The sequence below is a fragment of the Psychrobacter okhotskensis genome (genome assembly GCF_013248965.1).
GTDB lineage: Bacteria > Pseudomonadota > Gammaproteobacteria > Pseudomonadales > Moraxellaceae > Psychrobacter > Psychrobacter okhotskensis.
Map to the genome: position 1 here is coordinate 1 of NZ_JABRVQ010000016.1, position 57,671 is coordinate 57,671.

47 protein-coding genes, 1 tRNA gene and 1 pseudogene are annotated in these 57,671 nt (G+C 43.0%); 19 read left to right on the forward strand and 30 right to left on the reverse strand.

The window, feature by feature from the left end; all coding sequences use genetic code 11:
• From HQR03_RS14440 to HQR03_RS08860, 7 genes and pseudogenes are all read left to right on the forward strand, one after another.
• Nucleotides 1–130 (forward strand): annotated as a pseudogene (locus HQR03_RS14440) (IS30 family transposase); the annotation flags it as partial.
• Nucleotides 131–691: 561 nt separating this feature from the next.
• Nucleotides 692–2,332 (forward strand): ABC transporter substrate-binding protein, encoded by a 1,641-nt coding sequence (locus HQR03_RS08835; RefSeq protein ID WP_173239921.1) that lies wholly within the window; start codon nucleotides 692–694, stop codon nucleotides 2,330–2,332.
• Between the two features lie 220 nt (nucleotides 2,333–2,552).
• Complete coding sequence (locus HQR03_RS08840; RefSeq protein ID WP_173239922.1) at nucleotides 2,553–3,569, forward strand: ABC transporter permease; 1,017 nt, start codon at nucleotides 2,553–2,555, stop codon at nucleotides 3,567–3,569.
• Nucleotides 3,570–3,720: 151 nt separating this feature from the next.
• Nucleotides 3,721–4,635, forward strand: coding sequence for an ABC transporter permease (locus tag HQR03_RS08845; protein ID WP_173239923.1), 915 nt, complete (start codon nucleotides 3,721–3,723; stop codon nucleotides 4,633–4,635).
• A 1-nt stretch (nucleotide 4,636) separates the two neighbouring features.
• The gene (locus tag HQR03_RS08850; RefSeq protein ID WP_244952010.1) at nucleotides 4,637–5,725 is read left to right on the forward strand and encodes an ABC transporter ATP-binding protein; all 1,089 of its coding nucleotides are present in this window, start codon (nucleotides 4,637–4,639) and stop codon (nucleotides 5,723–5,725) included.
• A complete protein-coding gene (locus HQR03_RS08855) occupies nucleotides 5,715–6,686 on the forward strand; it encodes a peptide ABC transporter ATP-binding protein (protein ID WP_173239924.1) in 972 nt (323 codons plus the stop codon). The genes HQR03_RS08850 and HQR03_RS08855 overlap by 11 nt, the downstream gene beginning before the upstream one ends.
• Nucleotides 6,687–6,696: 10 nt before the next feature.
• On the forward strand, nucleotides 6,697–7,641 hold the full coding sequence (locus HQR03_RS08860; protein ID WP_418889570.1) for a DUF4424 family protein: 945 nt from the start codon (nucleotides 6,697–6,699) through the stop codon (nucleotides 7,639–7,641).
• Here HQR03_RS08860 and HQR03_RS14295 read toward each other — a convergent pair whose 3' ends face one another.
• Genes HQR03_RS14295 through HQR03_RS08870 form a run of 3 tightly spaced genes read right to left on the reverse strand, consistent with a single transcriptional unit; the run spans nucleotide 7,642 to nucleotide 9,452 of the window.
• Nucleotides 7,642–7,911: a topoisomerase DNA-binding C4 zinc finger domain-containing protein gene (locus tag HQR03_RS14295; protein ID WP_336217853.1), complete on the reverse strand. Its 270-nt coding sequence runs from the start codon at nucleotides 7,909–7,911 to the stop codon at nucleotides 7,642–7,644.
• A 30-nt stretch (nucleotides 7,912–7,941) separates the two neighbouring features.
• Nucleotides 7,942–8,667 carry a nuclease-related domain-containing protein gene (locus HQR03_RS08865; RefSeq protein WP_244952011.1) on the reverse strand — a complete coding sequence of 242 codons (726 nt, stop codon included), beginning with the start codon at nucleotides 8,665–8,667 and terminating at the stop codon, nucleotides 7,942–7,944.
• Between the two features lie 41 nt (nucleotides 8,668–8,708).
• Nucleotides 8,709–9,452 (reverse strand): DUF3239 domain-containing protein, encoded by a 744-nt coding sequence (locus HQR03_RS08870; RefSeq protein WP_173239926.1) that lies wholly within the window; start codon nucleotides 9,450–9,452, stop codon nucleotides 8,709–8,711.
• Nucleotides 9,453–9,732: 280 nt separating this feature from the next.
• Here HQR03_RS08870 and HQR03_RS08875 point away from each other — a divergent pair, with 280 nt between their 5' ends.
• Nucleotides 9,733–10,683, forward strand: a complete 951-nt coding sequence (locus HQR03_RS08875; protein ID WP_173239959.1) for a DUF4424 family protein — start codon at nucleotides 9,733–9,735, stop codon at nucleotides 10,681–10,683.
• Between the two features lie 387 nt (nucleotides 10,684–11,070).
• On the opposite strand, the gene tkt is transcribed toward HQR03_RS08875, so the two are convergent.
• The 3 genes from tkt to serS form a co-directional block, all read right to left on the reverse strand.
• The gene (gene tkt / locus HQR03_RS08880) at nucleotides 11,071–13,071 is read right to left on the reverse strand and encodes a transketolase (RefSeq protein ID WP_173239927.1); all 2,001 of its coding nucleotides are present in this window, start codon (nucleotides 13,069–13,071) and stop codon (nucleotides 11,071–11,073) included.
• A 93-nt stretch (nucleotides 13,072–13,164) separates the two neighbouring features.
• Complete coding sequence (locus HQR03_RS08885) at nucleotides 13,165–13,545, reverse strand: hypothetical protein (protein WP_025651374.1); 381 nt, start codon at nucleotides 13,543–13,545, stop codon at nucleotides 13,165–13,167.
• A 13-nt stretch (nucleotides 13,546–13,558) separates the two neighbouring features.
• Complete coding sequence (gene serS / locus HQR03_RS08890) at nucleotides 13,559–14,845, reverse strand: serine--tRNA ligase (RefSeq protein ID WP_173239928.1); 1,287 nt, start codon at nucleotides 14,843–14,845, stop codon at nucleotides 13,559–13,561.
• Between the two features lie 498 nt (nucleotides 14,846–15,343).
• Here serS and HQR03_RS08895 point away from each other — a divergent pair, with 498 nt between their 5' ends.
• Together HQR03_RS08895 and HQR03_RS08900 are read left to right on the forward strand one after the other, a co-directional pair.
• Nucleotides 15,344–16,003 (forward strand): YcxB family protein, encoded by a 660-nt coding sequence (locus HQR03_RS08895; protein ID WP_101206317.1) that lies wholly within the window; start codon nucleotides 15,344–15,346, stop codon nucleotides 16,001–16,003.
• Nucleotides 16,004–16,263: 260 nt separating this feature from the next.
• Nucleotides 16,264–16,749 carry a Dps family protein gene (locus HQR03_RS08900; protein ID WP_101206316.1) on the forward strand — a complete coding sequence of 162 codons (486 nt, stop codon included), beginning with the start codon at nucleotides 16,264–16,266 and terminating at the stop codon, nucleotides 16,747–16,749.
• A gap of 118 nt (nucleotides 16,750–16,867) precedes the next feature.
• On the opposite strand, the gene HQR03_RS08905 is transcribed toward HQR03_RS08900, so the two are convergent.
• The 3 genes from HQR03_RS08905 to HQR03_RS08915 all read right to left on the reverse strand — a co-directional run bounded on the left by HQR03_RS08905 (nucleotide 16,868) and on the right by HQR03_RS08915 (nucleotide 19,900).
• Nucleotides 16,868–17,572 carry a DUF2057 family protein gene (locus HQR03_RS08905; RefSeq protein ID WP_173239929.1) on the reverse strand — a complete coding sequence of 235 codons (705 nt, stop codon included), beginning with the start codon at nucleotides 17,570–17,572 and terminating at the stop codon, nucleotides 16,868–16,870.
• An 86-nt stretch (nucleotides 17,573–17,658) separates the two neighbouring features.
• Complete coding sequence (gene hda, locus HQR03_RS08910) at nucleotides 17,659–18,462, reverse strand: DnaA regulatory inactivator Hda (protein WP_025651369.1); 804 nt, start codon at nucleotides 18,460–18,462, stop codon at nucleotides 17,659–17,661.
• A 334-nt stretch (nucleotides 18,463–18,796) separates the two neighbouring features.
• Nucleotides 18,797–19,900 carry an AI-2E family transporter gene (locus HQR03_RS08915; protein WP_025651368.1) on the reverse strand — a complete coding sequence of 368 codons (1,104 nt, stop codon included), beginning with the start codon at nucleotides 19,898–19,900 and terminating at the stop codon, nucleotides 18,797–18,799.
• 359 nt (nucleotides 19,901–20,259) lie between these two features.
• On the opposite strand from HQR03_RS08915, the gene purM reads away from it, so the two are divergent.
• Entirely contained in the window at nucleotides 20,260–21,321 is a 1,062-nt protein-coding gene (purM, locus tag HQR03_RS08920) for a phosphoribosylformylglycinamidine cyclo-ligase (protein ID WP_173239930.1), read from the forward strand.
• Nucleotides 21,321–22,010 (forward strand): phosphoribosylglycinamide formyltransferase, encoded by a 690-nt coding sequence (gene purN / locus HQR03_RS08925; RefSeq protein WP_173239931.1) that lies wholly within the window; start codon nucleotides 21,321–21,323, stop codon nucleotides 22,008–22,010. The genes purM and purN overlap by 1 nt, the downstream gene beginning before the upstream one ends.
• Before the next feature lie 141 nt (nucleotides 22,011–22,151).
• Here the strand turns inward: purN and HQR03_RS08930 are convergent, their stop codons facing one another.
• Both HQR03_RS08930 and HQR03_RS08935 read right to left on the reverse strand, forming a co-directional pair.
• A complete protein-coding gene (locus tag HQR03_RS08930; protein WP_173239932.1) occupies nucleotides 22,152–23,531 on the reverse strand; it encodes an NAD-dependent succinate-semialdehyde dehydrogenase in 1,380 nt (459 codons plus the stop codon).
• Nucleotides 23,532–24,064: 533 nt separating this feature from the next.
• Nucleotides 24,065–25,054, reverse strand: a complete 990-nt coding sequence (locus HQR03_RS08935; RefSeq protein WP_025651364.1) for a LysR family transcriptional regulator — start codon at nucleotides 25,052–25,054, stop codon at nucleotides 24,065–24,067.
• Between the two features lie 781 nt (nucleotides 25,055–25,835).
• On the opposite strand from HQR03_RS08935, the gene HQR03_RS08940 reads away from it, so the two are divergent.
• On the forward strand, nucleotides 25,836–27,422 hold the full coding sequence (locus HQR03_RS08940) for an isocitrate lyase (protein ID WP_025651363.1): 1,587 nt from the start codon (nucleotides 25,836–25,838) through the stop codon (nucleotides 27,420–27,422).
• 219 nt (nucleotides 27,423–27,641) lie between these two features.
• On the opposite strand, the gene HQR03_RS08945 is transcribed toward HQR03_RS08940, so the two are convergent.
• The gene (locus HQR03_RS08945; protein ID WP_173239933.1) at nucleotides 27,642–28,730 is read right to left on the reverse strand and encodes a DUF4349 domain-containing protein; all 1,089 of its coding nucleotides are present in this window, start codon (nucleotides 28,728–28,730) and stop codon (nucleotides 27,642–27,644) included.
• A gap of 319 nt (nucleotides 28,731–29,049) precedes the next feature.
• Here HQR03_RS08945 and HQR03_RS08950 point away from each other — a divergent pair, with 319 nt between their 5' ends.
• Nucleotides 29,050–30,669 carry a CYTH and CHAD domain-containing protein gene (locus tag HQR03_RS08950; protein WP_173239934.1) on the forward strand — a complete coding sequence of 540 codons (1,620 nt, stop codon included), beginning with the start codon at nucleotides 29,050–29,052 and terminating at the stop codon, nucleotides 30,667–30,669.
• Between the two features lie 114 nt (nucleotides 30,670–30,783).
• On the opposite strand, the gene HQR03_RS08955 is transcribed toward HQR03_RS08950, so the two are convergent.
• Nucleotides 30,784–31,332, reverse strand: a complete 549-nt coding sequence (locus tag HQR03_RS08955) for a L,D-transpeptidase (protein ID WP_025651360.1) — start codon at nucleotides 31,330–31,332, stop codon at nucleotides 30,784–30,786.
• A 125-nt stretch (nucleotides 31,333–31,457) separates the two neighbouring features.
• On the opposite strand from HQR03_RS08955, the gene HQR03_RS08960 reads away from it, so the two are divergent.
• On the forward strand, nucleotides 31,458–32,723 hold the full coding sequence (locus HQR03_RS08960) for a hypothetical protein (protein ID WP_173239935.1): 1,266 nt from the start codon (nucleotides 31,458–31,460) through the stop codon (nucleotides 32,721–32,723).
• A gap of 267 nt (nucleotides 32,724–32,990) precedes the next feature.
• Here the strand turns inward: HQR03_RS08960 and HQR03_RS08965 are convergent, their stop codons facing one another.
• Nucleotides 32,991–34,229 carry an argininosuccinate synthase gene (locus tag HQR03_RS08965; protein ID WP_173239936.1) on the reverse strand — a complete coding sequence of 413 codons (1,239 nt, stop codon included), beginning with the start codon at nucleotides 34,227–34,229 and terminating at the stop codon, nucleotides 32,991–32,993.
• Nucleotides 34,230–34,590: 361 nt separating this feature from the next.
• Between HQR03_RS08965 and pyrC the strand changes: the two genes are divergently transcribed.
• From pyrC to HQR03_RS08980, 3 genes are all read left to right on the forward strand, one after another.
• Entirely contained in the window at nucleotides 34,591–35,661 is a 1,071-nt protein-coding gene (gene pyrC, locus HQR03_RS08970; protein WP_173239937.1) for a dihydroorotase, read from the forward strand.
• A gap of 332 nt (nucleotides 35,662–35,993) precedes the next feature.
• A complete protein-coding gene (rnt, locus tag HQR03_RS08975; protein ID WP_037025694.1) occupies nucleotides 35,994–36,653 on the forward strand; it encodes a ribonuclease T in 660 nt (219 codons plus the stop codon).
• A 570-nt stretch (nucleotides 36,654–37,223) separates the two neighbouring features.
• Nucleotides 37,224–37,299, forward strand: a tRNA-Glu gene (locus HQR03_RS08980).
• 366 nt (nucleotides 37,300–37,665) lie between these two features.
• Here the strand turns inward: HQR03_RS08980 and HQR03_RS08985 are convergent.
• From HQR03_RS08985 to HQR03_RS09035, 11 genes are all read right to left on the reverse strand, one after another.
• The gene (locus tag HQR03_RS08985) at nucleotides 37,666–38,289 is read right to left on the reverse strand and encodes a BLUF domain-containing protein (RefSeq protein ID WP_025651355.1); all 624 of its coding nucleotides are present in this window, start codon (nucleotides 38,287–38,289) and stop codon (nucleotides 37,666–37,668) included.
• A 441-nt stretch (nucleotides 38,290–38,730) separates the two neighbouring features.
• Nucleotides 38,731–39,507, reverse strand: a complete 777-nt coding sequence (gene ispD / locus HQR03_RS08990; RefSeq protein ID WP_051395118.1) for a 2-C-methyl-D-erythritol 4-phosphate cytidylyltransferase — start codon at nucleotides 39,505–39,507, stop codon at nucleotides 38,731–38,733.
• A gap of 132 nt (nucleotides 39,508–39,639) precedes the next feature.
• Nucleotides 39,640–39,948, reverse strand: a complete 309-nt coding sequence (locus tag HQR03_RS08995; protein WP_025651353.1) for an FtsB family cell division protein — start codon at nucleotides 39,946–39,948, stop codon at nucleotides 39,640–39,642.
• 136 nt (nucleotides 39,949–40,084) lie between these two features.
• Nucleotides 40,085–41,401: a phosphopyruvate hydratase gene (eno, locus tag HQR03_RS09000; RefSeq protein WP_173239938.1), complete on the reverse strand. Its 1,317-nt coding sequence runs from the start codon at nucleotides 41,399–41,401 to the stop codon at nucleotides 40,085–40,087.
• Nucleotides 41,402–41,723: 322 nt separating this feature from the next.
• The gene (locus HQR03_RS09005; protein WP_173239939.1) at nucleotides 41,724–44,084 is read right to left on the reverse strand and encodes a heavy metal translocating P-type ATPase; all 2,361 of its coding nucleotides are present in this window, start codon (nucleotides 44,082–44,084) and stop codon (nucleotides 41,724–41,726) included.
• Between the two features lie 309 nt (nucleotides 44,085–44,393).
• Nucleotides 44,394–44,618: a heavy-metal-associated domain-containing protein gene (locus HQR03_RS09010; RefSeq protein WP_025651350.1), complete on the reverse strand. Its 225-nt coding sequence runs from the start codon at nucleotides 44,616–44,618 to the stop codon at nucleotides 44,394–44,396.
• Between the two features lie 379 nt (nucleotides 44,619–44,997).
• Nucleotides 44,998–45,252 (reverse strand): heavy-metal-associated domain-containing protein, encoded by a 255-nt coding sequence (locus HQR03_RS09015; protein WP_025651349.1) that lies wholly within the window; start codon nucleotides 45,250–45,252, stop codon nucleotides 44,998–45,000.
• 27 nt (nucleotides 45,253–45,279) lie between these two features.
• Nucleotides 45,280–46,155, reverse strand: coding sequence for a 3-deoxy-8-phosphooctulonate synthase (kdsA, locus tag HQR03_RS09020; RefSeq protein ID WP_025651348.1), 876 nt, complete (start codon nucleotides 46,153–46,155; stop codon nucleotides 45,280–45,282).
• Between the two features lie 270 nt (nucleotides 46,156–46,425).
• Complete coding sequence (locus HQR03_RS09025; RefSeq protein WP_173239940.1) at nucleotides 46,426–48,060, reverse strand: CTP synthase; 1,635 nt, start codon at nucleotides 48,058–48,060, stop codon at nucleotides 46,426–46,428.
• Nucleotides 48,061–48,255: 195 nt separating this feature from the next.
• The gene (locus HQR03_RS09030; protein WP_173239941.1) at nucleotides 48,256–49,299 is read right to left on the reverse strand and encodes a porin; all 1,044 of its coding nucleotides are present in this window, start codon (nucleotides 49,297–49,299) and stop codon (nucleotides 48,256–48,258) included.
• A 587-nt stretch (nucleotides 49,300–49,886) separates the two neighbouring features.
• Nucleotides 49,887–52,085, reverse strand: a complete 2,199-nt coding sequence (locus tag HQR03_RS09035; RefSeq protein ID WP_173239942.1) for a malate synthase G — start codon at nucleotides 52,083–52,085, stop codon at nucleotides 49,887–49,889.
• Nucleotides 52,086–52,675: 590 nt separating this feature from the next.
• Between HQR03_RS09035 and HQR03_RS09040 the strand changes: the two genes are divergently transcribed.
• Nucleotides 52,676–53,443 carry a MiaE family protein gene (locus tag HQR03_RS09040; RefSeq protein WP_173239943.1) on the forward strand — a complete coding sequence of 256 codons (768 nt, stop codon included), beginning with the start codon at nucleotides 52,676–52,678 and terminating at the stop codon, nucleotides 53,441–53,443.
• A gap of 126 nt (nucleotides 53,444–53,569) precedes the next feature.
• Here the strand turns inward: HQR03_RS09040 and HQR03_RS09045 are convergent, their stop codons facing one another.
• The 5 genes from HQR03_RS09045 to ppk1 form a co-directional block, all read right to left on the reverse strand.
• Nucleotides 53,570–53,776 (reverse strand): hypothetical protein, encoded by a 207-nt coding sequence (locus HQR03_RS09045; protein WP_160022521.1) that lies wholly within the window; start codon nucleotides 53,774–53,776, stop codon nucleotides 53,570–53,572.
• A 111-nt stretch (nucleotides 53,777–53,887) separates the two neighbouring features.
• Complete coding sequence (locus HQR03_RS09050; RefSeq protein ID WP_173239944.1) at nucleotides 53,888–54,244, reverse strand: hypothetical protein; 357 nt, start codon at nucleotides 54,242–54,244, stop codon at nucleotides 53,888–53,890.
• A gap of 101 nt (nucleotides 54,245–54,345) precedes the next feature.
• The gene (locus HQR03_RS09055) at nucleotides 54,346–54,597 is read right to left on the reverse strand and encodes a hypothetical protein (RefSeq protein ID WP_173239945.1); all 252 of its coding nucleotides are present in this window, start codon (nucleotides 54,595–54,597) and stop codon (nucleotides 54,346–54,348) included.
• Between the two features lie 103 nt (nucleotides 54,598–54,700).
• A complete protein-coding gene (locus tag HQR03_RS09060; protein WP_173239946.1) occupies nucleotides 54,701–54,871 on the reverse strand; it encodes a hypothetical protein in 171 nt (56 codons plus the stop codon).
• Between the two features lie 400 nt (nucleotides 54,872–55,271).
• Nucleotides 55,272–57,446: a polyphosphate kinase 1 gene (gene ppk1, locus HQR03_RS09065; RefSeq protein ID WP_025651339.1), complete on the reverse strand. Its 2,175-nt coding sequence runs from the start codon at nucleotides 57,444–57,446 to the stop codon at nucleotides 55,272–55,274.
• Nucleotides 57,447–57,671 lie beyond the last annotated feature (225 nt).

The window sequence follows — 57,671 nt, forward strand, 5'->3', positions numbered from 1 at the left end:
GCCTAAAGGCTGTGACTTTAGACAAGTCTCTGATGATGAGATGCAGGACATTGAGAACAAACTAAATAACAGACCAAGAAAACGCTTAGGGTTTAAAACGCCTATGCAGGCTTTCTATAATATTAATTAGCGTTGCACTTGGTGTGTTAATCTAAGAATCTTATCTACTAAAAACTTCATATTCAATAAAGCGAGAATAAGCTGATGGTATAAGAATGTGGCTCATATTTTTTCGTCGCTATCTTTAGGACTTATTTAGGCCATTCTATATTAGCAATCTATTTTCTGGCTTTAGAATATCTAAAAAATCGACAAGCTGCGTTAGATTGCTAAATTCACTGGCTATTAGGGTGTTAGGGTATTAGGGCTTGTCCTCATTTTAAAAATAAGGACAAGCCCTAATACATTCGGAAATAAAGATATTAAAACGGTACATTTTCTATCAAAATTATCTTAGAGATGGCTTGCGTTACCACTGTTTAAAAGAGTATATTTAAACGACTTATTTATATCAGTATTTTTTGCAAACTTGAATCAAGGTTAAGGTCTGTTGAATTTTTTATCTTGTATACAAAAAAACGATATAAGCAATTGCTTTAAAGGGAATTAAAAGCACGTCAAGTACATTTATGGGTCAAAAATGACTCTATAAATATATTGGCGAATATTTATAATTACATAGGATGTAATAATGCAAAAATCACTCTTCAAATTGACCTTATTGGCGACGGTTATCTTAGGTATCAGCGCCTGTAGCGGCGACAACAAAACTACAGATGACTCTGCTGCCAGCTCAGACGCTAAAGCCGCGAAAACCCTACTTTATTGTTCAGAAGGCAGCCCTGCTGGCTTTGATCCCGCACAGTACACCGCAGGTACTGATTTTGATGCGAGCGCCTATCCTATCTATAATGGCTTGGTGGAATTCAAAAGAGATGGCACTGAGATTCAGCCAGCCTTAGCCGAAAGCTGGGATATTAGTGAAGATGGCAAGACTTATACCTTTAATCTGCGCAAAGGCGTCAAATTCGGTAAAACCGATTACTTTACCCCAACCCGCGATTTTAACGCGGACGACGTGGTCTTTACGCTAGAACGTATCACCAATCCTGATTTTGAATTTAATAAAGCCTATCCTGCTGAGTTCCCGTATTCTGTCGGCATGGGGCTGCCTGATCTGATCTCTACTATCGAAAAGGTCGATGACAATACCGTGAAAATCACTCTCAGCGAGACCAACGCGCCGTTTTTACAAAACCTAGCGATGGCCTTTGCTTACATCGATTCTGCTGAATATGCAGACAAGTTAATGGCTGCTGGTAATGCGGCTGACATTAATACCAAACCTGTTGGTACAGGACCTTTCGTCTTTACTTCCTATCAAAAAGACGCACAAATTCGTTATACCAAAAATCCAGATTATTGGAACAAAGACGATATTCATATCGACAATCTAGTGTTTGTCATCACCAAAGACTCAGCGGTTCGCGCCCAAAAAGTGCAAGCTGGCGAATGTCATGTGTCCGCTTATCCAAAACCTGCCGAGATTGACTCTGTTAAAAAATCCGGTAAGGCCACCGTCCTTGATCAACCCGGCTTTAACGTCGGTTATGTCGGCTACAACGTTGAAAAACCAAAGCTTAGCGACCTTAAAGTTCGTCAAGCATTAGATATGGCCATCAACAAAGACGCTATTATTAACGCTGTTTATCAAAGCGAAGGGCTTAAAGCCACCAACCCTATGCCACCAACACAATGGGGTTATGATAAATCGATCAAAGACGCGCCTTATGACGTCGAAAAAGCCAAGTCCCTTATGAAAGAAGCAGGTGCAGATAAGCTTGCCATCAATCTCTGGTATATGCCCGTTCAGCGCCCCTACAATCCAAATGCCAAACTCATGGCGGAAATGCTACAAGCAGATTGGGCGAAGATTGGTGTTAATGCCAAGCTGGTCACTTACGAGTGGGGCGAGTATCTAAATCGCGCCGCTAAAGGCGAGCACGATGTTATTTTAGCAGGCTGGACAGGTGATAATGGTGACCCTGATAACTGGCTTGGTACATTATTATCTTGTGATGCGGTCGGTGGCAATAACTACTCGCGCTGGTGTAATAAAGACTTTGACACTTTGGTGACTAATGCCCGTCAGATTACCAATCAAGATGATCGCGTCAATGACTATGTAAAAGCTCAGCAGATATTTAAAGAGCAACTGCCATGGACGACGATGGCGCATTCGGTGGTAACGGTATTCACCGCACCAAACGTCGTCGATTATAAAATTAGTCCACTTGGCTCAATACGCTTCGATGGTGTAAAAGTTGAATAATCTTAACTGATGAAGTCCGGTATGACATACACGATTGTTTAATTGGTATTCGGCTGGGTCAGATACTCTGCTCCAGCCTTATTTATATAAATTAAGCACTCTGTTAAGCAACCGCTTTGTTAAGCATGCTGTCACCAACACTCTCATCATTATCAACATTCTAGTCATCAACTTAGAGTTATTAAACCATAACTATTGAACCACAACTATTGAGCAGCCCATGCTACTTTATATTTTGCGTCGCATTGCCATTCTCATTCCTGTCTATCTTGGCTTAACGCTATCGACATTTACCCTGATTCGGCTCGTCCCCGGAGACGCCGTCGAGATTATGATGGGTGAGCGTATGGTCGATCCAGAGCTCCATGCTCGTGCCTTAGAAAGACTAGGATTAGACAAACCCCTCATCGTTCAATATTGGGATTATTTAACCGGTATCTTGACCGGTGATTTTGGTCAGTCCTTTCGTACCCGTACTCCAGTATTACAAGACTTCTTTGCCCATTTTGTGCCAACCTTAGAGCTGGCGGTATGCGCCATTGTTATTGCCAGTGTCATTGGGGTCAGCTTAGGTATCTTTGCCGCGCTGCGCCGTGGCACGTGGATTGATTACACTCTGATGTCAGGTGCGCTGGCAGGATACTCAATGCCCATCTATTTATTAGGACCTATCCTAACCGGTATATTCGCCCACTATCTAGGCCTATTACCCGTCGCCGGTGTCATATCTGTCGCGCAGTTTTTGGACGTCAAACCTTTATATGGTTCATGGCTATTGGGTTCCTTGACTTCAGGTGAACCGGGCGCATTTTGGGACGTGGTAAAACATTTTATCTTACCGTCTATTGCCTTATCGACCATACCACTCGCGATGATTGCACGCATGACGCGCTCGGCGATGCTAGAGGTACTAGATGAAGATTATGTACGTACCGCACGCGCTAAAGGCTTATCGCCGCGCCGCGTGATATTGGTACACGTGATGCGCAATGCCTTGATTACTGTGGTGACGGTAATTGGCTTACAGATGGCAACCTTGCTCGCTGGCGCTATTATCACTGAGACTATTTTTAGTTGGCCGGGTGTTGGTAATTGGCTACTCGATGGCTTCTTTACCCGTGATTATCCTATTGTGCAAAACGGTATCTTATTGGTCGCCACCGCCTTGATTTTGGTTAGCTTATTTATTGATATTTTGTATGGTCTGATCAATCCGCGCATCAGACATACTTCTTAATTTAACATTGATAAATACTCATATTATAAATAGTGGCTATTGGTGTTTGCATGGTTTTGAGTGATTTTTTAGCAAATGCTTAATACTTATTAAGGCTAAAACTCTAAAACTTTAAATATTAGCAAAGCACTAGCCACTGTAGGAAATGCTCATGAAGCCTTCTGTTCTTCCCTCTGATCTTAAGCTGATGGCAGCGACACCGCCGTCGTCTTGGCAGTTATTTTTATCGACATTTTGCCGCAATAAAGGCGCGGTACTTGGTTTTATAGTACTGGCCTTGATGGTGATTATCGCCATACTTGCGCCCGCCCTTGCACCGCATGACCCTTATGAATTATTTACCGGTCAAGAGCAATTGCCGCCAGCGTTTTTAAGTGGCGGCGATACGATGTTTTGGCTTGGGACTGATGATGCCGGTCGAGATACCTTATCTCGGGTGATGTATGGCGCACGTTACTCGTTGTTTATCAGTCTAAGTGCGACGACCCTTGCTATGTTGGTCGGCGTCTCGCTAGGGCTTAGCGCCGCGTTTTGGCCAAAGGTTTGGGGCAAGGCGGTGATGCTAGTCAATGATATTTTGATGTCTTATCCAAGCTTGCTATTGGCGATTATTATTGCGGCTATCTTAGGGCCGTCTATGACCAACACCATTATTACCATTGCCTTGGTTTGTACCCCACCTTTTATTCGTCTGACACGCGCTACCGCCATGGTAGAGCTACAACGTGAGTACTTTGTTGCTTCGCAAGTGATGGGGGCTGGCGTGCTGCGCTTATTGTTTATCACCATTTTACCTAATTGTATGGCACCGCTTATCGTCCAAGCGACAATGATTTTTTCCTCTGCTATTTTAGAAGCAGGCGCAATTGGTTTCTTAGGCTTTGGCGTGCAACCACCAGATGCAGAATGGGGCGCAATGCTCGGTACAGCGCGGCAATATATTCAAAGTAATGTTTGGCTCGCTATTTGGCCGGGTGTCGCCATCTTCTTAGCTGCCTTGTCGATTAACCTGACGGGTGATGGCTTACGCGATGCGCTAGATCCCAAATTAAAGCAGGTGACCTAAGATGACTGATACCTTAGATAAAACAGCGCTTACCAATACTTCTATGAATGGCTCGTTAATAAAAGAAGCGCCACTGTTGTTAGATATTGAAAATCTTTCGGTCACTTTTGGTCAAGGCGCACGTGCTTTTCGCGCCGTCGATGATGTATCATTAAAAATCACCCAAGGCGAAGTCATCGCCGTCGTCGGTGAATCAGGCTCGGGTAAGTCGGTCACTATGATGGCACTCATGGGACTATTGCCGCCTTCTGCGACAGTTCGTGCCAAGCGGGTGATGTTTGATAATAAAGACATGCTGAGTATGTCAGCCAAAGAAAAGCGCGGCATCATTGGTAAAGATATTTCCATGATTTTTCAAAATGCCATGTCTTGTCTAAATCCGAGCTTTACCATTGAGATGCAACTGGGTGAAGTACTGCGTAAGCATCTTGGACTGCGCGGTGCAGCGGTACAGACGCGTATCTTAGAGCTGCTCGAACTGGTTGAGATGCCGGATGCCAAAAATCGACTTAAGGTTTATCCGCATCAATTATCGGGCGGTATGAGTCAGCGGGTCATGATTGCGATGGCGATTGCTTGCGAGCCAAAACTGCTTATCGCCGATGAGCCAACCACAGCGCTTGACGTCACGGTGCAAGCACAAATTATGGATTTGCTCGGGCGCTTACAACGCGAAAAGCAAATGGCAATGGTATTAATTACCCATGACTTGGGTTTGGTCGCGCAAAACTCACGCGATGTCGCCGTCATGTATGCCGGACAAGTGGTCGAAACCAGTACAGTGCCGGAGATTTTTCAACATCCTGCTCATCCTTATACCGAAGCTTTACTGCAAGCCATCCCTGAGCTGGCTATCGGTCAAGACAGGCTCAATAGTTTGCCGGGTGTGGTACCCAGCCAATATGATCGCCCAAGCGGTTGCTTATTGTCTCCCCGCTGTCCCTATAAAGAGCCCGCTTGTGAAGTACCGCCGCCCATTTTAGATACGCCCAATGGCAAAGTGCGCTGTATTCACTCTGAATTGCCTAATTTACCTACTCGCACCTCCACCCCTCACCCTGCTACTTTGGAGTCACAGCATGAGTCATAAAGTGGTCTTAAAAGCAGACAACCTACACAAGCATTACCCGGTATCGCAAGGATTGGGCAAGCCTAAAGCGTATGTTAAAGCCCTAAATGGCATCTCGTTTGAGCTTGAAGCGGGCAAAACGCTGGCGGTCGTTGGTGAGTCAGGCTGTGGTAAATCAACGCTTGCCCGCCAGTTGACCCTCATTGAAGAGCCCACTGACGGCGAGTTATTTATCAACGATGAAGCAACGACCGGTTATAGTAGAAAAGCATTAAAAGAGTTGCGTACCGAAATCCAGATGGTATTCCAAAACCCTTATGGCAGCCTAAACCCGCGTCATACGATTGGTTATCAATTGACTGAGCCTTTAGATATTCATACCAAGCTATCTAAAGAAGAAAAGCGCGACAAAATAAACGAGATGATGAGGCATGTCGGTCTACGTCCCGAACATGCGGGCCGTTATCCACATATGTTTTCAGGTGGACAACGCCAACGTATCGCCCTCGCCCGCGCGATGATGCTTAATCCTAAAATTGTCGTCGCTGATGAGCCAACCTCAGCGCTCGATGTGTCGATTCAAGCACAAGTATTGAATCTATTTATGGATTTGCAAGACGAATATCATACTGCGTACGTTTTTATCTCGCACAACTTATCAGTAGTACGCCATGTCGCCGATGATGTGATGGTGATGTACTTAGGTCAGGCCGTCGAACACGGGCCTAAGGAAGCGATTTATAATGCCCCAAAGCACCCTTATACCATTGCTTTATTGGCCGCAGCACCAACTGTGAGTGGTCATAAAAATGATTTAACCCTACATGGTGAGCTGCCAAGTCCGCTTAATCCGCCAAGTGGCTGCGCCCTGCATAAACGTTGTCCTTATGCCAAACCACAATGCAGTGAAATAGAGCCGCAACTGCGCGAATGGGACGGTCGATTGGTCGCTTGTTTACGTTTAGAAGAAATCTATGGGTAAGCGACACTTTGTGTCTAGCAGTACATTAGCTTACGCTGTGCTGATAGCGATGACTACTGCCCAAGCGAACGACTCTACTGGCTATGTCGGTACAGGTGGTGTTGAGTATCTGAAAAATAAAAACATCAGCATGCATAGTGAAGATTTATATATCTCAAAAGATGAAATTCGTGTCAATTATAAGTTTAAAAATCTCAGTAATAAAGACATTACCGAGACGGTTCTCTTTCCTATGCCAGCTGTGCCTAGTTTTATAGACTCAGATTACGCCGATACCAGTGCCACTTATAATAACTTTAAAATTTGGGCCAATGGCAAACCTATCACGCCTACCCTACATGTCCGTACCTTTATGTATCCGATCATCATCAAAAATGGTGAGAAAAGCCATGCGGAAAAAGCTATTGATACCACCAAAGTTTTTAAGGCATGCGGTATTAGTGATGCTCAAATGATGTCACCTTGGACCTATAAATTTGATACCAATGATATCAATCAACGGCTTTTGGACTGTAATAATAAGGCACTCGATAAGTTTATCGATGATAAAGAAGACCTTGATATTTTTTGGGACTCGCAAGTGATTTATAGTTGGGAGCAAACCTTTAAAGCCAATACGATTACTAAGGTCAAACACACGTATAAACCGTTAGTGGGTGGCTCTGTGGATTTAGACAGTGGGCAATATGGGGATTTTTGCGTAGATGATTCAACTCAGAGATCCTTTAATAAGAATGGTCGTCCCTATCATGCCTTAAGCTATATCCTAACTACGGGGGCAAACTGGGCCAAACCTATTGCCAATTTCAAACTGACTGTCGAACGTGACCCTAACGAGCTAGTCTCGTTCTGCTGGAAGGGTAAAGTCAAAAAAATTGGACCAACGACATTTGAGATTAAAGAGACTAATTTTGTGCCAACCCATGATTTTGATGTCGCTTTTATCATGAAATAGCTAATGGATATTGACCACACCTCGGCACTTAGGAAATTGGCTACAACCAAAAAAGTCCTGACCTTGATTCAGGCCTTTTTTTGCAACACGTTTGGTCATTTCTCCCTGACATCTTGGACAGTTAGGTACCTGCTCTGTAACAGCTGTATGATTGGTTCGCTCAACAGCTTTAAGATTGGTGCTATCAGACGTGATGATCTCACATTCAGCCGTTTTAAAATCATTGCCCGATAACTCAGGCTCCATAACTTCAAACGGTGTAAGAAACACTTTGTTAGCCATATCATATGATGTATTTGTCTACTGAGTACTAAAACTATCAATTGGTAATTCGCTAGATTCAATCTCAGTTTGCCCAGACCATCGCTGCACTTCCCTACTTTTTAGAATAGGTCTTCTTACGGTTTCTTTTACTGTTGATTCAGGTGGAGGATTATCAGTATTTTTGCTCGGGTTACTATGCTTATCTTTTAGATAGGCTTTATGCTGCCGATTGGTGCGCCACGATTTGCTAAATCTATTGCTTTCTATCTGCTCAACAATGGATGTGACCTCGTCTTCGGTGAGTAGCTTATCTTGTTTCTTCTTAACATAAGAAACCATACCGCTTGTCAATACGTGTTCGGGCAACTCATCACGGGTTTTTAGTTCACACTCACCGATGAACGCAATCATCGAATGAAAGTAGCCCAGCTCCAAGTCTAATAAGTCTGCAAGCGTCTTAATGTGCAAGTAGTTTTGGCGCAGTGGGTTTTGGAATTTGAATTTACTTCTATTTGGGAATGATTGCGTCCACTGCCTTTGCGTCTCCTTTCCGTATATCCAGCCTTTATAATTTTTGGTTTCGATGACAAATATGCCGTATACGGAGACAATGATATGATCGATTTGAGTACTGCCCCCATTAGCTCGTGGCAAAGTAATACCGTTTAATCGGTGATAAACATCTTTTTCAAGCTTGAGCCACATGGCGACGTTGATAACGGTCTCGCCTAGGAAGCCTTTGAAGGTCGATTTTAGGGACATAGTGGATTTCTCAAAGAATTAATCATTGAAGCTGATATTTTCTATCTAAAAAATTCAAAAACTTTCAAAATAGTGATAAATATAATTACGCCAATTACTATTTTCTTGAAGCTTATGCTTCCATCTCTCTTTTCAAGATCATTTAGAACATTCATAGTATCACTCGATATTTCATTCCAACCACTCTGTTCTTTATCAACCTGATACAAACCTGCCTTGTAGGGCTGATCCAACTCCAATAGTTGTCTTTCTAATTGCTGCCATTGTTCGCTTGGGTAACTCTGCATAGCCAAGTTAATCACCTCTGGGTTGTCGGTCGCATATGATAAAGGGACAGGATTAAAATCTATCCAATGCGACAAAGACTCGTCGGTTGAGGCAGTATAAAGGGCTACTGTTGGCACTCTATCACCAATAGCTAAATTTTTGAGTGGTGGACATTCGATAATTTTTACAATTGGAAAATCACCATAACCCTTAGTTAGGTTTGTATTGACAGCAACGAGAGTAGGATGAACACCTACAACAATACCACCATTTGAATCACCGCATAAAAAATGCTCTTTTACTCTCGTCCAGTAAAAGATAGTTGTGAATATAGCGATGCCGACAATCAATAAAAAACCAATATGGATGAACATAGCAGCTAATATCGAACCTATTAAAAACAGTGTTAATGCACTTACAGTCGTTATATTATGTCGAAACCATACCCATTTATTCAGCGCTGCGTTACCAGGGTTTGAAGCAAAAGTATTATTATCAAGCGTGCGTTTATCTTTCATTGAATTTACTTCTCATCTTCTCTATCTTCACTGTTCAGTAAAATTTTAAAAGTGATTCTATTTATCGAATACTATAATCCATTTTCTCCTCTATTGTCGCAAAATTATATTTTAACGATAGCAAACTGTCTTGTGCTTCAGTATTATTAAAATTACCTCACACATCAGGTGGCATTGAACTCAACAACTACTTAGGTGACATAACTAAAACCGAAAAGCGAGCGTATCTACAGTGAATAATAATAATGACATCGTTAAGACTGCTTTTATATTTAGCCTTATGACAGCTTGCACCGCTTTGCTAGCCATAACTACTGCCCAAGCCAATGACTCTACTGGGTATGTCGGTACGGGCGGTGTTCAATATCTTAAAAATAACAATATCAGCATGCACAGCGAAGACCTTTATATCTCCAAAGATAAGATTCGCGTCAATTACGAGTTTAAAAATTTAAGCAATAAAGATATTACTGAGACTTTGTTATTCCCCCTGCCGCCTGTACCCTCACAGTTAGAGAGCGATTTTGCAGATACCACTAGGTTAGTGGATAGCTTTAAGGTTTTGAGCAATGGCAAAGCTATTACTCCGAAAACTCATGTCCGTACCTTTATGTACCCTATTGTCATAAAAAATGGTGAGAAAACCTACGCTGGTAAGGCTGTTGATACGACGGAACTATTTAAAGCCTGTGGTGTTAAAGACAGTGAGATGATGACCCCATGGACGAATCAAGGGGAAACGGATAAGGTGGATAAGAAGCTGCAAAACTGTACTGACAAAAGAATAAATCAGTTTATTGATGTTAATGAGGAAGATAGTTACATCTCTTGGGACTCGCAGATTGTTTATAGTTGGCAGCAGACTTTTAAAGCCAAAGCTATTACCAAAATCAATCATGCTTATCAGCCTTTAGTCGGTGGCTCTGTGCATTTAGGCGAGGAGGAATTTGCTACTTTTTGCGTGGACGGCCCTACGGAGCTAGGATTAAGTAAAACAGGCGCTCGCCCCTATCATGCCTTAAGTTATATCTTAACGACAGGCGCTAATTGGGCAAAACCTATTGCTAACTTTAAACTTACGGTAGAACGTGACCCTAATGAATTGGTCTCGTTTTGTTGGAGAGGTAAGGGTAAAGTTAAGAAGATAGGCCCGACGACGTTTGAGATTAAAGAGACTAACTTTGTGCCTAAGCATGACTTTGAGGTGGCTTTTATTATGAAGACTTGGTAAATCCAGAGGTAGCATGGGTGGCAACCCATGGAATTTAGATTCATCTTTTTAATCCTAATAATTCTAGCGCAGGTTGTTATTTCGCTTGTTAAGATTACTCAAGAAACATAGTTCAGACGTGGGTTATCACCCACGCTACGGCATCTACTCAATTAAGCTACTCGATACTAGAATGTGTGACATACACGTAGGTTGGGTGAAGTCTGCGACACCCAACAAATCATAGAAATAAAATTAAAATTATAAAAAGTAGCGTGGGTGAAAACCCACGGAATTCATACCCCACACCTATTATCTTGAACAAAAAAAAGAGTCACCAGATTTCTCTAGTAGCTTTTTTTTGTGTATTCAGACTCATAGCTGGGCTAAAGCCACAGCCTACGACAGTTATTTAACCAAGCTAGTAACAGCCTCAATAACCGCCTCAGTCGTAATCCCAAACTCTTTATACAGTTGCTCGGCAGGAGCTGACTCACCATAAGTGGTCATACCGATGACTTTGCCATCTAGACCAACGAACTTAAACCAATAGTCAACATGGGCCGCTTCTACGGCTACGCGAGCGCGGATATTGGCAGGCAATACTGACTCGCGGTAGTCAGCATCTTGCTCCACAAAGATTTCTGCACAAGGCATAGAAACCACACGTACGCCAACACCATTTTCGCTCAATGTTGCATAAGCTTGCATCGCAAGACCGACCTCTGAACCCGTAGCGATGATGATCGCTTGTAGCTCGCCTTGCTCTTTCGCAAGTACATAACCACCTTTAGTGATATCAGCAACTTGCGCGCTGTCACGTGCTTGATGTGGCAAGCTTTGACGACTAAAGATCAGTGCGGATGGATTGTTTTCAGACTTAATTGCTTCAACCCAAGCGCTAGCCGATTCAGTCGCGTCACACGGACGCCATGTACGTAGATTAGGCGTGGTGCGTAGGCTAGTCAATTGCTCAACTGGCTGATGCGTCGGGCCGTCTTCACCCAGACCGATCGAATCATGCGTGTAGACATGGATGATACGTTGCTTCATCAATGCACCCATACGTACTGCGTTACGCGCGTATTCCATAAACATCAGGAACGTCGCTACGTAAGGGATAAAGCCGCCATGCAGCGCGATACCATTGGCAATCGCGGTCATACCGAATTCACGCACACCATAATAGATATAGTTGCCATCAGCGTCAGTCTCGATACCTTTAGCACCTTTGAATAGCGTAAGGTTTGAGCCTGCCAGATCCGCTGAACCGCCCAACAATTCTGGTAATAATGGCTGCAAAGTATTGATAGCATTTTGACTAGCTTTACGACTGGCGACATCTCCACCCGCTTCTTGAGTTTGCTGAATATAGGCTTGGGCTTGGCTGTCAAAGTCAGCAGGCAACTCACCATTGAGACGGCGTGAGAGTTCTGCAGCAAGCTCTGGATAGGCTTTTTTGTATGCTTCAAAGTCAGTGTCCCAGTTCTTTTGCTGCACATCGCCTTTTGCTTTAGCATCCCACGCTTCATAGATTTCGTCATCTAATTCAAATGGAGCATGCTTCCAAGATAGCGCATCACGAGTCAAGGCGATTTCGTCGTCACCAAGTGGTGCTCCATGACTGGCTGCTAGACCTTGTTTGTTCGGGCTGCCCGCACCGATAGTGGTTTTACAGATAATTAAGCTTGGCTTAGTGGTCTCAGCAATCGCTTGCTCCGTCGCTTGCGTAATCGCATCGGTATCATGACCATCGACTTTGATAACCTGCCAGCCATATGCTTCAAAGCGTGCTTGGGTATCATCAGTGAACCAGCCTTCGACATTACCGTCGATTGAGATACCATTATCATCGTAGAAGAATACCAATTTGCCAAGCGCCAACGTGCCAGCCAGCGAGCACACTTCATGACTGATACCTTCCATTAAGCAACCATCACCTAAAAATGCATAGGTATGATGATCGACGACGTTATGACCGTCACGGTTGAACTGTGCGGCTAGTGTTTTTTCTGCGATTGCAAAACCAACGGCATTAGCAATACCTTGTCCTAGTGGACCAGTCGTCGTTTCTACACCAGGCGTATAACCAAGTTCAGGATGCCCTGGGGTTTTTGAATGCAGCTGACGGAAACCTTTAAGGTCATCAACGCTCACATCGTAACCTGATAAATGTAGCAATGAATAAATAAGCATCGAGCCATGACCATTTGACAGTACAAAGCGATCACGGTTGTGCCAATTAGGATCAGCTGGATTGTGCTTCAAAAATTTGCGCCACAAAACTTCGGCAATATCAGCCATGCCCATTGGCGCACCCGGATGTCCAGAGTTGGCTTTTTGAACCGCGTCAAACGACAGTACACGGATGGCATTGGCTAGTTTACGTTCGCTAATTGGAGCTGGCATAGAGTGTCCTAAGATTAAAGGAGAGTTTATTTGATTGAAAAAAGTTATTGAACTAAATTTGCTTAGATACTGGAATAGATGGCTCATTATAAACTAAGTGGCAACAATTTTCCCTGTTACCCCTAGTCCAGAACTTGATCGGGTCACATAATAAAAAACCAACTGATCGTTAACGACTTCAATATAATGTTTCTCAAATTCTTGATAGCAAACATACTGAAGCCATTTCTCCTCTAGATAATCTGCCATTTGCTGATGGCTTACATTGTGCGCAAAGTTGCAATACAACGTGAGCATACAATTTGCATTATCATGGCGCTCTTGATAAAGAAAGTCGCAACCAAGATTGTTTTCCATACAACAGAAATACACATTGGCATCTATTTCAAAGCCTAACAAATTGTCGCCACTACTTTGACCGTGGGTGAGATATTGTGAGTAATTGAGCTGATCAATTGTAGACAATGTCTTCATGACGTTACTATTATCAAACTTCTATTCTTTCCGCACCGCCCATAAACGGACGCAATACTTCTGGAACGGTGATACTACCGTCAGCATTTTGATGGTTTTCCATGACGGCCAATAGCGTACGACCAACTGCCAAGCCTGACCCATTCAAAGTATGAGCCAAGCTGGTTTGTTTGCCGTCTTTGACACGTGTGCCCATGCGGCGCGCTTGGAAATCACCACAGTTAGAGCAGCTAGAGATTTCGCGATAGGTATCTTGGCTCGGTAACCAGACTTCGATGTCATAAGTCTTTTGGGCAGCGAAGCCCATATCACCTGTACACAGCTTCATGACCCGATACGGCAAGTTGAGCTGCTGCAAGATATATTCGGCTTGTTCGGTCATTGCTTCAAGCAATTCATCAGATTGCTCAGCGCTAGCGATATTAACCATCTCGACTTTTTCAAACTGATGCTGACGGATCAGACCACGAGTATCACGACCGTGTGAGCCGGCTTCACTACGGAAACAAGGCGTATGCGCGGTGAACTTTAACGGCAGCTCTTTGATATCTAAACGCTCACCGCGTACCAAATTGGTCATAGGTACTTCAGCCGTCGGAATCAGATAAAAATCCATATCATCATTATTCGTATGATTGGTCAGTTTAAACAAATCATCTTCAAATTTTGGCAACTGACCCGTACCTTTTAGGCTTTCAGAATTGACAATATAAGGCACATACGTTTCAGTATAGCCGTACTTGATGGTGTGGGTATTGAGCATAAACTGAATCAAAGCGCGATGCAATTGCGCCAATTGTCCTTTAAGCACGTTAAAACGGCTACCAGTTAACTTAGTCGCTGCCTCAAAGTCGAGCATACCAAGCGTCTCACCGATATGCGTATGATCTTGAATCTCAAAGTCAAACTCACGCGGCGTGCCCCACTTACGCACTTCTACGTTATCCTCTTCTGACGTACCGACTGGTACATCCGCCGCCGGAATATTCGGAATTTGCAAAGCCGCTTGAGTGATGCGCTCTTGTAGCGTACGTAGCTCGTCTTCCGCAGCTTTAATCTCACCACTAACGCTTTGCATCTCAGCCAATAGCTCACTGGCGTCTTCGCCTGATTTTTTTAGGGCACCTACTTGCTTTGCACCAGCATTACGGCGCGATTGCAACTCTTCGGTTTTGACTTGTAGAGACTTGCGCTCGTTTTCAATCGTCTGCCAGAACTCCATATCAAGCTCATAACCACGGGTGGCTAGCTGCTGTTGTAGGTCGCTTAAATCGCCGCGTAAGAGTTTCGGATCAATCATAATAGTTGCCTGTAACACTAAAGGTGAGTAAAAGGTTTAAAAGTATTATTAATAGAGTAATTGCCTAGCACATCGCTATCACAGTCTTTGTGATAACTGGCTATGACGTTATGTTTTATATCAACATATCTTGTAGTCGCTATAATACCAAGACACGGCAGATTTGACCATGTTTTGGATATCTTTGGCTACTTTTCCCTGTTTCTGGCTGACTTTCACTAGCTTTCGTTCATTATGCTAATCGCTTATCATAAGTTATTATGTTTTTAATTGCTCACTTTTGCTTTCGTCTAGTCTTAGTAAGCTGAGTATAGAGCGTGAACTACGTCATTAATATGACATCTATCCGTGAACAGTCTTGCTTATATGTTTCATTTAGGAGTACTTTTCGGTAAGATAAGCGCATACCTTTATTCACTTCTAGCCAAGTACAGCATCGCTGCTTCGCTTTGGCAGTTTTAATCCAACGCTTTTAATATAAGTATTTGAGAAACCTTTATGGCCCTGTACCCCTACACGCTCCAACCTGTCGCCTTAAACCTAACTGAGGCTGAATTCCACCAAGCACAGTATGAACTGTTTGCCAGTGCCAGCCCTTCTTTTGGTTTATCAAGCTTTAAGACCAAAGAGTGGATCATCATGGCCGTGGTTGTGGTACTCGCTATTGCAGGACTTATCTTTGTGACAGGCTATTCAACCATTATATTTTGGTTAATGCTGGTTGGTGTGGTGATTTATCTATTGGCACGTACTTTAGGTTTTAAATGGTACGTAAAAAGAGAGTTTGACAAACAAGTCGCTGACCAAGAGATGCCAGATGAAATGCGCCAGATGAAGTTAGGTGTGCAAAAGCATGGTCTAGTCATGGCGATGCCAAGCAACCAGCCTGATATGATGAAAAACTCGCAAATGCGCGGTATGCAAATGCGTGCAGGCGCAACTCAGCAAGCGGTTATTCCTTGGACCTCTATCAAGAGCTGGGATGAGACTGACGACTATATCTTTATGATGTTTGAGCTAAAAGGTCAGCAAGGTAGCCAAATCGTACCGAAACGCTTGCAAGCACAGAAGTTTCCTATCGATACGATACGTCAACATTTACAAGAAGTGGTTCCCGTTAAAGGCTTAAATCCTGAAAACTTGCAGCCACCAGCGTAAATGTAATGAGGTCTCTCTATCGTTTAGAAAAACAATAGAGAGACTTAGTTTTATAAAACCAATCGTAAAATTGTATTTATTAAATTTAACTTATTAATAATAGTTTGCTATTATTATAAGCATCAAAGGAAGCAATAGAGTCTATATTGATAGATACAGATGAAAAATAAAGTATTTTTCGCTGTATCTTAATTCATGAGAGCCTTTATTTTTCTTTATTTATTATCATATAACTACACTCACACTATAAGGACAATACTATGAGCAATTCTAACAATGCTACTAACCAGATCGGTCTAGAAAAAGCAGACATGAGCGAAGTCATCGCCAAGTTGAACAATCTATTATCGACGTATCACGTGTTTTATCTAAACGTACGTGGCTATCACTGGAATGTAAAAGGTGAGCATTTCTTTACTTTGCATCCACAATTTGAAGAGCTATATACGTCACTACAACTCCAAATTGATGAAATTGCTGAGCGTATTTTGACGTTGGGTGGTACACCACTTCACGCTTATAGTGATTTTACGCAGCATACTAGCATCAGTGAAGATAAAAATGTTAAAGATGGCACAAGCTGTGTCAAAGGCGTAGTCACTGGCTTACAAGCGTTAATTGCAGAGCAACGCCAAGTATCAGCGTTAGCAGAAGAGAGCGAAGACCAAGGTTCAGCTGACCTAATCGATGCTTACGTACAAGAGCAAGAAAAACTGGTATGGATGTATAACGCGTTTTTGGGTTAAGAATCGTTAGATTTTACTAGGCTAAATTTTAATAAGCCTAATGATCATCAAATACTAAATAATAAAAAAGCACCTAATTAGGTGCTTTTTTATTGTCTATCTTTTAGAAAAGACTGTTTTATTTTTCGATCCATTGACGCATTTTTTCACGTTCAGCAGGCGTGGCTTGTAGCCATACTTGCATAAACGTATCTAACGTACTAGTAGAAGTATTTACGCTAGATGCTTGCTTAACAGTGGTCGTGCCAGTATTGACGTTGCTAGTAGAATTTACTGCTGGTTGATCTAAAGAGGCGATAGCACGTTGGTTCTGTAACTCTGCATCACCTGCACCGCCGAACACGCCGCCTAGCGCTTTACCCAATCCAGCAAACAAGCCATCATTACCATTTGCAACGCCCTGTTGACTGGCAATAATGGCATCGTCTTGCTGTATCGCAAGGGTTGGCTGTTTGACATAATCTTTGGCTGCCTCATACTTTTCTGGTTGATTAGGCATGGTCAAGCGGTATGTCTGGTTGTCTGCCAGTTCGGCTGTCACACTCACATTGCCTGAACGCAAATAATCATGCTCGTCACGCGGCAGATTATACAAGCGGTCATACTTAGCAGTAATCGCATGCTGACCCGGCTGCAAGGTGAATTGTTTAGTCAACGCCTGAAAAGGACTCTGTTGAACTTCTTGACCATTGATAGCAGTCACTTTGATATAGTCATCAACGAGTAAAGTAACCGCGGCATTTGAGAGCATAGATACCGATCCGGCACTGATAAGTAAGGTGCTGATGGTCAGTTTTTTTAGCGAAGAAGTATTGGTTTTCATAAATGGTCCCATTGATAGTAAATGCATTGATAACAGCGACATTTTGGATAGAAACAAATGGTGTTTCTAATATTTAAAATTCAGTATTAAAAATCGAGTGGCATCGTATGTTGATCCTGACTGGCTGCCTCATTATCCACTTGTGTCTCTTGTGCAATATCCGCAAGCTCAGCTGCCAGTGTTTGCTCATCAATCGTACGCAAAGCATCACTGATGACCGCTTTAGAGATATTGCTACGCCCAAGGTTTGAGAACATTGGCTGAATATAATTGAGCACCTCCATCATAGCACCGATACGATGTGGCCCTTCGGTCAGAAGATAATCAATAATACGCTCATCAAACTGCCAACCACGGCGACGTAAGATAGACTGCAGCAAGGCTTGACGGTCAGCAAGATCGTGACCATTCGGTACTTTAAAGGTAGGCGCTTGTGCCAGACGAGTGAGCAAATCCCTCAATTGAAATGGTAACTCGCCCGCAGGCTTATTGGCAGCAAATAATAACTGGCGCTGCCCTTCACGGCTACGATTAATGAGATGGAATAAGGCTTCTTGCCATTGACTACTTTGCTCAAGCACTTCTAAGTCATCGATGGCGATAAGCGAGAAGTTCTCAAGAGAAGACAGCACATTGACATCGGTATGGATCAATTCATTGAGTGACAAACAAATCGCTGACTTGTCCATCTCAATGAATGACTCACAGATAGCGGATAGTAGATGGGACTTACCAGTTGCAGGGCTGCCAAACAGGTACAGCTGACCAATCAGGCCGACATGTAGCTGCCGCACTGCATCAATAATCGACATCCAACCGGGACCGGCAAAGTCACTGAGACTCGCATCATGCTTAATGTCCAGATTGAGACTTAGCTGTGCTTCTGCCATGAATCATCAACTCGGTTTGCGTAGCGCAATAGATAGAAAAGGAAAAGGCGTGGTAACTTTTAAAACAGGCTCAGTTTAAGTAGGCTTAATAAAATAAACGAGCTTGAGGTTTTGATTACACTCAGTCAAACATGATATTTATCAAAATTAACGACGTGTATCAAAACGCTCACAGTAACAGCTGTTAGCGTTACTACTGCGCCTATATATAACATATTTGCAAAATGACTGACAAGTCTTTTACTTACTAAGCTTTGTCAGTCATTAATTATTAAGCCTAAATGACACCCTTATTATCTAGCTATTTTATAAATTTTCAATGACATTACGCCTATTATTTTTTAAATAACACCAACTGTTTACGACCTTTGTAAAAGTCCGTGGAGAGATAATAAGCATACAAGTGGCGGAACAATACATTTAGGACGGCAGACACCGGTAGCGCGATAAGCATACCAACAAAACCCAATAGACTTGCGCCTGCTAGTACCGAAAATATAACCCATAAAGGTGACAATCCGATCTTATCGCCCAACAATAAAGGCTGTAGGATGTAGCCTTCTGCCGCTTGACCGATTAAAAATGCGCCAACGATTAAGGATAAATACGTCCAATCTAAGCCAAACTGGAACAAACACGCAATAATAGCAGCGATGAAGCCAATACCGAAGCCCAGATAAGGCACGAAGCTAGCAATACCCGCAACCATGCCGATAATAAGACCCAGCTCAAGGCCAATGAGCTGAAGTTGTACGGCATAAATGGCACCCAACAACACCATCACCAACAGCTGACCTTTGATAAACGCCATCAATGCCTGATCACACTCTTGGGCAATACCAATAACTTTTTCGCAGTACGGCCCTGGAATCGCTGTCTTCCACATCTGTATGCGTTTGTCCCAATTGAACAAAAAGTAAAAAGTCAAAATCGGTACTAAGACAATCAATCCTGCATTATTGATAAAGCTCATGCTTGAAGCAAGCACCTGACTCATCATCGAGCTGGCATCAGAGAACTTATAATGTGTTTGCAGATATTCAACCAAGGTTTCAGAGAATCCTTTGGTTTCTAGTATGGGCAAGCGGATATTGGCATTCGCAACAAACCATCCGCGAACTACCTGATTATACCAATTCAAAACCTTGGGCAGATATTCCCAAGCCGCTTGTAGCTGATGCAGCAATGTCGGTATCAGCCACCAGAGCAGCAATACCATCCCCAAGGTAATGGTAGCATAAACAATAATAATAGCTATCCAGCGCTTGATATACTTTGAGAGACGTTTGACCAATGGATTGAACAAATAAGCGAGTACAAAAGCAAAGATGAACGGCAAAATGACCGGCATCATTAAATAAAGCAAAACAACAGCAATGATGAGCACGGCGACGATAAATAAGCGCCGGAAAAAAGGGTCTATCGATTGTTTGGTCATTAAGGGCCATCCTAAAAGTAAGCTAATCGCGATAACTTATCGTTGAGATTGCAGTTTTATTGCTACAAACTCACTGTATCGTTATCGGTACGTCTACAAATTCTAAGTGCTTTGATTCTAAGTGTTTTATTATCGCAGAGTCGACAAAAAAAGCAGTCATTTTTTGTTTCTTAACTTTTTATTTATCGCTTATTTCTAATCTTGGCCGAATATTGGCAAGTTGCTTTGCGAGTGAGGTCTATTATTAGGTATAATGCGCCCACTAACTTCAAACTTTGTAACATTGACTGCTATTATTAATGTCAATAAATAATTTATCGGTTAATTCCAATTATATAGCCCCCAACTGTGAGATGACTATGAGTGACAAGCCTTCGTTAAGCTACAAAGATGCCGGCGTTGATATCGATGCAGGCGATGCATTGGTGCAACGAATCAAGTCCGTAGCAAAAGCCACGACGCGTCCTGAAGTCGTGGGTGGACTGGGTGGTTTTGGCGCGTTATGCCGTATTCCGACAGGTTACACCTCGCCGCTATTGGTTTCTGGTACAGATGGTGTCGGTACTAAGCTCAAACTCGCGCTACAGCTCAATCGTCATGAGACGATCGGCATCGACTTGGTAGCGATGTGTGTCAACGACCTATTGGTATGCGGTGCTGAGCCTTTGTTCTTTTTAGATTACTATGCAACGGGTAAGCTCGATGTGGATGTGGCTGCTACTGTTGTCAGCGGGATTGGTGATGGTTGTAAGTTGGCCAATTGCGCGCTTATAGGTGGCGAAACTGCTGAGATGCCAGGCATGTATCAAGACGATGATTACGACTTGGCAGGGTTTTGTGTCGGCGTGGTTGAAGAAGCGGAAGTCATCACTGGCGAAAATGTCGCAGAGGGCGATGTTTTAATCGCCCTTGCCTCAAGTGGCGCGCATTCTAACGGCTACTCATTAGTGCGTAAAGTCATCGAAGTCAGCGGGATTGATGTCACTAGCAGTGATGAGCAATTAGATGGTCAATCTATCCAAGACGCGCTAATGGCACCGACGCGTATCTACGTAAAAGCCATTAAAGCCTTGCAAGATACTCTTGGTAGCTCAGCTTTACATGCCATGTCACATATCACCGGTGGCGGCTTAACGGACAACTTACCACGCGTACTGCCTGAAACTCTAGCCGCTAGCATCGATACCAATAGCTGGCAGTTCTCAGAGCTGTTCACTTGGTTGCAAACCCAGGGTAATATCGAGCAAAGTGAGATGTACCGTACCTTTAACTGCGGCGTCGGCTTTGTCATTGTCGTACCAAAAGATAAAGCAGATGCTGCTATTCAAACCTTGAACGATGCTGGCGAAAAAGCGTGGCAACTAGGCGAAATGATCAAGCGCAGCACTGATGATCAGGCGGATGCCGTGGTGTACCGTTAATGTCAGACAGTCCTATCAAAACTAGCAACAATAAACCATTACGCATTGCCGTTTTAGTATCAGGTAGTGGTAGCAATCTACAAGTATTAATAGATGCCATGCAAGCAGGTGCACTACCAATTGAGATCGTCGGCGTCATTAGTAATCGTGAAGACGCCTACGCTATCAAGCGTGCCGAGCAAGCTAACATACCTGTCGCCGTGCTATCACATACTGATAGTGGCAAACGCATGTCTATCAAAACTTTTGAGACTCATGCCAGCGCCCAACTAACGGCATGGCAACCTGACCTAATCGTGTTGGCTGGCTTTATGCGGGTACTTAGCGCAGGTTTCATCGACAATATACCTCCACCGATGATTAATCTGCACCCTTCCCTGCTACCTGTTTATAAAGGCCTTGATACCCATCAACGTGCCATACAAGCAGGCGAACGTCATCATGGTTGCAGCATCCATGTCGTCACCGCTGAGCTCGATGCGGGCGCTGTTTTGACCCAAGCTTTTTTAGAGATTAACCAAAAAGATACTGCCGATAGCCTACAAGCGCGCGTCCAAAAGCTTGAACATCAACTGCTACCTTGGACAATTTTATTATTAGCTAAAGGTGTCATCAACCTGAACAGTCAGGACAAAGGGACTTTTTCTATATTGCCCACATTACCTTTAAAGCTGTATTTAGACAGTTAAAGCAGTAACAAGTAGTAAAGAAAATTAGTAATCATTTAAAACTATCAATCATAAAAAAGCCCAGTCACTCAATTAATGAATGACTGGGCTTTTCAGTATCTAATATTTAAAGCGTTTTAGCTTCAAAATCTGTACATGCTCTTAGCTGCTATGCACGTGGATACCTTTGATGTTTACAAACTCTTTGATACCAAAACCACCATGCTCACGACCATGACCTGAGTTTTTCACGCCACCAAAAGGTAGTGCTGGATTTGCAAGGCCATAACCATTGATATAAACCATACCGGTATCAAACTCTTCATTAGCTAAGCGAATCGCTTTGTCTTCATCTTTAGAGAAGATAGCGCCACCTAAACCATAGCGGCTGTCATTAGCGATACGTAAGGCATCATCTTGATCTTTGGCGCGGATTAGCGATGCTACTGGACCAAATAGCTCATCGTCATAAGCTGGCTGACCTTTTTCAACATTTTCCAAAATAGTCGCTGGGTAGAAGCTGCCCTTACCTTCTGGTAATTTACCACCGACAGATATAGTAGCGCCCTTACTTACACTCTCTTCTACTTGTTCATGCAACTTTTCTTGCAAGTCTTTACGCGCTAGTGGTCCAAGATCTGAGCTGTCATCCATTGGATCGCCGGCTTTTTTACTTGCAAACTCTTCAACGATACGCTCACGGAACTCGTCATACAGGCTATCAACAACGATAAAGCGCTTTGCAGCCACACAAGTTTCGCCATTATTTATCAGACGCGCTAGCGTACAAGTTTGTACTGCAAGCTCAAGATCAGCATCTTCTAAAACGATAAATGCGTCATTTGAACCCAGCTCTAGAACTGCTTTTTTGATTGCTTTGGCTGCTTGCTGACCGACGATACTACCTGCACCATCACTACCAGTGAGCGTCACACCGCGTACTTTATCATTACCAATTAATTTCTCTGACTGATCATGATCAATTAAAATGGTACGGAACAAGTCGTTTGGTAAGTCAGACTCATGGAATATTTTTTCAATTAATAAGCCAGAACCAGTCACGTTTGCTGCGTGCTTGAGCAGAATGCTGTTACCTGCCATCAAATTGGCTATGGTATAGCGGAACACTTGATACGCTGGAAAATTCCAAGGCTGCATACCATAAATGACACCAATGGGCTGATAAGTAACAATACCTTTTTTGAGACCTTCGATGTCACGTTCATCGTCAGCAAGCGCGGCCACACCTTTTTCTGCAGTGTAATCACAAATGGCTTTACACAGATCAACTTCTTGTAGACTCTGACTATAAAGTTTACCACGCTCCTCAGTCATAAGACGAGACAGCTCTTCTTTATACTTCATCAGGGTTTCGCCAATAGAGTTAATAACCTTCGCGCGCTCTTCATGACTGGTTTTACGCCATTCTAGAAACGCTTGATGTGAGGCTTCAACGATGTTGTTGACCTCATCATTACTCATATAGTCGTAATCTTTAATATCTTCGCCTGTTGCTGGGTTTACAGTAGTAATATCTGCCATGATTGTTGCCCTTATTTATTTGTTGTTCTTAATTAATGCTAGTTAGCTAATGCTAATTTAGAGTTGCACTTAATCAAAACTTTAAGAAGCTTCGATCGTGTCGCCTGTCTTAACAATGGATGCTCTAGTTGTCTTTTTTCTTAATGTAGAGCTATCATAACAAATCATTTGCTTTGAAGTTTTACAAGATATAAAGAAGTGTGCGTAAGATGTTAAGAGTGTGACTCATTCGTTGTTAAATACATATTTGGCAGATTATTAGCATATTTATTAAAACTATTTAGGGCGTGTTGAACATTCGACCATGGCACTGACAGAGACTATTTGTGAATGTTCAACACGCCCTAATATATAACTGCTTATAGTCAAAATATCCCAAAAACGTGACGGTATTGCTGATATCGATATAACTTTTCACTGACTATATATTTATGAAATCTTTGATAATAAATCAAGCAAATAAAAAACCAGCACATGATATATGGGCTGGTTTTATCGATTGTTTAAGCGATACTTATGTTATTCACATATCGTTAGAACAAATGATTGATAATAGGGATATCTTGTGGAGGATTCTCTTCCTCGTCAACGATTTGACGCGCTACATGCATAATGAGCTGGCGCAACCAACGATGGGCTGGGTGATGCTGCAATAAAGGCGACCACGCCATCGTTAGCTCAAATTCAGGAATAAAAAATGGTGGCTCTTCCATTTTTATACTGTCGTTATTGGCCTGCATTTTTGCCACCCGCGTCGGCAATGTCGCAATCAAATCTTTATTGGCGGCGAGCATCGCCGGCATCTGATAGTGACGCGTAAAGACGCTGATTTGGCGTTTTTGACCCAAACGTTGCAGTGCTTGATCAATTGAGCCTAGGCCGCCAGATTTTTCTGGATTGACCCCAAATCCCACGCCCATGCCTGTCTTGGACACCCAAACATGCTGGGCTTTTAGATAGTTTTTTAGATTGAAACGGTTGGCATAGGGGCTTTCTGACGACAGCAAGCAACTAAACGTATCGCGCCATACGAGTACTTGATGGAAGCTTTGCGGTATTTCATTAAAGCGGTTGATCGCCAAGTCCACCCGTCCCTGCTCCATATCGCGATAGGAGACATCAGATGGCGTCAAGAAATCCAAAATGACGTTGGGCGCTTCGGAACGTAGCGCTTTTACTAGCTTGGGTACTAAGGTCGCCTCGGCATAATCTGAAGTCATAATGCGAAAGACGCGTGAGGTACTATAAGGGCGAAACTCGGTACGTGGCTCTAACACTTGCGTGAGGTCAGCCAATATCTCGCGAATACGTGGCTGCAACTCAAGGGCGCGCTCAGTTGGGGTCATGCCCTCTGATGAGCGTACTAATAATGGGTCATTAAACAGCTTACGTAAGCGCCTTAGAATATTACTCATCGCCGGTTGGGTAATGCCAAGCTGTTCAGCTGCACGTGTCACATTTTTTTCTCGCAACAACACATCTAAATGTACCAATAAATTCAAATCAACCCGCTGCAAATTCATATGTATTTCTCTTTGCCTTAGAATAAATACCACTATAAATATTGGTATTTTTAGTGCTGTCATAAATATTTATCGTCTATAACCGCATAATATTACTATTTTTTTGTCTAGGGGTTCCTATAATCAGCTAATTATAACGCAAACTAGCCATCATAAGACATTGTTTTTTATACATTATAACCAAATAAAATACCCAAGATAACTATCATAAATTAGATAAATCTTGGTAAGGCAGTTATAGTGAGTGACACAGACAAGCCGTCACGCAAACAATAAACCGTAGGCTGAGACGCTGATTATAAGCTTACCGACCAACATAATATTTTAATGGTCCGTATCGATAGCAAAACCTAATCAACTGCCTAGCAATCGATTTAGATAAATTTTTTGCCAGTGATATTTTTTAGCTGATTGCCTCAATGATTATTGTAACACCTCTCATCGCCAATTATAAAACCACAGCGCTATAATTGTTTAGGTAGCACACAAAACATACTGAATGAGCGTCACGCTATCACTATGTATTAGACAATTTGTTAACTGCTGAGTTCAGCAAATCTCTTGTGTTTATAGATAGGTTTGTTTAGGGTAAGTAGGGCTGCGTTCAATATACATTTATTTTTAGCTGATATAACCATTCATTCCTTTTCGTTATGTCTATACTTATTAGATGTCGAGAACCTTAATAAAAATCTTATTTTGTATCTCTCAATAACAGACAGTCGTAATCAATTTATCACTTAATTTTTCTCGTTTTTACACCCCACCAAGGAGACTATAGATGTCAACTGTTTATAAATCAGCGATCGATTTAGTACGTGAATTAAAGCAAAAGCACGGTAACTGGCAAAATATCAGCGAAACCGATGCAGCACGTATGATGGCACAAAACCGCTTCAAAACAGGTTTGGATATTGCAAAGTATACTGCAAAAATCATGCGTCAAGATATGGAAGAGTATGACAATGATACTTCTCAGTACACGCAGTCTTTAGGTGCTTGGCATGGTTTTGTTGCCCAGCAAACCATGTATGCTAAGAAAAAATACTTTGGTACCACGTCAAAAACTTACATCTACCTATCAGGTTGGATGGTTGCAGCCCTTCGCTCTGAGTTTGGTCCTCTTCCTGACCAATCTATGCACGAAAAAACCTCTGTACCTAAGCTAATTGCAGAGATCTACACCTTCTTGCGCCAAGCCGATGCTAAAGTACTAAACGATTACTTCCGTGAGCTAAACGCTGCAGAAGAAGCCGGTCAAGACACCTCAGCTATCCTAGAAAAAATCGAAAACTTTGATTCGCATGTTGTGCCAATCATTGCTGACATCGATGCAGGTTTCGGTAACGAAGAAGCGACTTACTTGCTAACCAAGCAAATGATCGAAGCGGGTGCTTGTGCTATTCAGGTTGAAAACCAAGTATCTGATGCTAAGCAATGTGGTCACCAAGCTGGTAAAGTAACTGTACCGCATGAAGACTTCATCTCTAAACTAAATGCGATTCGTTATGCATTCTTAGAGCTTGGTGTTGAAGACGGCATCATCGTTGCTCGTACTGACTCTGAAGGCGCATCACTAACGCAAAAAATCCCAGTATCAAATGAGCCAGGCGATTTAGCTTCTAAATACATCGACTTCATCGAAATGGAAGAAGTGACGCTAGAGAACGCCAACGAAAACGACAGCTTGCTTAAGCACAACGGCAAATTAGTTCGTCCAGTACGTCTAGCCAATGGTCTATATCAGTTCCGTGAAGATACGAACATCGATCGCGTTGTCCTTGACTGTGTTACTGCTCTAGAAAACGGTGCGGACCTACTATGGATCGAAACACCGACTCCAGACGTAGAACACATCAAAATGATGGTTGACCGTATCAAAGAAGAGCAGCCTAAAGCGAAGCTTGTATACAACAACAGCCCATCATTCAACTGGACGCTTAACTTCCGTAAACAAGTAATCGCTCAGTGGGAAGAAGAAGGCAAAGACATCTCTAAGTACAATAAAGATGACTTGATGAGTGCTGATTATGACGGTACTGAGCTTGATGAAGCAGCTGATATCGCTGCTAAAAACTTCCAACGTGATGCATCACGTGAAGCGGGTGTATTCCATCACTTAATCACGCTACCGACTTACCACACCACGGCACTTAGCGTGCATGAGCTTGCTAAAGGCTATTTCGGTGAAGACGGTATGCTTGCTTATGCAGCTGGCGTACAACGTAAAGAAATCCGTGAAGGCATCGCTTGTGTTAAGCACCAAGCAATGGCCGGTTCTGACCTTGGCGATGACCACAAAGAGATCTTCTCTGGTGACAATGCCCTTAAAGCTGGCGGCGGCAAGAACACGATGAACCAGTTCTAATCACCGACACTTTATAAATACTTTTTATAAGTAAAGGTTACAAGAAAAGCCCCCCTACACTATGTAGGGCGGCTTTTTTATGAGCAGATTTAGGACGTGTCCTCAATCTGAACAAAGTACCTAAAAGTGAGGACACGCCCTACTCAATTATAAAAATGCCATCACAAACTGATTGCATTGAAAAATATTTAAAAATTAGCGTCCAATAGACAAAATGCTTCAGTCATTAGAATGGCGGTCATCAATATGACTATTGCCCTTGGTTTTTATCTCAGACCTACGTTTTGCGTTGAGCTTGGCGTGGTTCATACGCCTAGTACTTCTACGAAATTTGCGATACAGCATTTTTATGAGTCTATAGACCCCATAAAATACTGCTAGCAGTACGACAAGCCACCACAGTCTAATCAAAGTAATAGCGACTTCTCTTAACATCTCCCAACCTTGTTTGAATGCCTGACTCACTTGTGCGCTAAAGCTTGGGCGTTCAGCCTCTATCAGCAGATCTATATTCTGCGTCGTTTCTTTATAACTGATATCTGGTTGTGTAAAGGTTAGGTTGATCGTACTGTATTTCACTCTATCCGTAATATTCATTTGCTCTAACTGCGCATATTCCTGCTGTTGCCGCGCAGCATAGGTGGCGGTGATCGTATCGACATTACTGGTTTGATCTTTGTCATTTTTGCTATTAAGCCGCTCTTGACTGAGATCCTTTGCCATATCACTATTGAGCTTACTTGCCAGTTGCTCGCGATATATATCCAAAGTGACATCTTGAGCCGAGAATTCCTGTTCATTCAAAAAAGCCACTTGCTGCTGCACTTGTTTTAGGAACTTGTTCACGTTTTGTCTAGGGATACGTACGGTCATCTCAGCTTGTCGATAATAAGTCGTCAAAACAACATTTTTATCCCCTTGCACAAAACCACGACTATCACGCTCCCGATTGCTAATATGACTTGATGCCACATAACCGCTTTGCTGATAGGTCAGATTCTCAATAGCGCTACTGCTCTCAACCACATCCTCTACTTTGAAGTCAGCTGCCGCCGTAATCAGTAACGTCTTACCTGCTATTTTGATATCAGCCGCTTGGCTATTAAGGGTCTGCTCACTATCATTGGATAGGTTTTCTACTTGTAACTTAAGCGAGTCTTTATTATTGGTATCTGATATATCAGCACCCTGATCTGTTATCTCTTCAACCGCTTGTTCCGTCGTCACATATTCAGTCTCAGCGCTACTCTGTTCTGATTCATACTCCTCATTTTGTGGACTGCAGCCACTAGCGACAATAGTAGTCAAGGCTATAACGCTACATACTTTAAGCCAGTTAGCAGTTTTGTAGATAGAATCGCTGTAATCCGATGCTGACGTGTTTGGTTTAAAGGTTTGCCTGACAGAAAAAGCCCTTGTCTTCTTTAATCTCGTTTTCATCGCTGCAACTCCATTTTTATCTTACTTTTGTTTAATTCCTTGCCCTGATTATAATGATTATTTGCCAAAAGTATATTGTTAGCGATAAAAAGCACGCAAACAGTCAAAATTTCACTTGTGATTATGAGATAGCTTTCATACGATGTTATTAAGTTGATTATAATTATCAAACAACTAGGAATATACGATGCAAGAAATAGAGCTGAAATTTTTGGTACCGGAGGCACGGTTAAAAAGTCTAATGCGTCAAGCTCAAGTCAAATCGTCACAAGTACTGCAACTGGCCGCACATTATTTTGATACCCCTGATCAGCAACTGGCGCAAGCGGGTATTGGTCTGCGTATTCGTAAAGAAGGCAATGCTTGGGTACAGACCATCAAAGCAGGTGGTGATGGTATTGCGGCGCGCTTAGAGCACAATGCCGTATTGAATAATGAGCAGGTACAAGCAATGCTCGACAAGCATGAGCTCATGCCAGATTTAACGATTTATCAGGGCATGCCAATTGCACCAGCATTGGCGGTATTTAACCTCAAAAAACTGGCTCAGCAGCTCAATCGTCAGTATGTCACTGATGTACGGCGTACCACGCGCTTGCTGGTAGAAGAGGATAGCGAGCAAGGCGACAATATGATCGAGATGGCGTACGATTATGGCGAAATCATTCATGGTAATGATGATAATCATCGAGAGGCCATTCAAGAGATCGAATTTGAGCTAATCTCAGGAGATTTAGATTTTTTATTTATCACCGCAAAAAGCTGGTGTCAGCGTTATAAACTCTGCTTGTCTACCGTGACGAAAGCGGAGCGCGGTGGTCTACTTATCCAAGGACAGCCCCATAGCCCAGCAGTTAGCGCTAATCTTAGTCAGCTAACGGTTAAAAAAGACGGCAGCATGCCCGCCTTTGTCCGTGCGGTAGTCCATAACTGTCTGCTACAAATACTGCCAAACAGCAGTGCTATCGTCGCTGACAGCACAGATAATGCGCATGTTCTCCAATTGCGTATCGGTATTCATCGCCTGCTTACTACGCTGAAAGCCTTTGCAAGCTTCTCTGATGAGATCAACCCGGATTGGCCGCTGATACTGAAACAAACCGCCAACTTATTGGCTGATTATCAAGAGGTTGCTTATCTTGCCAGCCATATCGAGCCGAAATTACAAGAGCATGGCGCGCCTGTGGTTGATTGGTCTACAGATATGAATACGGTCAAGATTAACCCTATCGATGCAGTACGAGCCAATGACTTTCAACTGACTTTGCTCGAGCTAATAGCTTTTACCATGAGTGACCCAAACCTTGAGCCCAAAGCTGATAAGCTTGCCCGTGATAAAATAGTAAAAGTACTTAGCAAACAGCATAAAAAAATGCTCAAAGCTATACAAAATCTTGATGATATCAATAATGCTGAACCAGATAGCTCTGACTTAGAAGGCCATGATTTGGAAAGTCATAATTTATATAGGATGGATTCATATAGCAACGATAAACAGCAAGCCCAGCATAAATTACGCCATCAGCTAAAAAACTCACGTTATATCAGTGAATTTGCCACGCCGTTATTGCGTAAAAAGGGGGCTAAAAAGAAAAATAAACGCGGGTTAAAACGTCTGATCAAAGCGCAAAAAGCACTGGGGCGATACCTAGATCATAATCAATACCAACAGCGTTATCAGCAAAAATCCACAGTGGATACCAATGCTTTGTATGGCGCCGGTTGGTTTGCTGCGAGGCTAAGTGATGACTATAAGCGCCATCATAAACGCTTGGCTAACGTTAAAGATAACGATATATTTTGGTAGTCACCATTAGGTAGACATATTTATATCGACATGAACGCTTAGAAAAGACAGCTCAATGCATTATGGCTATCTTTTTAGGTTTCATTGTTTATTAATACAATACCATTGAAGGGTTTATAAGATGTCTTTCTCACTCGCTACAATCGTGACGGGTGTGCCCTCTTCGACTTGTTCAAACAACTCGATAATATCTTGGTTGCGCATACGCACGCAGCCATGTGAGTAAGGCGCGCCCATCGGTTCGCTGTCTGGTGTGCCATGAATATAAATATAACGCTGATAAGTATCGCAGCCACCTTGGCTATTGCGACCTTTATTAACCCCTTCCTCAACGCCGCTTAACCATAAAATACGGCTCAATATCCAATCACGCTCAGGATGTAGAGCCCCAAAGTCGGCACTATATACTTCCCCTGTAGGCACACGACCGACAAACACAGCATTACGAGGTGCGCTACTGCCTATTTTTTCTGCGATAACATGCTTGCCGAGCGGCGTACAGCCACTGTCTTGCTGGCTGCCAATGCCATTTTTGGCGGTAGAAACTAAGTATTGAGCGAGCTCTTTATTCTGCTGATATACCGTCAAGGTCTGCTGAGCGATATTAATCAGTAACGTCGTAGCGATATCTGTATTTGGAGCAAGGTCTGCGTTATTGGTCATAGCGGTCTTCCGGCTGTCATTTGGAGTATTATTAGCAAAATGATTGAGATTTTCTATTATTAAGGGATTGTATCAAGGCTTTTGGCACCGTAATATAGGGGCACACTTTTTGATGCTAGCAGATTATGACGACTATTTCACCGACACGTGTGTCGATGTATGATTTTCTATATCAAGATACCCAGCCGATGGTGTCATTATTGGCTGATGCCGCCAAGCTTTCTTTGCCGCAAGCGCGCTTGGCAATTGATTGCAGTTTGCAGGCCATTATTAGTGCCCTTCTCGCTTATCAGCAGCGCTATCAAGGTCAAGTCGTTAGCAAAAAGCTGTTTGGACGCAGTGCTGTCAAAGAGCTTAGGCAATACAACTCGATGAATTTTGCGACCATCAGTGCGACGTTATACCATCGCCACGATGCTGCAGACGCCATATTTAACGATAGTGCTCGCGTGATAAAGGCCAGTGAGTACATTGCAAACCGCATTGATGCTACGACGCCACAAGTGCAGATTTTACTGACATCGCTATGCGTGATTGTGCTGCGCGAGCTGGCTATTTTAGCGGAATACAGTCAGCTCGATAATGATGAAATTAATAAATGGTTTGCATTGCAGCCACAGTTTTTGTCGATAGATCGATTCGCCGCCGACCAGACCCAGATAATGCCTACGACCTTAGCCGACACTGATAATAACAAAAGCAGCGCTTTGTCTTCAGACGCTACAGAAATAGTATCGGAAGATGGTGCAGAATGTGAGTTGTTAGATGCAGAGCAACTCTTAAGTACGCCACCACCTTTCGATCCTTATTGGTACAAACTGAATAATTTTAAAGCTGATAATTATGAGCCGGCACAAGATATGCAGCTGGCTACTGGCAATTACTTAAAGGCGATTGGCCGCTCTACTGAAAACATTCAGCAAGGTGGACACAATGATTTATTGATGTTTGCAGAAATGACTGCCGTTACCTTACCGCATCAGCGCTGGCTATTGCAGTTGGCCAAGATTTCAGAAATATATTTACAACGTAATCGGCTACGTATTACCTCGGAACCTGCTACCCCGCCAAAACCACCGCTGGTTAGCTTAGGGTTGATCGGCGGGAACAATGACAATACGCCAGCCACTACCAGTGAAAAACCGATTGAATATGATGCGGCCACACCACTTTGGAAAAACCCAGTGATTCTTATCATTATTGTGGTCATTGGTGTGCTTGGGGCGCTGGCTACTTTAAAATACCAAACGCAAAAATCTAACGGTGCCGTTCCAGCAACAGAAGAGGTCTTAGCGCAAGAACGCAGCGAGGAACGTCAGCAGCAAGATGTGGCCATTGTCATGGTAGATGATGAAGCAGCTGGTGGCACAGAAAAAGCGAAAACTGAATAGATATCAGCAATACCATCGCGTTTTCAGAGTATTTTGGCGATACAGTTTCACCAATCACTATCATCCATAAAAAAGCAGAGACACTATCAATATAGGTCTCTGCTTTTTTTGTGATTTATCAGCTCAATTAACTATTATCTAACGATAAATAGCTAGAAAGCTTATACCATGCACAAAAATTAGAGTAGTAAGGAAAAAGAGTGCAAATACTACGCATTGTAGGTTAAGCGATTTTGACACAGCTAATCGTCTTTTTGGCGTTTGGTATTATTTTGATAAATCACGACCACGGCTGGCTTCAATCGCTAGACGTAAGCCATTCAAACGAATGAAACCTTCTGCGTCTTTTTGATCATAAGCACCAGCATCATCTTCAAAAGTGGCAATTTTTTCATCGAACAATGAATCATCAGACTTACGACCGACGACGCTCACAGCGCCTTTATACAGCTTCACACGTACGGTACCGTTGACATGTTCTTGTGACTTGTCAATTAATGCCTGTAGCATCATACGCTCAGGGCTAAACCAGTAACCATTATAGATAGTCTTGGCATAACGAGGCATTAGCTCATCTTTTAGGTGTGCCGCTTCACGGTCTAGCGTTAGCGACTCAATACCGCGATGCGCTTTTAGCATAATCGTACCCGCTGGCGTCTCGTAGCAGCCGCGTGACTTCATACCGACATAACGATTTTCGACGATATCTAAACGACCGATACCATGCTTACCACCAATCTCGTTGAGCTTAATCATTACTTCATAAGGCTTGAGCGCTTCGCCATCAATCGCAACGATGTCGCCTTTCTCATATTCTAGCTCTAAATACTGTGCTTCGTCAGGGGCTTGTTCTGGGCTAACTGACCAGCGCCACATGTCGTCTTCTGCTTCGGCATACGGATCTTCTAGGATACCGCCCTCATAAGAGATATGCAGCAAGTTGGCATCCATTGAGTACGGAGATTTTTTCTTATTGCCCGCATAATCAATCGCAATATCATGCTCTTTGGCATATTCCATCAAGCTCTCACGACTCGATAAATCCCATTCACGCCAAGGTGCGATTGTCACCACATCTGGTGACAAGGCAACAGCACCTAGCTCAAAACGTACTTGGTCGTTACCTTTACCAGTCGCGCCATGACTGATGGCATCAGCGTTATGTTCTTTAGCGATTTCAACCAAGCGCTTGGCAATGAGTGGACGCGCAATAGAAGTACCTAGCAGATACTCGCCTTCATAAATGGCATTGGCACGGAACATTGGGAATACGTAATCACGAGCGAACTCTTCACGCAAGTCTTCGATATGGATATGTTTGATACCCATGGCTTTAGCTTTGGCACGCGCCGGCTCCACCTCTTCGCCCTGACCGATATCAGCGGTAAAGGTAATCACTTCGGCATCATAGGTTACTTGTAGCCACTTCGCGATGATTGAGGTGTCAAGACCACCTGAATAGGCCAGTACGATTTTATTAATATTTTTTGGATCAAGCTGAGCCATGAATAACTCCTATTATGAGAATTTATTGTCGAATACATTTAATAAGACGTAAAAATGCGAATGATGGGATAAAATCAATAAAAGATATATTGCTTGCTCAGTGTACAGCATATTTACTATTGGCAAAAGTGTAACTGCCACAGGGTACTAGCTTTTGCTGTCAATGCCTCTGTCATCCCTCTGCATTATTTGTCCAAAAATACACACTCATGATGATAAGAACAATAACTCATAAATGCTGTACAGACATTTTGCCGCTTATCTCGTCACGTATTTAGTCGCACTGACAAATCTGTTATTATAGCCACACAGTATCATTCCCTATTATTCCCAATACGACGATATAGAGCGCGACGACACTATGACTGATTCGATTACAGAATTGACCATCCTTCAGCCAGATGATTGGCATATTCACCTTCGTGATGACAGCGCCTTAGCTACTACTGTACCGCATGCAGCCAGTAGCTTTAACCGTGTTATTTGTATGCCAAATCTAGTGCCGCCTGTCAAAAATGTTGACGATGCGCGTGCCTATCGCGCACGGATTATGCAGCAGCTACAAGCCAGTGACTTATCTGCTGAGCGCCAAGCCGCATTTGACCCGCGTATGACGTTATACTTAACGGACAGAACGACAGCACAAGATATCGAAATGGCAGCACAGTCGGGTATCGTCCAAGCAGTCAAGCTCTACCCTGCTGGTGCTACCACCAACTCTGCGGATGGTGTCACTGATATCAACGCCTGCGTAGATGTCTTTGAAGCGTTAGAAAAACACAACCTACCACTGCTATTACATGGTGAAGTGACGCAAGACCATGTGGATATTTTTGATCGCGAAAAACGTTTTTTAGATGAGGTACTGGCACAAATTATCGTTAAATTCCCAACACTAAAGATTGTGGTAGAGCATATTACCACCAGTGATGCCGCTGACTTTGTCTTGGCGCAAGGCAACCATATCGCTGCTACCATTACGCCGCAGCATTTGATGTTTAACCGCAACCATCTATTGGTCGGTGGCATCAAACCGCACTTTTATTGCTTGCCTATCTTAAAGCGTGAAAGCCATCAAAGAGTATTGTTGGATGTTGCTACCAGTGGCAATCCGAAATTTTTCTTAGGCACTGATTCTGCTCCGCATGCCACAGATAAAAAAGAGGCTGCGTGTGGCTGTGCTGGTTGTTATAGTGCGGCGACTGCGCTACCGTTATATGCGACCGCTTTTGATATTGTGGGCAAAATAGACAAACTTGAAGGCTTTGCCAGTCGTTTCGGTGCCCAGTTCTATGGGCTGCCTGTTAATGACAGCACAATTACCCTCATCAAAACACCTATGCAAGTACCCGCAGACTACTCATACTTTGACGGTAGCTCACTGACACCGCTTATGGCTGGTGAGACGTTGCCTTGGTCTCTTAAAGTGTAACGCTTGCTCAATGCTAACAGACCCTAGTTTATTCTAAAGTATCAGTGATACCCTTGTGGCAAGCGGTGTGGCTGATATTTTAGTTTGTTCTTGATTTCATTTTTTAATTCAATACCACTGCACGACTGATAAAAGCGATTTAACTTAATATGACCACTCAAACCGATGCGACCTTGCCTGCAGACGACCCATCAAATAACGTCGCTAATAGTCATCCAAATAGTGACTTAGCGACTGATAACACTGATAACGTTAATAACATTGATACTAGTAGCGTCGACGCTAACAACACCGACAGTAAAGTGGTGCCAGATAATGACACCCAAACACCGATGAGTCTAAGAGACCGTTTTCGTAAGTTTATGCCTGTCGTGGTCGATGTCGAAACCGCGGGTTTTAACTCGCAGACCGATGCTTTATTAGAGATAGCTTGTATTCCGATTTTGCTGAATGAGCACGGTGTATTTTATCCCGGTGACGCTTTTAATGCCCATATTGAGCCTTTTGAAGGTGCCAATTTAGAACCAAGTGCCCTCGCCTTTACGGGTATTGACCCCAATAACCCAATGCGGAAAGCCATTGCAGAAGATGAGAAAACGGCACTACGCCGCATTTTTAAGGGTTTAAAAGAAGTGCGCCGCGCTGAAGACTGCCGTCAATGCGTGTTGGTCGGTCATAACGCCCACTTTGACTTGGGGTTTTTAAATGCAGCGGTGCTACGTACTAACAGTAAAAGCCACAACCCTTTCCATAACTTTTCCGTCTTTGATACCGTAACCCTCGCCGCGCTTGCTTTCGGTCAGACAGTATTGGCACGCGCCTGTAAAGCTGCAGGTCTTGACTTCGATGGTAAAGACGCCCATTCAGCCTTATATGATACCCAAAAAACAGCCGAGCTGTTTTGTCATATCCTTAACCACTATCCTATGTTGTCTAATGCTTTACATACCGAACAAAGCAAAGTAGAGTTAACAGATAACGACGCGCAATAAAAGGTTATTTTTACAGTAATAACTGATCGTTTGCTAAAGTTGACGATAGTAATTTTGCAACACCTTGATGACTTCGACATCTTGATTTCACAATCAATAAGGATATGATTGATACCATGATAAGTAAGGTGGCTACTTGGGCCAATGTCATGTAGCGCTGTTAAAAGGAATTAATAGCTCACTTACTTGCCACTATTTTGCTCTCAAACAACACCTTTATATCCTATAGATGGTTTAAGTCGCTCACACTGCCCTGATAGCTGAGGTTATTGATATCGATAATGCCCCTGCTGTTAAGGCTTAATAAGAGGGACTTTATTATGGATCCACAGCTTAAATTATGGGGCACCATCATCGGTTATATGCTGCTCGCCTTAACCATTAGTGGCTGCACATCTTTATGGATTCGCCACCATTTAAAGAGTAATGACCTACATCCAAGTCGTGCACTCAAAAAAAGATACTTAATATTAAAAAGACGAAGAAAAAGGCTTGACAGCAAACGCAGACGCCATTAAAATACGCACCACTTCAGCATAAATGGTGAAAGCAGCTGAAGCGTTGTTACTAGTCCCCATCGTCTAGAGGCCTAGGACACCGCCCTTTCACGGCGGTAACGGGGGTTCGAATCCCCCTGGGGACGCCACTATTTGGCGTCACTGATTAGCACTTTTGCTGTAAAGCATAAGATAAGACTAATAAGCGTACCATCAAAAAGTCCGGTCACATTCTATTGTGACTGGACTTTTTTTATCTCTGTATATTCTCTTAATATTTCAGATGACTACACTACTAAAGCTGCCAGCTTACAACCCTCTCCACTCTCAAATATAGACGGGCATGGATACGGTATCACTGACTAGCCACTTATTAATTGTTTGATTATCTATTTCGAGCGCTGATCTTCTGATAAAAAAGTGCCTTATCAAATTTTTATCGCAAAAAAGCCAGCAATCTTAGCTGGCTTTTTTTATAAGCTGTCTATCCATAATATCTTAAAAATTATGGCAAGCTAAAAAATCTTGTCTGATAACACAAACCAAAGAAGTGCCAATATAATGAGTGCACCCAATACCGTCTGAATTAAGAAAAAGGCTTGGTGCTGACCAACGACTTTACCTAGCGTTAAACCTAAGGTACTGTATTGGATCGGCTGACTGTCGATCTCGCCTGTTCTGACCTGCTGTTCATAGTAACCTTGCAAGATATCTAAAAACTCCGTCCATTCGTCAGTGTTCCACTCATAGGGCTTGAATGGCATAAACCTTTTAAGCTTAGGCTCTTTAATCATCCAACGTTCAAGAGTGATAGAGCGCAATGACCAACCAGCGAAACGACGTTCTGCTAGCGCAGAAAAATCTAAAATGTTTAGATCTTTATGTCTATCGTCCATTACTAAGCGATTTTTGAGATTGGTTAATGCTTGTTCGGAGCCTTCTACGCACTGTAAAAAATAACCATTGCCGTAGCAAAGAATACCCGTAATATTATCAGTTTTGTTACGCTTGCTGGCGACTTCTGCGATATCGTTCAGTGTACTGGCATTTGATAGACCAGTCGACGTAATGCGGCTCAAATACACAAGTTGGCAGAGGTCTGTCGTGACTGGATTTGTTGAACTATTGACTGTTGACAATCAGCTTCTCCCTATTATCAGGTAAATTTAGCTAAGACAACCATACTAACTTTTGAAAAACACATAGAGACAAGACAATTAGGATGTCAAATTGGCTTGATACATTATTGATTTTATAAGTATTTATATTAATTGTATTAAGTTGGTTACATCATAGTTTAGTTTGGTCATCAAAGCAACCTATGATTATCTTATAACACTACTTATGTATACTAAACGATCATTTAGCATTATATATATTGAGTATGTGACATATAACGATATATTTTTGCTGTCTAGTACGCTACTTTTTAAGAACAAAAATGGATATCAGCGGTGCCTAATGTATTGATATTACTTTTCACTGACCATAGCTAACGGCTTACGCGTTAAAATGAATAGGTACAGTAAAGCAATCACTCAAAAATTTTAAGTGATTGTTTAAATATCTTTAAGAAATGATTAGGACTGAGCGTTGAGAATCGCTGCTAGCAATGTAGCGTCGTCTGGATAAGTGAGTTTTATGTTTTGACGACTGCCAGTCACTAAACGTATAGGGAGATTTAGATGTTCAAACGCGCTTGCTTCATCGGTAATATCTAGCTGATGCTTAGCGACATGTGCGAGTACTTGCTGCAACTCACCTAGGCGAAATACTTGTGGGGTTTGTGCTTGCCACATATTACTGCGGTCGATAGTGCGTTTAGCATAAGAGTGTGAGCTGCTGCTATTTATCGATGTATTAACAAGCTCAGATTGAGCAGTAGAATAGACATATGACTCTTTTAGCGTATCAGCCACTGGCGTCGCTAAGATAGCACCATAAGGCTCTGACATCGCTGCCTCGATAACTTGATTAATATCATTACTGGGAACGGCAGGGCGCGCGGCATCATGAATCAGCACTAAATCTGAATCGTCAGCACCTGAATGACTGATTGCCTCTACCCCTGCCTGTACTGATTGCCAACGTTCAGTGCCGCCAATGGCATAATATATAGGAAGTGCAAAATCAAGCGTCTGCGCTGTGCTGTCATCTGCTGCGATGACCAATAAGCACTTGTCAATATAAGCACTTGACGCAAGCCGTGCCACGCTATGCTGTAGCAAAGTCTGCCCTTGCAAGATTGTATATTGCTTAGCAATAGACGCACCGAAGCGACTACCGCGACCAGCGGCGACAATCATGGCGTGTATATTAGGTGTGGTATTCATAAGGTGGTTTTGATTGATACTCATGGTTGGATTCCATGATGATAGGACGGGGAGGAAGTGAAAAAGAGGTTTAGATTTTAACCATAAATATTTTAAGACCAATAATGTCTCTACTGTAGATAGTAGAAAACACTCATTTTGTAAAATTAAGAGCGATTAATAACGGCTGTGCGTTGTCGGCGCTGTTGATACTTGTACAAAAGTCTCATTTGGCTTGATTAAGCCCAAATCTAAACGCGCGTGCTCTTCTACTGCCTCAAGACCATTCTTTAGATCATAAACATCAGTACGCAATAAATTATTTGCAGCCACTTGGTTGTCGTTCAGACGCTGCTGATCTTCAATCTGAGTCTGTAGTGTATTACGCTCAAAGCGACCATTTTCACCCAGCCAATACTGATATTGCAGCCCTAACAGCACAGCGACCGCTAAAGCAAGTAAGATAAATTGGCTAAAGTATTTCATAAAGTATTAACGCCAAGTGATAAAGAGATAATAATTAAAATCGAAAAAATGAGATTAACTGATTAGGCGCTATATCATCCTGTGAATGACAATATAGCGCTTAAGTCTACACTAAAATTCTTAGCTACTCAGCTTATTAGCCACGTAGACCGATAAACTCTTCACGGCCACGGTAGCTTGCTCGTACTTGCTGCTCAATACGTAATAACTGATTGTATTTCGCAACGCGGTCTGAGCGGCATAGTGAGCCCGTTTTAATCTGACCAGCAGCTGTACCTACTGCCAAGTCTGCAATGGTGCTATCTTCAGTTTCACCTGAACGATGCGAGATAATCGTTGCATAGCCGTTTTTCTTGGCCAGATAAATCGCATCTAGCGTTTCTGACAAGGTGCCGATTTGGTTAAATTTGATCAAAATTGCATTGGCAATATGCTTATCAATCCCTTCTTGCAAGATAGCAGGATTGGTCACAAACAAATCATCGCCAACCAATTGGACTTTATCACCAATCTGCTCGGTCAGATACTTCCAACCATCCCAGTCCGACTCATCAAGACCGTCTTCGATAGAGATAATAGGATATTGACGTGCCAAGCCTACTAGATAGTCTGAGAAGCCTTGGCTATCAAAGGATTTATTACCCTCGCCTGCCAAGATATATTGACCGTCTTTGTAGAATTCGCTGGCCGCGCAATCTAACGCCAAATGAATGTCTTCGCCTGCTTTATAGCCGACTTGCTCAATCGCTTGCATGATAACGGTGATGGCTTCTTCATTGCTACGCAAGTTTGGGGCAAAGCCGCCTTCATCGCCAACCGCCGTATTCAAGCCTTGTGCTTTGAGGACAGATTTTAAGCTATGGAAAATCTCTGTACCGGCACGCAGCGCTTCTGAGAAGCTAGTAAAACCAACAGGCTCAATCATAAACTCTTGAATATCAACGGTGTTATCCGCGTGCTCGCCACCGTTTAAGATGTTCATCATCGGTACCGGCATCGTCAATGACGTCTGATTGCGCAAGTTAGCGATATACTGATGTAGTGGCAGATTTTGTGACTTGGCAGCTGCTTTGGCAGTTGCAAGAGAGACTGCTAGCATGGCATTAGCGCCAAGGCTGTCTTTGTTTTCTGTACCATCGAGCGCAATCATAGCATCGTCAATCGCTTGCTGCTCAGTGACGTCTTTGTCCATCAATGCACTGCGGATCTGGCTATTAACGTTGGCAACGGCTTTTTTGACACCTTTACCCCCATAGCGACTTTGGTCGCCATCACGTAGCTCTAATGCCTCACGTGAGCCAGTAGATGCGCCACTTGGGGCAGCAGCACGACCGATCGTGCCATCAGCTAAGATGACATCGGCTTCAATCGTTGGGTTACCGCGCGAATCTAAAATCTCACGGGCGCGAATGTCTTTAATTGCGGCGACGTTGGTGGTTTCTTCAGCGTACATAATGTCTGTTAATTCCTTTGGTCATGCCAAGTTTGTGGGATAAATAACGGCAACTAGAATACAAAAAAGATAAAGTAAAATATCGTATAGCACATATGCTCAAACCAGCTTTGCTTAGCTATATGATCAGTAAGTTTTGAGCAGGATTAAAGGTATTTTTAATACTTTAACCCTCAGCTATAGTGCTTGGCATCATAGCATAAATTTTGCCAAACTTCCCTTATCTTACACCAACTTGCGCGCATAAAACCAGATATGGTCAGCAATAATCGGCCGTTATCATATCTCATTATAAGCGCCATTATTGGCAGTCAGGCAACACCTATGCTTTTGTTAAATGTTCGCTATCAGTGTGTGAGCCAGATACCGTATTACTGAGCTCAACCTTTGTTTTGAATCGCGTTAAACGCAGCGCATTCATTAATACTGAAATAGAGCTGAGCGCCATAGCCGCAGCGGCAATCATAGGGTTTAAAAAACCAAAAGCGGCAAGCGGAATGCCAAGGCAATTATAGATGAAGGCAAAAAACAGATTTTGCTTAATATTACGTAGTGTGGCTTGGGCAATTTTTTGCGCGGCATCAATATGCATGAGCGATTCGCCCATCAAACGCGCAGAGGCACTATGTTGGGCGACATCTGTACCTTCAAACATAGCAAAGCTGGCATCCGCTGTTGCCATCGCTGGCGCATCATTGACGCCGTCGCCTGCCATCGCTACTTTATGACCCGCTGTTTGCAACAGGGCAATTTGGCTTGCTTTGTCACGTGGGCTCATCTTGCCATAAGCCTGCTCGATACCCAGCTGCCCTGCCACATGGTCGACGACCGACTGCTTATCACCACTCATCAAAATGACATCGATGCCAGCATCTTGCAGCGCCTTAATTGCTTGCGGTGTATCCGCTTTTAAATCGTCCGCTAGGGCAAAAGCACCAAGCGGCTCATCATTAATACTAATCGCTACGGTACTGGCAATTTGCCATACCTTTGGCATCAGCTTCGGCAACGTCAAATTAGCAAACTCTGCGCTACCAACTTTTACCAGTCCCAACCCTTCGATGTTTGCCTGTATGCCTGCACCTTTGATGACGCTAATATCAGTGACAGTCATTAACGGTAAGTTGCGTTCACTAGCCGCGTTAATCAATGCCGTCGCTAAAGGATGGCTAGCGTGCGCCTCAACGCTTGCAGCAATTTGTAGCACATCATCGACGGCAAGCGACTTATCCACCATCACCTGATCGACGATACTAGGCTTACCCATGGTTAATGTGCCCGTCTTATCGAGCACCACGGTATCGATATTGCCTGCCGCTTCTAGGCTTTGCGCGTCTTTGAACCAAACTCCATGACGCGCGGCGACCCCCATACCAGCCATAATAGCCGCTGGCGTGGCTAAACCTAAGGCACAAGGACAAGCAATGACCAGCACCGACACTGCATGCATCAATGCGGTATCAATCATACCCGTTAGCCACCACGTCAGCCCAAAAGTGATCAAAGCAATGGCAACAACGACTGGGACAAAAATAGCCGTTACTCTATCAGCAAGGCGCGCTAGATTGGCTTTTGAGCCTTGTGCATCGCTGAGCGCTTGTACCATATCACCCAGCTTGGTATCGCTACCTTTAGCACTGACGCGATAAAGCAAACTGCCGTTTTCGACCAGTGCTCCTGCTAATAAACCATCGCCTACTTCTTTTTTGAGCGGTACCGACTCACCCGTTAAATGACTCTCCACACACCAACCGCTACCATCGGTAACGACCCCATCCGTTGCAACACGGCTGCCTTGTTTGGCACGCAAAATATCATCAATTTGCACATCTTTAAGAGCCACATTATGAAAATCACCATTTGGCTGTTGCTGTTCAACTTCATCAGGCGTTAAGGACAACAATAAATCGATACTGTTAAGGCTGTGCTTTTTAGTGCGCTCTTCTAGATATTTACCCGTTCGCACAAAAGCAATGACCATGACGCCTGCTTCAAAATACACAGCAGGGCTATTGCCAGTCCCATGACCACCAGCGTGACCACTTTGCAATAGACTGTTTAACGTGCCATCGCCATGGGTCAGCCATAGATAAGTCGAGTACGCCCATATGGTTACCGTAGCGATGACGACTAGCACATCCATATTAGCAAGACCACCTTTGATGGATGCCCAAGCGCTTTTATAAAACGGTAAAGCAAATCCGAACTGTACAATCGTCGCTAGGATAAATTGAATCCAAACTGCTGGCATCCACGCCATACCAAAACCTGTCAGCATACCTGCCATACCCACTAAAAACGGCAGCAAACATAACCACAAGCCAATCAAGCGCCACGGGTACTGAGTCGCGGTATCTTTATCCGTTTGGGCAAACAAGCTATCAGCTGCCTGCAAATTGGCGACGAAACCAGTTTTATTTACCCATTCTTTGACTTGCTCAGGCGTCGTCTGGGTCGGATCATAATCGACATTCGCGGTCTCGCCAGCGAAGTTCACACTCACCTCGTATACCGACGGCTTTTTGTTTAGTACCTTCTCGATTCTTGAGGCACAGGCCTGACATGTCATGCCATCAATGGCCAGCTGCAGGTGTGCACGCTCCGGTGCAAGCGTTGTATTGGACTGAATATCAGTCTCAACTTCATAGGATTGCTCAGTGGCGGTACGGGTAGCGTCATTCATAGAGAGAACTCGTTATTGCGTTAAAGCGCATGATAGCGTTTATACATTTGGGCATTCGTTTGCGCGAAAAAAACTCAGCGACTTGATAAAATTTTTAGGCAAAAGCGTATTTGAAGACCAGTTTTCTAAAACTACTGGGATAAATATTAAATGGTTATGATTGGCGATAATTCAAATTTTTCTATTGTTTCAACGCATCAAGACCTATTGGTACATACATAAAAAGCAGTTAGTTATTGCTGCCTCATTATTTTTTAGCCATTAAAAAAACCAGCCATCAGAGCCGGTTCTTTTATAAATAAAAAAATCTTAAGAGTTAGCGACGGTGGCATCAAAGCCTGCTTCCTCGATAGCCGATGCAATAGCTTCTGCACTGGTCTTACTATCATCGAAGCTAACTGTTGCTAGATTGTCAGTGAGATCAACAGTAATAAGATCTAAACCATCAATCTCACCAGTAGCAGCATGGACACTTGCCACACAGCCACCGCAAGTCATGCCATCAATTTTAATAATACGTGTTTGATTTGCCATGGTAGGCTCCTTATTTTTGTAAATGAATTTTTATTAATTAGGGCGTGTCTTCAATTCACTCGATAGTTATCTAAATGAGCTAAAAATGGCTAAATCTTGCCAAACATCGTCAAATAGCTGATTAATATCCCGATATTATCTGCGCTATTTTTCTTATTTAACGGCAATTTATCTCATTTTTATCACCATTTTTGAAATGAAGACACGCCCTAGTATTTTTATAAGTCAAATAAACTGCTTTTATAGTTTTTTATAACATTCACTTTAAATGCAGGATGTCACTAGCATAAGCCGAATTGAAGCGAACAACAAGTTTGACTGCTAATATCTTTAAGAAAGCACTTTATTAAACGACTTTTTCTTTATAAGTGCCTCACCGCTAATCATGATGATGTGGATTTTGCGGTGAATCAATCGGAAACGGCTGGGTAACATAATCGACCATGCTAATCGCGGCAGTTAACGCATGGATACTGGTATCGGTATCATCATAGCGTACGGTAGCAACGTCCTTAGCAGGATCAAGCTCAATCTCAGTGACTCCTGTAATATTCTTAAGCGCGGTCATCAAGCTATCAAGACCTTCCGCGTCATCGATATTGTCGATACTGACGTGTGCAATTTGTATGGCCATTGTCTTACCCTCTTATCGTTTATAGCATTAATGCGTATCTAATACCTCAAAGCCTTTGACCAACTCATCAATCTGCTTGAGTTGACGTAAGAACGGCTCTAACTGACTGGTTCTTAAGGCACACGGACCATCACATTTTGCGGTTTCTGGGTTCGGATGCGCTTCCAAAAATAGCCCTGCCAACCCTGTCGCCATACCTGCACGTGCAAGGGTGGTGATTTGCTCACGGCGTCCACCGGCGCTATCACTACGACCGCCCGGCTGCTGCAAACTATGGGTTACATCAAAGAATACCGGTATATCCATCTGCTTCATGGTATCGAAGCCTAGCATATCAACGACCAAATTATTATAACCAAAGGCACTACCACGCTCACAAAGGATGAGCTTATCGTTACCACCTTCAAGGCACTTGTTAACGATGTGACGCATCTCATGTGGGGCTAAAAACTGGGCTTTTTTAATATTGATAATCGCATCGGTCTTCGCCATCGCATGCACCAAATCCGTTTGACGCGACAAAAATGCTGGCAACTGGATAATATCCGCAACCTCAGCGACGGGCGCGGCTTGATACGGCTCATGCACATCAGTAATAATCGGCACTTGGAACTTTTCTTTAATTTGCCCCAGCCAATCGATACCCTTCTCTAAACCTGGGCCGCGATATGAATGCAGACTTGAACGGTTGGCTTTATCGAAACTGGCTTTAAAAACATAGCCGATACCCAAACGCTGGCAAATCTCGACATACTGCTCGGCAATCTCGAACGCCAATTCTTTAGACTCTAAAACATTCATACCACCAAACAATACAAATGGCTGGTCGTTGCCTATATTAATCGTATTGCCACTTGGCGTCGTAAGCTTTATATGCGATTGTGCAGTTAATAAATTTTCCATAAAGTAGTGACCCTCATTATTGTTATATACTGTTGTTATGAACAGTTATTATTAATATTACTCTCCCATATTGTAACCGATAGCCCAATGAATAAAAGTATCCAAGCGTAATTACATCTCGCTGATACTGTAGATTACTTAATCAAACCACTATTGCTAGAAAAAACTATTAAAAAATGGCTAAATAAACAGTCAAAAAAAAGACCAATCCGCAGATCAGTCTTTTCACTTATATTAAAAATTCATTGTAAAACAGTAAAGCTTTTAATATTATTTAATGTCGCTATAGATTTTTGCGGCTTTTACAAAGCTGTTAAACAGTGGATGACCACCACGTGGTGAGCTAGTGAACTCTGGATGGAACTGTACAGCAACAAACCACGGATGCTCAGAAATCTCAACTGACTCTACCAAATGCTGCTTGGCAGAATAACCAGATATGGTCATACCTGCTTGCTCTAGCGGCTCGATATAACGGTTATTCATCTCATAGCGATGGCGATGACGCTCAGTGATATTACTCGCACCGTAAATTTGGCTTAGCTTACTACCAGAAACTAGCTCTGCTTGCTGTGCGCCTAGACGCATCGTGCCACCAAGGTCTGAATCATCACTACGAATCTGTAGCTCGCCGCGCTCATCTAACCATTCAGTAATAAGACCAATGATTGGCTCAGCCGTTTTGCGATCAAATTCAGAAGAGTTGGCATCGATATTCATCACATTACGCGCGTATTCGATGACGGCCAACTGCATACCTAGGCAAATACCTAAATATGGCACATTGTTTTCGCGAGCATAAGTAATTGCTTTCATTTTACCCATAGTACCGCGCTCACCAAAGCCGCCTGGCACCAAGATAGCATCGGCATTATTAAGCTGCGCCAACAAGCTATCGTCATCCTCTAAACGTTCGGCATCGATATAATCAATCTTCACATCTGCCTTGTGAGTGATACCCGCGTGCAATAATGCTTCATTAATCGATTTATAAGCATCAGGCAGCTCGACATATTTGCCGACCATTGCCACGGTAACAGTGGATTCAGGATTGAGCTGGGCTTCAACGACTTTGTCCCAATCGCTCAAATCGGCTTCAGGTACATCCAAACCAAAGCGCTCACAAATCAAATCATCAAGATCTTGCTCATAAAGGGTACGCGGTATTTGATAGATACTTTGTGCATCTTCACACATGATGACCGCACGTTCTTCGACATTGGTAAATAGCGCAATCTTACGGCGATTGTCTTGTGAGATGTGATGATCAGAGCGGCAAATTAAGACATCAGGCTGTAAACCAATAGAACGCAGCTCTTTCACTGAATGCTGGGTAGGCTTGGTTTTGGTTTCACCCGCACTAGCAATATAAGGGACTAGGGTCAAATGCATCAGCATGGCTCTATTGCGACCCAGCTCGACTTGCATCTGACGCACGGCTTCCATAAAGGGCAGTGATTCGATATCACCGACCGTACCGCCAATCTCGATAATCGCGATGTCATAGCCTTCGCCACTGGCTAGGATTTTGCTCTTAATCTCATCAGTGATATGCGGGATAACCTGCACAGTACCGCCAAGATATTCACCACGGCGCTCTTTATTCAATACATTCTGATAGATACGACCACTGGTAAAGTTATTACTCTTACTCATCTTAGAATGGCGTAAAAAACGCTCATAATAACCCAAATCCAAATCCGTCTCTGCCCCATCTTCAGTGACGAACACCTCACCATGCTGGAACGGACTCATCGTACCTGGATCGACGTTAATATACGGATCCATTTTGGTCATCGTGACAGTCACGCCACGTGCTTCTAAGACCGCTGCAAGAGAGGCTGCGGTGATACCTTTTCCTAGTGAGGACACTACCCCACCGGTCACGAATATAAACTTGGTCATAGTACTCTGTCGGTAATTGGTAAAGAAGGATTTTACTAAAAATACGCTATAAAATATAGGGCAAAAATGCAAACTATCTGAAACTCTTATTTTTCACGCTGATAATAAACATTTTTCTGTTATTCGTACTCTATACAACAAAAAACTCACCCCGAAGGATGAGTTTTTCTAATTTAAACTTAATAAAGAGTAAGATTAGAATTTATATTCTAGACCACCGCCGATAGCGAGTAGATCGTAGTCATCACCACGAAGGTCAGCTGAGTTTTGACCAACATAAGCATGAGCAATCATATTAGGCTTATAAGCATATTCACCACCAACTACGATTTGATCAGAATCAGCGTCATCAAAGCCAAGCAAGTTGTCAGTGTTATTGTATTGAATATAAACAGCAGCTGGCTTAGCGAAGTTATTTAGGCCCATCTTAGCACTAAGAACTAGACCTTTTTCTTTATCATCGCCTCTGTTAGCTGCATCACTATCAAAATCAGCTACTTGATATAGAGCGCCAAGTACTACAGGAGCTGCCATATACTTGCCTAGATCAACAGTAGCCGTACCACGAATTAAATCGCCAGAAAGGTTAACATCTTTATCATAAGCAACACCAAATGTAACACCAGTACCGGCATCATACATGGCTGCAGCAGCAAAGCCATTATTACGATCACCACTATCAGAGACAAAAGACTCATCAGCGCTATACATAAGTGCAACATCTAACGGTAGGTTGTTGTATTTAGGCGCTTTCCAGATAACTGAATTATTAACACGACCGCTATCAACCATGTTATAGCCGTTTTCGTTTTCTTCAAGCTGATTTGAGCCTAGGTTATCCCAAAAGCCACTACCAGAAGTCACAACGTTATTTACGTAATCAACAACTGATGTATTACGACCAACGCGGAGTTCACCATAGTTATCATTATTCAAGCCTAAGAAAGTATCACGGCTTTTGAATGCAATATTGTCACCATCATTACCATCAATATTGATACCCACTTCGTACTGATAGATTACATCAGTATTAGCAGTAATTGCTTCAGAACCTTTGAAACCAAGACGTGAAGAATATGAGTTGATTTGGACGGCGTCCATATCGTCATCAGTACGAGTCTCATCATCTAAATTAACGTAGTCCATACCGACAAATGCTTTACCATAAACGGTTGGTGCTGCATTGGCTGCAGATACAGATAGGGCTGCGATTGCTGTAGCTAAAAGTAGTTTTTTCATGGGGTATCTCCACTTTGCAATTGTAGTAATGAGCAAGCTATTATTAGCTGGCGCCCATAATGGTATCGTCACAAATCCTCAAAGATATAATGTGTAACTGGCTACCGAGATTAGTCAGAAACAAGTGTGGCGAAGTTTTATTACCGTAAGATGAAAAAAACGTTTACTTACATAATTGGGAATAACTACGTAACCACTATGTAAACCTAAGTCTTTAACGCCTTATTGCGTAACATCCGTTACCAAACTCATACTTCGAATACAAGCATAACAACTTTGACATAATTTGCAACATATTTTTATATTTTAGTGAAGATAATTTTTGGAGATTACAGCTAATATAAGACTTAACCTGAGTTAATAGGTAACCAAAAAAAACGCTGTATTTCTTTAAAAAAATAAAGCGTTCGTTAGTAAATATCAATAATAAAACTATGCAATTATCATTAATAAAACTCTAAAACTAGCATTCATAAGCAGCGGCTATCTGACAAAAATAAAGCGCTACTTATCATTAAATAAATAGCGCTAAAGCTAACGTACTAGCCTTGCTAGATTTGTCTAACAATCAGCATACAAATATAGACTTAGAAGTTTGCTTTTAGATCAAGGCGTGCTTGATGTAATAATGGCTCGGTATAACCACTTGGTTGCTCGCGTCCTTTAAATACGAGGTCACAGGCGGCTTTAAATGCGTAAGACTGATCAAAGTTGTTGGCCATTGGCTGATAACCGTTATCGCCAGCGTTTTGCTCGTCAACGACTTTTGCCATACGCTTCATAGCATCCATCACTTCTTGCTCGCTGACCACATTGTGATGTAGCCAGTTGGTCATATGCTGACTTGAGATACGCAAAGTTGCGCGGTCTTCCATCAGGCCGACATCATTGATATCTGGCACTTTAGAGCAACCAACGCCTTGGTTTACCCAGCGTACGACATATCCTAAGATGCCTTGAGCGTTGTTTTCTAGCTCTTGCTGCTTCTCTTCTTCTGTCCAGTTGGTGTCTTTGGCAAGTGGAATTGTCAAGATATCATCGAGACTGGCACGCTCACGTGACTTTAGGCTGTCTTGGACATCAGCAACGCTCACTTGATGATAGTGCATGCTGTGCAAGGTTGCGCCTGTCGGTGAGGGTACCCATGCGGTATTGGCACCCGCTTTTGGATGTGCCGCCTTGGTATCCATCATCTCTTTCATCTCATCAGGCTTCGCCCACATGCCTTTACCAATCTGCGCGTGACCTTGCAGACCAGTCTCTAGACCGATGTCTACGTTCCACTGCTCGTAGGCTGGCTGCCATGCTTGCGACTTCATCTCGCCTTTTGGTACGAATGCACCTGCATTCATACTGGTATGCATCTCATCACCAGTACGGTCTAAGAAACCAGTATTAATGAAGATAACGCGCTCTTGTGCTTGGCGAATGGCTTCTTTTAGGTTGACCGTCATGCGGCGCTCTTCGTCCATGATGCCGATCTTTAGCGTATTACGCTCTAGACCCAATAGATCTTCTGAGGCGTTAAATAAGTCATTGGCCATTTTGACTTCGTCAGGGCCGTGCATTTTTGGCTTAACGATATACATAGAGCCTTTGCGTGAGTTTGACAGCTCGGTTTTGCCTTTTAGATCATTGAGCGACAATAGCGGCGTAATCAAACCATCCATCAACCCTTCAAAGATTTCTTCCTGACCATTACCCAAATCAACTAGGATGGCAGGGTTTTGCATCAAGTGACCGACGTTACGAATCAACAAAAGTGAACGGCCTGGTAATACCAGCTTACCGCCATCAGGAGTAGTGTATTCACGGTCTGGGTTTTGTTTACGGGTACGGGTTTTGCCGCCTTTTTCGAAGGTTTCTTGCAAGTCACCATTCATTAGACCAAGCCAGTTACGATACACTTCTACTTTTTCTTCTGCATCGACAGCAGCGATTGAATCTTCGCAATCTTGAATTGCCGTAATCGCTGATTCTAATAGTACATCTTTAATACTTGCTGGATCATCTTTGCCCACTGGATGATTGCCATCGATTTGAATCTCAGCATGCAGGCCGTTATTCTTGAGCAAAATACCAGTAGGCTGCTCTGCTTCACCAACGAAACCAACAAATTTCGCGGCGTCTTTTAGCTCAGTGCTATTATCACCTTGAACAATTTCAAGTTTGCCATCGACCACTTTAAAGCCGGTCACATCGTTATATGACCCTGATGCTAAGGCAAAATGTTCGTCTAGAAATGCTTTGGCATAAGCAACAACAGCAGCACCGCGCGTTGGGTTATAACCACCTGTTGCTTGTTGGCCATTTTCGTCACTGATGACGTCAGTACCATATAATGCATCATATAAACTGCCCCAACGCGCGTTGGTGGCGTTCAATGCGTAGCGAGCATTACGGACTGGTACGACCAGCTGTGGACCTGCAATATGGGCAATCTCGTCATCGACGTTTTGAGTACTGACTTTGAAATCATCACCTTCTGGTAACAGATAGCCAATTTCTTGCAAGAATGTTTTATACGCGGGGTAATCAATTTCGCCATCTTTGGCAGGGTTGTCCAGATGCCATTGGTCAATCTGCGCTTGAATCTTGTCACGAGTTTCTAGCAGCGCTTTGTTACGCGGGGTAAACTCTTTGATGACCTTTTCAAAACCTGACCAATAGCTGTCTGAATCAACACCGACTTTCGGCAGCACTTCGTTTTCAATAAAGTCATACAATTGCTGGTCGATGGCAAGAATGCCTTTTTGAATACGATTGGCGTTAGAAGACTGGCTCATATTGTTATCCTTATCTGTTCGTGAGGTGTGTTAATGCTAAGTTGCTACAATAACGGTGTGAAAATATGTGCTCTTGGAGCATTTATCCCTAGTTTGCTTTGCGGTGAATAAATAGCAAACATGACAATGCGAACTGTTGGTGGTGATTGAGCATCTATTAATGTAATAACTGTTTAAGACTGAATTTGTCTGATGCAGCGTCTGTGATTTTGGGATTGTCTGTAAGCAGAGCTGTCTATAATTCTTAGGTTTTAATACAGGATTGGCACTTGATATAATGCCTATCGCCCGCTACTAAGTAATGATCAATAGTAAGACAAAATGCCTGAAAAGCAAAATCTCATCCTACTATCAAATAATAAAATAAACAAGGAAACGTCATTCACCAAGTAAATACTTAGGCTGTATAATAATGATACTCTATAAGCCACCTACTCTAGAGGCTTTAATCAATACTTTAGAGTTAGACCATTATACGTGCAGTATAAACTGTAAGTAATCATTACAGCATTCATTTATGCTTAACGGTTATCTATTTAACTTTTAATATTTGATTAAGAGATGTTGAACCTTCGACTATGGCAAAGACTATGAATAATGAAAATATGAAAATCAATAACAGTAATGACAAGGCTGTGAGCGACAGCCATACAGAAGAATACAAGATAGAAAAAGACGGTCTAACAGAGGAAAGTATGGAACCAGACAGTATCGATATCGCACAACTGCGCACCCCTATTAAGGTCGACTTATCTGTTGTCTATGATTTTTTGGGAGCGCGAACCACACAGGCTTGGGTGGAGGCTGCCAGCGCTGATGTGCCTTTAATCATCCAAGATCATGCCAATTGCGAAAAGAAAGCGGCCGGTACAGCGATGAATCTACTATTCCGCTATGAGTTTTCTTACGACTTACAGCGAAAATTGGCGCAGTTAATACGTGAGGAGATGCTGCACTATGAGCAAGTCCTAGGCATTATGAATGAGCGCGAGCAAGAGTGGGGATATCTGAGTGCGGGGCGTTATGCCAAAGGGTTGCTCAAGCATAAACGTACGCATGAGCCAGCAGCAATGGTTGATGTATTAATCATCGGGGCGTTTATCGAAGCGCGCTCTTGTGAGCGCTTTGCCGCGCTTGCTGAAGTCATCGATGATGAACGCTTAGCCAAGTACTACCGTTATCTATTAAAATCAGAGAGTCGCCATTTTGAGGATTATTTGGCACTGGCACAATCGCTATCTGACGACAATATCGATGAGCGTGTCGCATTCTTTAAAGAAGTAGAAGCAGAGTTGATATCCAGTCCTGACACTGAATTACGCTTTCACAGTGGTACACCTGCTGAGCGCTTCAGCTGATAGCTTCTGTCAAATAAGCGCTATGCAAAGATACTCATATCGTATCCATAAAAAAGCCAACACTAGCGTCTTAAACCATGCCTAGCGTTAGCTTTTTTATTTGTCTGTACAGAATATGATGCTCAGTTATGACTGTTTCTTATCTTCCATAAGTGGACTGTCATACTGCTTGGTATTTTTTGCGACATTATGCGGATCATGATCATCAGTCTCTTGCTCTGCAGCGGCTGGATTTGCCTTTTGTAATGCATCATCAGGGACGATACCATTATTATCATCTGCATCTTTGAGCTGATGGTTATCATGGTTAACTGTATCATTAGACTTATTCATAACCGATCCTTATTATAATAACTGTCTTCCACATCGAGCATTCGATAACTTGACGATACTCATATTAATAATGCTCAGATTAGCAATATTCAGAAATATCTTGCTAAGGAATCAGTCTTTTTCATCCGGATTTAAGACACGAGTTTGAGCGTTATCAACGTTGGCATATCGATTCATGTCCGTAATACCTTCACTTTTTGGCGCTTCACTGCCCACGGTATCTTCGTTAATATTGTCATCAAACGGACTGCTGCCCTGTTGATCACGGCGATCAGGCTGACGTGCAGGATTGTCATTGTCATTCACGTGCTCTGAATCTACCACGCCTTCTTCGAAAGTGTCAGTACCTTTATTATGATTGGTATGGTTTTCAATATCAGTTTGCTGATTGAATGACTTTTTACTCACTTCTTGAGGATTAATATCGTCAATAGGAGTTCTGCTTAACGCAGGGTCTTGAGGTTCCATGGTTATGTCCTTATTTGTCGTTTTAATCGGCTAACCAGTGTCTATTGGCAGCACTTCATTTTTGATGATATACCCAGACTACATAAGTAGGTACACAATTATTAAATATTATTATTTTTACTCAAATCATGAGCATTGAGATCCGCCACGTTTTTGCCACCTGCTGGTAAGTTTTCTTCCTTACGTGGGTCGGAATAGATCTCGTCTGTTTCCTGTGAATCCTGCTGTGGTCCATCGATATTAGGTTCGTTTTTACGACCTTCGTAGCTGTCTGGCGCATTGTCTGGGTGTAAGGCTGCTGGATCACGAACAGCTACCGCTTCTTCATGATTTGGCTTGGTATTATCTGGCATAGCGTGTCCCTCGCGTTTATGATGTTAATTGTTCATTTGACCTGATCGTTGATATTGTTGTTGCTATTGATATCTTTGCTATCAATATCGCTCAAACGGCTCCTTACTTATCTGTCCGTAACTCTTCATCAATAAAAGAGGTTTGCTCTTCTTCACTCAGTTTTTCGGGAGTATCAACATTTTTGCCATCGTTTAGATTTTTCTCGATTTGTTGATTATCGGCCTGCTCTGCTGCTTTTTTGATGTCTGAAGTATCGTTGTTAGTATTACTCATGGTGCAATTCCTATTATTATTGTTTAGTGAACCAATAGTCCTCTATGACACAGATTTATAAACTTGGATACTATCCTAGAAGAGTAAATCGACTGGTTTAATTTTCAATTGAACTTATTTTTGCCATAGCATAGGACTGACATCAATTATAATTAAGTCAAGCAATAGCACACCAGTGTACTGCCGTATCAATATGTGAATAAATGTGAGGTTACCAGACAGTTTGTAACTTATTTTCGCCACAAAAAAACCAAGCATCGGTGATTACCAACGCTTGGTTCAGTGGATAGTTAAGATTGTCGTAAAGCAAACCCCATCGCTGAAAGGCCATCAATATGGTTACATTGAATAACCAACCACGAACTACAGCATCCAAGCCGTTTATGATTAAAGGTCTTGCCTATACTGGCTCGCCAACGTGATTGATTACCCGTAATAAATGGTCTTGAGCAATATGCGGCGCTTCGTCAGCAGCTGGTTGGATTTGCTGCCAAATACCATCGCCATTAAGCGCCCAAGCTTGGACATTGTCTTGCAGATAGTTAAGTAGCCCATCTTGATATATCTGTTTAAACAGTTTTTTATCTTCGATCGGAAAGGCGACTTCGACGCGATGGAAGAGGTTACGATCCATCCAGTCAGCACTGCCGCAATACAAGCGCTCATCACCATCATTATAAAAGTAATAAATGCGTGTGTGCTCTAAAAAGCGCCCAATAACCGAGCGTACAGTGATGTTTTCAGACAAGCCTTTGACTTGGGGGCGCAGACAACACATGGAGCGCAAAATTAATTCTATTTTGACACCTGCCTGCGAGGCATCGTATAGCTTATCGATCAGGCGACGTTCCGTCAACGCATTAACTTTGATAATAATATGCGCGCGCTTGCCAGCCTTGGCATGGGCAATTTCATCATCGATAAAGCTCATTAACTTTTCGTGCAAGGTAAATGGCGCGTGCAACAGTTTTTTTAGATTGGCAGGCTTGCCCATACCCGTCAGTTCTTGGAAAATTTTGTGCACGTCTTCTGAGATGTCAGGGTCAGCGCTGAACAAGCCGTAGTCGGTATAGACTTTGGCATTGGCCGCATGATAGTTCCCTGTGCCTAAATGCACATAACGGCGAATGCGATCGTCTTCGCGGCGCACGATAAGCATAAGCTTGGCATGGGTCTTGTAGCCGACAATCCCATAGACCACTACTGCCCCAGCCTCTTGTAAAAAATTGGCGACGGCGATATTGGACGCTTCATCAAAACGGGCGCGTAGTTCGATGACAGCCGTGACTTCTTTGCCATTACGAGCCGCAGCAGCCAGTGCCTTGACGATCTCTGAATTGGTGCCTGAGCGGTACAATGTCTGCTTAATCGCCAATACTTTGGGATCGCTCGCCGCTTCCCAAAGCAGATTGATAATCGGTGAAAACGCATGAAAAGGATGATGTACCAAGACATCACCTTTGCGCATGGCAGAAAATATACTGGTACTCTTATCAAGCTTGTCCAGCTCACGGCGAAAGGGCTTGGGCACGATATGGGTAAAAGGCTGATAACGCAGCTTAGGTATGTTAAAGTCGAACAGCAAGCGCGTCAGGTTCACAGGGCCATTGACGCGGTACAGCTGATTGTCATGTAGCTCAAACTCATTAAGCAGGTAATCACTAATCGGTGTTGGGCAATCAGTCGTCACCTCGAGCCGCACTTTGTCACCAAAGCGGCGATTTTCAAGCTCGCCTTCTAGCGCCTTGGCAATATCATCGACATCATCGGCCAAGTCCAAGTCTGCGTTGCGCGTGAGTCGGAACTGATGGCAACCGGTGACATTCATGCCGGGGAACAGCTCGCCGATATGCTCATGAATGACAGCCGATAGCATGACATGATGCTCTTTGCCACCGGTCAGCTCGTCTGGCAGACGAATCACGCGCGGCAGACTGCGCGGCGCTGGGACAATCGCCAGATTAATATCGCGACCAAAGGCATCTTTGCCTTCTAAAGTGGCGATAAAATTGAGGCTCTTATTAACCAATCTTGGAAACGGATGCGCCGGATCGATACTTATAGGGGTCAGCACTGGTGAGACTTGCTCAGTAAAATAGCGTTTCATCCATGCCGATTGCTCAGCATTCAGCTCGTCACGTTTTAGATAACGAATGTCTTCCTTGGCAAGCGCTGGCAAGATGTCTTCGTTCAAAATACGATATTGCTTATCAATCGCCTCATGGGTGACGGCGGATAACTCTGCCAACACTTCGCTTGGGCGCATGCCATGCGGACTACTGACCACATCACCGAGGTTTAACTTTTGCATAATGCCAGCGACACGAATCTCAAAGAACTCGTCTATATTTGATGAAAAAATAATCAAGAAAAATAGGCGCTCAAGTAACGGATGACGAGAACTGGCGGCTTGTGCTAAGACCCGCAAATGAAACTGTAATAAGGACAGGTCACGATTGATATAACTGCTGGGTGAATAGCTACCATCTTCAGAGCGCTGCCATGCAATATCGGTCAGCTGCTGGCTCAGTTGCTGTATATTCAGCTCGTTAACAGTGGCATTATCGTTAGTCATGACACTTTTATTCTGATTATTAATATCCACCATACTGCCATCCCCTGTCATTATCGATATATCATCACTGATGTAATTTATTTTTACTGCCATTACCTATCTTTTTTTATGGCTAACTTCACTGTATCCGTAACTTTATTTAATCACTTATTTTAAACAAATTTATTTTGATACCTAGGGTCTGTTGAACATTCAAATGTGGCACTGGCAGTGGCTATTTTTTAG

Coding starts and splice junctions, on each gene's coding strand:
- HQR03_RS08835 (WP_173239921.1), top strand. CDS start 692: ATGCAAAAATCACTCTTCAAATTGACCTTATTGGCGACGGTTATCTTA.
- HQR03_RS08840 (WP_173239922.1), top strand. CDS start 2,553: ATGCTACTTTATATTTTGCGTCGCATTGCCATTCTCATTCCTGTCTAT.
- HQR03_RS08845 (WP_173239923.1), top strand. CDS start 3,721: ATGAAGCCTTCTGTTCTTCCCTCTGATCTTAAGCTGATGGCAGCGACA.
- HQR03_RS08850 (WP_244952010.1), top strand. CDS start 4,637: ATGACTGATACCTTAGATAAAACAGCGCTTACCAATACTTCTATGAAT.
- HQR03_RS08855 (WP_173239924.1), top strand. CDS start 5,715: ATGAGTCATAAAGTGGTCTTAAAAGCAGACAACCTACACAAGCATTAC.
- HQR03_RS08865 (WP_244952011.1), bottom strand. CDS start 8,667: ATGTCCCTAAAATCGACCTTCAAAGGCTTCCTAGGCGAGACCGTTATC.
- HQR03_RS08870 (WP_173239926.1), bottom strand. CDS start 9,452: ATGAAAGATAAACGCACGCTTGATAATAATACTTTTGCTTCAAACCCT.
- HQR03_RS08875 (WP_173239959.1), top strand. CDS start 9,733: ATGACAGCTTGCACCGCTTTGCTAGCCATAACTACTGCCCAAGCCAAT.
- tkt (WP_173239927.1), bottom strand. CDS start 13,071: ATGCCAGCTCCAATTAGCGAACGTAAACTAGCCAATGCCATCCGTGTA.
- HQR03_RS08885 (WP_025651374.1), bottom strand. CDS start 13,545: ATGAAGACATTGTCTACAATTGATCAGCTCAATTACTCACAATATCTC.
- serS (WP_173239928.1), bottom strand. CDS start 14,845: ATGATTGATCCGAAACTCTTACGCGGCGATTTAAGCGACCTACAACAG.
- HQR03_RS08895 (WP_101206317.1), top strand. CDS start 15,344: ATGGCCCTGTACCCCTACACGCTCCAACCTGTCGCCTTAAACCTAACT.
- HQR03_RS08900 (WP_101206316.1), top strand. CDS start 16,264: ATGAGCAATTCTAACAATGCTACTAACCAGATCGGTCTAGAAAAAGCA.
- HQR03_RS08905 (WP_173239929.1), bottom strand. CDS start 17,572: ATGAAAACCAATACTTCTTCGCTAAAAAAACTGACCATCAGCACCTTA.
- hda (WP_025651369.1), bottom strand. CDS start 18,462: ATGGCAGAAGCACAGCTAAGTCTCAATCTGGACATTAAGCATGATGCG.
- HQR03_RS08915 (WP_025651368.1), bottom strand. CDS start 19,900: ATGACCAAACAATCGATAGACCCTTTTTTCCGGCGCTTATTTATCGTC.
- purM (WP_173239930.1), top strand. CDS start 20,260: ATGAGTGACAAGCCTTCGTTAAGCTACAAAGATGCCGGCGTTGATATC.
- purN (WP_173239931.1), top strand. CDS start 21,321: ATGTCAGACAGTCCTATCAAAACTAGCAACAATAAACCATTACGCATT.
- HQR03_RS08930 (WP_173239932.1), bottom strand. CDS start 23,531: ATGGCAGATATTACTACTGTAAACCCAGCAACAGGCGAAGATATTAAA.
- HQR03_RS08935 (WP_025651364.1), bottom strand. CDS start 25,054: ATGAATTTGCAGCGGGTTGATTTGAATTTATTGGTACATTTAGATGTG.
- HQR03_RS08940 (WP_025651363.1), top strand. CDS start 25,836: ATGTCAACTGTTTATAAATCAGCGATCGATTTAGTACGTGAATTAAAG.
- HQR03_RS08950 (WP_173239934.1), top strand. CDS start 29,050: ATGCAAGAAATAGAGCTGAAATTTTTGGTACCGGAGGCACGGTTAAAA.
- HQR03_RS08955 (WP_025651360.1), bottom strand. CDS start 31,332: ATGACCAATAACGCAGACCTTGCTCCAAATACAGATATCGCTACGACG.
- HQR03_RS08960 (WP_173239935.1), top strand. CDS start 31,458: ATGACGACTATTTCACCGACACGTGTGTCGATGTATGATTTTCTATAT.
- HQR03_RS08965 (WP_173239936.1), bottom strand. CDS start 34,229: ATGGCTCAGCTTGATCCAAAAAATATTAATAAAATCGTACTGGCCTAT.
- pyrC (WP_173239937.1), top strand. CDS start 34,591: ATGACTGATTCGATTACAGAATTGACCATCCTTCAGCCAGATGATTGG.
- rnt (WP_037025694.1), top strand. CDS start 35,994: ATGAGTCTAAGAGACCGTTTTCGTAAGTTTATGCCTGTCGTGGTCGAT.
- ispD (WP_051395118.1), bottom strand. CDS start 39,507: ATGAGTATCAATCAAAACCACCTTATGAATACCACACCTAATATACAC.
- HQR03_RS08995 (WP_025651353.1), bottom strand. CDS start 39,948: ATGAAATACTTTAGCCAATTTATCTTACTTGCTTTAGCGGTCGCTGTG.
- eno (WP_173239938.1), bottom strand. CDS start 41,401: ATGTACGCTGAAGAAACCACCAACGTCGCCGCAATTAAAGACATTCGC.
- HQR03_RS09005 (WP_173239939.1), bottom strand. CDS start 44,084: ATGAATGACGCTACCCGTACCGCCACTGAGCAATCCTATGAAGTTGAG.
- HQR03_RS09010 (WP_025651350.1), bottom strand. CDS start 44,618: ATGGCAAATCAAACACGTATTATTAAAATTGATGGCATGACTTGCGGT.
- HQR03_RS09015 (WP_025651349.1), bottom strand. CDS start 45,252: ATGGCCATACAAATTGCACACGTCAGTATCGACAATATCGATGACGCG.
- kdsA (WP_025651348.1), bottom strand. CDS start 46,155: ATGGAAAATTTATTAACTGCACAATCGCATATAAAGCTTACGACGCCA.
- HQR03_RS09025 (WP_173239940.1), bottom strand. CDS start 48,060: ATGACCAAGTTTATATTCGTGACCGGTGGGGTAGTGTCCTCACTAGGA.
- HQR03_RS09030 (WP_173239941.1), bottom strand. CDS start 49,299: ATGAAAAAACTACTTTTAGCTACAGCAATCGCAGCCCTATCTGTATCT.
- HQR03_RS09035 (WP_173239942.1), bottom strand. CDS start 52,085: ATGAGCCAGTCTTCTAACGCCAATCGTATTCAAAAAGGCATTCTTGCC.
- HQR03_RS09040 (WP_173239943.1), top strand. CDS start 52,676: ATGAATAATGAAAATATGAAAATCAATAACAGTAATGACAAGGCTGTG.
- HQR03_RS09045 (WP_160022521.1), bottom strand. CDS start 53,776: ATGAATAAGTCTAATGATACAGTTAACCATGATAACCATCAGCTCAAA.
- HQR03_RS09050 (WP_173239944.1), bottom strand. CDS start 54,244: ATGGAACCTCAAGACCCTGCGTTAAGCAGAACTCCTATTGACGATATT.
- HQR03_RS09055 (WP_173239945.1), bottom strand. CDS start 54,597: ATGCCAGATAATACCAAGCCAAATCATGAAGAAGCGGTAGCTGTTCGT.
- HQR03_RS09060 (WP_173239946.1), bottom strand. CDS start 54,871: ATGAGTAATACTAACAACGATACTTCAGACATCAAAAAAGCAGCAGAG.
- ppk1 (WP_025651339.1), bottom strand. CDS start 57,446: ATGACTAACGATAATGCCACTGTTAACGAGCTGAATATACAGCAACTG.